Origin of the sequence: Collinsella sp. CLA-ER-H10, from assembly GCF_040092475.1 — a bacterium.
Classification (GTDB): Bacteria; Actinomycetota; Coriobacteriia; order Coriobacteriales; family Coriobacteriaceae; genus Collinsella.
This window is the reverse complement of sequence record NZ_JBBNLM010000004.1, coordinates 57,672-115,342: the sequence shown is the minus strand read 5'-3', so window position 1 is coordinate 115,342 and position 57,671 is coordinate 57,672. Positions and strand designations below refer to the sequence as shown.

Here is a 57,671-nt window from a genome sequence, read left to right as displayed (position 1 = left end):
CGTCGTTTCGGCGATCGAGGGACTCCTCGCGCTGCATCACACGGTTCTCGAGCGTACGAATCTCGCTCTTACGCTGCTTGTCCTCGGCCTCGGCGGCCTGCTTGTTCTTGATGATCTCCTCTTTAGCCTCGAGCAGAGCCTCTTTTTTGAGGGTCTCGGCCTGACGCTTAGCATCACCGATCAGGGACTCAGCCTGCGCGTGTGCCGACTGAATCTTTTCGTCGGCCTCGTGAAGACTACCCTGCTTGGCGGTGCGCATGTAGGCAATGGCGGCGATGGCACCCAAAACGATACCAACGAGCGCTGCGATGATAGGCATGCTCACTCCTTTTTATGGATTCGTTACACAACAAAGCGAACCGTCCTTACGAACGGCTCGCGACATTTGAGTAATATGGGCGCAGCTTATGCGGGTCGGATACAGATAAACATATAAACAAACTCATCACAGATGAGCACATATCACAAAGCAAATGACAGTGTTTATCGTACGTTGAACCACAACAACTGTCAAATAAATGGCCCCGGCACGGCGGCTAAAACGCGGTGAACGGCAGGGCCACAAAGCGCATACGCCTAAACCGCACATTTCTCGCGTTCGGCATCGAGACGTGCCTTAACGGCATCGGCGGCGATGTGATACGAGAAGCCCTTGCCCATCAAAAACCGAACCAGTTTTTCGAATCCGCGCGTCTCTGGAACACGCCGCTTGGCGAGCAGGGCTGACGCACGCGCCAAATCGTCTTCGACGGCAAAATAATCCTCGGGATAACCGGGAATGTCATCGAGCACGACATGACGGCGCTTGAGCTCGGTCTCGATTTTGCGCTGTCCCCAACCGCGCCGCTTGCGCTCCTCGATAAAGTACGAGCAAAAGCGGTTCTCGTCTAAAAAGTGATACTCTGTGGCGCGCTCGACGGCGAAATCGATCGCGGGCTGGTGAAAGCCGTAGCGAGCCAGCTTGTCACGGACCTCACCCGTCGCATGGTCGCGGCGCGATAGCATCTCGGTCACCATGGTAAGTGCACATTTACCCTCGATGAGCTGCACCGCCTCACGAAAGTTGTCCCAATCACAGGGAAGATCGGGGCGGTTTTTGACATACAGCCGCGCGACCCGCACGGGAATCCAAATGGACCGCTCAAAACCGCCCTCAAGCTCACAATCGATATGTGCGCAAGGCTTTTTGGACGCATACCCGCTCGAGAACGAGGAAGCCGCCTTCTTATCGGGAAAGAAGGCCGTGGCCTCGGTCACCGTATACGACATGAGCGTAACCGCTACTCGTCGTCATCATCGAGCATGGCGGAACCATCGATGGCGTAAAGCTCGTCAAACTCCTCAGGCGCAGGCTGATCGGTCAGCTCGACCTCGGACGGAGCATCGTCATCAAACTCAAGTCCGCAGGCAAGGCGGACCTTATGCTCAATCTCGTCGGCGCAATCGGGGTGCTCGCGCAGGAACGTCTTGGCGGCCTCGCGACCGTTGCCGAGCTTGTCCTCACCATAGGCAAACCAGGACCCCATCTTTTTGCAGATACCGCACTCGACGGCCATATCCAGAATCGAGCCCTCTTTGGAGATGCCGGTGCCGTACATGATGTCAAACTCAGCCGAGCGGAACGGAGCGGCCACCTTGTTCTTAACGACCTTGGCACGCACGCGATTGCCGATAACCTCGTCCTTGAGCTTGATGGTATCGATTTTGCGAATATCGATTCGCACGGAAGAGAAGAACTTGAGCGCACGGCCGCCCGTGGTGGTCTCGGGGTTACCGAACATGACGCCGATCTTCTCGCGCAGCTGGTTAATGAAGATGCAGGTCGTGTTGGACTTGGAAAGCGAGCCGGCAAGCTTGCGGAGTGCCTGGCTCATCAAGCGAGCCTGCAGACCCACCGTCGTGTCACCGATCTCGCCCTCGATCTCGGCACGCGGAGTCAAGGCGGCAACAGAGTCGACGACGATGGCGTCGATGGCACCGGAGCGCACAAGCATATCGACGATCTCGAGCGCCTGCTCGCCCGTATCGGGCTGGGAAATCAAGACCTCATCGATATCGACGCCGATTCGCGCGGCATAGGTGGGATCAAGCGCGTGCTCGGCATCGATAAATGCCACAACGCCGCCCATGGCCTGCGCCTCAGCAAGGATCTCGAGCGAAAGCGTTGTCTTACCGGAGGACTCGGGGCCATAAATCTCGACGATACGGCCGCGCGGAACGCCGCCGATACCCAAGGCGGCATCGAGCGCCAGAGAGCCCGTCGGAATAGCCTCGACCTCGAGCTCCGGACCGCCGTCGCCATACCTCATAATAGAGCCCTGGCCGAACTTCTTCTCGATCTCGGCCTTGGTGGTGGCGATCATCTCGTCGCGCTCTTTACCCGTCGTACGTGCATGAACGGTACGTACGGGACCTGAATTCTTGGCCATGAATAGCCCTCCTCTTAACAACCTGAAACGATAATAAACGAACGGCTGTTCGTGGTCAACCGTTCAGATTCATCATATGCACCCGACCATTCCAAAACCCGACCAAACGCCAACCAATCACCGACCAAACACTTGACCACGCCAACCACAAATAGAGGTGCTCAAATAAATTTAGGCCTTATACCAGCGCAAACATCAATACCGTCAAAGGTCCCTATCTCCACAATTAAGGGGCCCTAAGGCCCCTTAAACCACGTCTATTCCATAGAATTGAGCACGCGGACAATGCGCTCCAAGGCCTCCGCGACCGCATGGGCACGAACGCACGACCGATCGCCCTCGTAATGACAGCGCGCAGACTCGACAACCGGCGCTCCCCCATCGGCCGCGCGATACGCCCAGCCAATATAGAACGTACCGGCGGGGTCTTGCTCGGTGCCGCCACCGGGCCCAGCATAGCCCGTTGCGCTTACGGCTATATCGCTCTGATAAAGGTCCAGCGAGCCCGCGGCCATCTCACGCGCCGTCTGGTGCGACACGGCGCTAAACCGATCGAGCGTTTCCTGCTCGACGCCAAGCACGCGATGTTTGATCTCATCGCAGTAGGTCACCGCACCGCCACGAAGCACCGCCGAGGCACCCGGGATATCGGCAATCGTCGAGGCGATCATGCCCGCCGTCAGCGACTCCGCCGTCGACACCGTCACACCGCGGGCACTCGCGTGCTCGACAATATCGCGCGCCAACTCCTCGTTGTTTGCGGCGATCTGCAAATAAGACTCCGTCATACCCACCAGGACCTAGACCGAAAAGACGATCTTACGGCAGTTCCAGAAGTACTGGGCACCCGAGACAATGGTCAAAATCACGGCGATGACGTACAGGAAGCGCGACACCGAATAGACACCGAGCAGCAGCGACACCGGCCCCAGCTGAAGACCGGCCATCGCAAAGACGCACAGATAGCCGCAGATAGAGACCATCGTGGTCGCCGTCTTATACTTGCCGAGTTTATCGGCGGCAACGACCACACCGGCAGCACTTGCGACCATACGAAGGGCGCTCACCAACAGCTCACGGAACAGGATAATGAACACGGACCACACGGTCACCGCGCCAAAATCCAGGAACAGCAGCAGGGCCGAAAACACCAGCAGCTTGTCGGCGATGGGGTCCAAGAACTTGCCGAAATCGGTGATCTCGTTGCGCGAGCGCGCCAGATAGCCGTCGACCTTATCGGTGCACGACAGGATCACATACAAAATGAAGGCAGCGGCGGCGAGCGGGCCGTCGAAGGTGCTCCAGTCCGTACCGGCAACGCCCGTGCGAGACAGGGCCGAGACGATCATGAACACCGGGATAAAGACGATGCGAACGCACGTCACGATGTTGGCGGGCGTCCAAACACTCGTCAGTTCCTTATTGCTCTCGTTTGCCACGACGCTCTCCTACTCCACAACATGACCGATAAGCTCATAGCAGAAGCTATCGGTAAACTCGACAGTCAGAATATCGCCCACGGACGCCTCGCTGGCGTCCAGATGCACCGCGCCATCGGAATCGGGCGCCTGGAACCAGGCGTGACCGATCAGCTCGGCGCCGTCCTCAGTCTCCTCGATGCCATCGACAATCACCTGGGCGCGCTCGCCCACATGGGCCGCCGTGGCGGCAAAACCGAGCGACTCAGCCAGATCCATGGCCTCCTGGGCGCGCTCGAGCTTGACCTCCTCATCGACCTGGCCCTCCATCTTGGCGGCCAGGCTGCCCTCCTCACGCGAGTAGGCAAAGACGCTCGTGTAGTCAAAGCCGACGGTGTCCATAAAGTCGATAAGGTCGCGGAACTCTTCGTCGGACTCGGTCGGGAAGCCGACCATGGCCGTGGAGCGAATCACAATGCCGGGGATGCGCTCGCGAAGGTCGCGGAACAGATCCTCGAGCTCCTGGCGCGAACCGGAGCGACGCATGGCCTTGAGGATGCGCGCGTCGCAGTGCTGCACGGGGATATCGATATAGGGAAGCACCTCGGGCGTATCGCGAATCGTCTCAATAAGCTCGTCGGTCATGCCCTCGGGCTGCAGATAGAGCACGCGGACCCAGACGTTGTGCGGGCGCACAGCCTCAGAGACGGCACGCAGCAGCTGCGCCAGATTGCGCGGCGAGCCCTCGGCGACGTCCTCGTCGGCAAAGTCGGTGCCCCAAATGCCCGTGTCCTGGCCGATCAGCACGATCTCGCGCACACCGCCGGCAACCAGGTCACGCACCTCGGAGATAATGCTCTCGGCATTGCGCGAATGATAGCGACCGCGAATATAGGGGATCATGCAGAAGCTGCAAAAACGATTGCAGCCATCGGAAATCTTGACGTAGGCAACGGCACCCTCGACGGTACGCTTGACCTGCGGGATATAGGCCGCGATCTCGCGCTCCACGCCCAGTACGCCATCGATGACAGAGACGATACCGTCTTCCTCATCGGCCTTCACAAAGGCCGCGACCTCGGGCAGCTCGTCAGGCAGGTCATCGCCATAGCGCGACGGCACGCAGCCGCACATGACGATGGGGCAAGAACGAACGCCGTCCTGAACCTCGTTAGCGAGCTCGAGCGTGGTCTCGATGCTCTCGGACGTCGCCGAGGCGAGAAACGAGCACGTGTTGACGATGGCGATATCGGCATCCTGCGGATCGAATGCCTCCTCGTAGCCCGCAGCGGTCAGCAGCGAACGCATGCGGTCGGTATCGACCTCGTTCTTGGCGCAGCCAAGCGTGATATAGAGTACAGAACCCAACGGAGTATCCATGTTGGAGAGCGGTCCTTTCGAGTAAATTAGCGATAGTTGGTAAACTGCAGCGACTGGCCGTAGTCCTGGTCGCGCAGGAACTGAATCACCGTCTGAAGCGCATCCTTAGAAGCCGAGGTAACGCGCAGCTTATCGGCCTCGATGGTCACCTTGACCTTGAGCTTTTGATCCTTGATGTCCTTATTGATCTTCTTGGCGGTCGCCTGGTCAATGCCCTCGACGATATGGCCGAGCACGCGCACGGTACCGCCCGAAGCCGCCTGCGGCGCGTCCCAAGAGACAGCCTTGAGGTCGATGCCGCGCTTGATGAGCTTAGAGCTCAACACGTCAATGATCTGCTTGGAGACAAAATCGGCCGGGGCATTGATCGTAAAGAGCTTGTCGCCCTTCGAAAGCTCGATGGTGGCGCCGGAGTCCTTGAGGTCATAGCGCTGAGAGATCTCGCGGGTGGTCTGTTGGAAGGCGTTATCGACCTCCTGCATATTGACCTCGGACACAACGTCGAAGCTGGAATCTTTAGCCATGGTTCTTCCTTTCGGTACGGGGAGCCTTAGTAGCTGTCGTACGAATAGTCGGTAGAATCGGTGGGCGTCTGACCGTCAGTTGCGGTATCGGCGCCATCCGCGGACTGGGCATCGGTGCGGTCGGTGGTATCGGTACCATCGGTGGTGTCGGTGCCATCAGAACTTTCACCATTCTCGGAATCAGTCGTCTCCTTCTTAGGAACGGTGATCGTCACACGAGCCACGCCCGAGGTCTTGGTATCGTAACGGACCTTTTCACCGTTCTTGGTAACGGTAACATCGGAAGGCTTGGACGTGGTGATCTCGATCGAGGACTCGGGCGTGTACTCCTGCTCAAAGGGGCCAGTCGCCTGAGCGCCATAGACCGACTTGCCGTCGACCTTGACCTCAATCCACGCGGTCTTTCCCTTGGCAACGGAAACTTTGACCTTCGTGACCTCGTTCTCTTCCTTCTTGGCCGTCGTCTTGGTAGCGTCCGAATCAGTCGACGCATCCGTCGCTTCATCGGTGTCTTCGTCCTCGTCGACCGTTTCGGACTTCTTAGAAGACTTCTTGGTCGTCGTCTTGGTAGCAGCGGGCGTCTCGGGCGTGGTCTCGGGCGTCGAAGATGCGCAGCCGCGCAGAAGCACCACGATGAGCACAATCAGCAGCAACACCACGGCACCGATGCCGGCGTAGACGATACGCGGATCGAGCCCGTTGTTTTGAGGAGTACGGGATCCGCCGCGTCCACGACCGGAACTGCTGCGGCCGCTTCCCTGAGGCATACGGCCGCGATTGCTATCGGAACGGCCGCGATAGCCGCCCTGGCCCTGAAGGCTGCGCTGACCCGAGCGGAGCGCAAGCTCACCGCGGCCTTGATAGCCACGCTGGCCCGAACGCGAAGCCGAAGAGCGCTGGCCATACGGCTGTGATTGAGAGCGAAGACGCGGCGTTACCTGCGTGGTATCGGCATCCGCATAGCCACCGCGAGAGCGTCCCGTAGAGGCACCACGGTAACCGCGATCGGAATAGCCGCCGTCGCCGTAGCCGGCACGAGGGTCACGCGCCACGCCGCGGGCAGCGGGAAGCGCACGGTCCTCAGGCATCGGCGTACTGCGGAACCGGTCACGCTGTGAGCGAATCTCCTCGCCCGAACCCGTCTCGGTAATATAACCGGCCTGCTGAGGACGCTGTCCATAGCGGGTCGAACGACCGCCCTGAACCATCAGGAAGCGCCCGTTATCGACCGAGGAGCGCGAATTGACGTAGCCAGCGGCGTCCTGAAAACGACCGCCCTGCTGAGACGTCTCGCGTTCGTATGCCATCAGGTCGTCAAAGTAGGCATTGACGACCTCGCGCGGATTGAGGCCCAAAAAGCGAGCATAGCTCGAAATCATGCCCTGCGCATAGCCGCGCGGCGGCATCGAAGCAAAGTTACCGGTCTCGAAAAACTCGATGATCTGCGGCCTGATTTTGATGGTGTTGGCGACCTGCTGAATGGAAAGGCCCATTCGGCGACGCTGCTCGAGCAGCATGTCACCAAAGCGTGCAGCCATCAGAATCCTCCAAACTCACGATCTTCACGTGCCATCTCGGCGTCGACAGACTCCAGCGCGGCAAGCCCCTCCTCGTCCAACAGGACCTCGCGCGGCTTGGAACCGTCGGGCGGGCCGACGACACCCTTTTCTTCCAGCATGTCCATAATACGCCCGGCGCGCGCATAGCCAACCTTAAGGCGGCGTTGCAGGCCAGATGTGGAGCCCAGCTGCGATTCCACCACAATATGGGCGGCTTCCCAAATGAGCGGATCATCGTCTTGCGGCTCGGCAACTCCGGTGCGGACAATGCCGCCACCCGCCATGGACATGGAAGCGGGCGCCACAGCCGACAGGATCTCCTCATGGTAGTCGGGCTCGCTTTGCGACTTGACGAACTCGACAATCTCGTTGATTTCATCGTCCGAGACAAAGCAGCCCTGAATACGACGAGGCTTGCCCCAGTCGACCTTGGAGAACAGCATGTCGCCCAAACCGGTGAGCTTTTCGGCACCCATCTGGTCGATGATGACGCGCGAGTCGATGCCCGTGGCGACGTTAAAGGCGATGCGGTTGGTGATGTTGGCCTTAATGAGGCCCGTCACCACGTTGGAGCTCGGGCGCTGCGTGGCCACGATAAGGTGGATACCGGCGGCACGGCCCAGCTGAGCAATACGCACGATCGAGGCCTCGACATCCTTACCGGCGACCATCATCAGGTCCGAGAGCTCGTCGATGATAATGACCAGATAGGGCATCTTTTGCGGCGGGTTATCGTAATGTTCAAACTCGCCGGCGGCCTGCTTTTCGTTATAGGTCGAAATCTTACGTACATTGAGACGCTCGAAGACCTTCAGGCGACGCTCCATCTCGGACACGGCCCATTGCAGAGCGCTCGCGGCCTGCTTGGGCTCGGTCACTACAGGCACGTAAAGATGCGGCAGACCGTTATAGCCCGCAAGCTCGACGCGCTTGGGGTCGACCATGATCAGGCGAACGTCCTCGGGAAGCGCGCGCATGAGCAGGGTCGTGATGATGGAGTTGATCATCACCGACTTACCAGAACCGGTCGTGCCGGCGATCAGCAGGTGGGGCATCTTGGCGAGGTCGGCGACGACCGGCGTACCCTCGGCATCGCGACCGATGGCCAGCTCGAGCGGACCGCCCTTCACATAGGGCAGCACGTCGCCCAGGTTGACGTTCTGGCGCTTGCGATTGGGGATCTCTATACCCACGAGCGACGTGCCGGGGATCGGGGCAAAGATACGAACCGACTGAGCTGCGAGCGAAAGCGCGATATCGTCCTCGAGGCTCGAAATCTTGCTCACGCGCTCGCCCTCGCCAGGTTGCAGCTTAAAGGTCGTCACCGTGGGGCCGGCGATCCAGCCGACCACGCGGGCGCTGCGGCCAAACTCAAGCAGGGTCGACTGCAGCGACTCGGCAGTTTGCTCCAGCTCCTTGTCCGAAGACGCAGCGGAAGCCGACTGCGGGTTGGCATGCAGAATCTCAAGTGGCGGAAGTTTGAGGCCGTCCTCTTCTTCGCCCTCGTTATCTGCGGCGCCGCCGTCCGTTCCCCCATCGCTGGCCGCAGCCGATTCGACAGCACTCAAGGCAGGCGCATCGGCAACCTTGGGATGCTTCAAGAAGTCGGGGATCTGAGGTGCTGCCGAGACAGGATTCACGGCAAACGGCGGCTCGGACTCGTCGATCTTATCGGGGTCGTCTTCCATCGAAAGCTGACCGGTTACCTGGTCGCGCTTTGCATGGCGACGCGGCAGCAAAGTTGTCTTTGCGGTCTCAATCGGAGCCTCGTCGTCCTCGTCATCACCCTCGGTGAGCTCAATCTCGCTCTCGGACCAAGACGGGTCGGGCTCACTCGTATTGAGTTTGGGCGCAGCCTTGCCCTTCTTGGCATGGCGGCGCGGCAACAGCGTTGTCTTGGCCCGCTCGGCCTCCACGGCCTCAGACACGTCGACAAACGGATCTTCGTCCACGTCCTCATCGTCCAGAATCGGATCGACTTCGCTACCCATAACCGTAGTCACGGCCGCATCGGGGCCCTTTTGACGAAGAATGCTCAGGTGCGGACGGGCAACGCCGGGCACCGACAGGGCTTCGTCGTCACCCCACGGGCTGGCGTTGACATCGGCACGGCGGCGCTCGGCAAAATCGGCCGCACGGTCGCGAGCAGAGCGCAAAACGCCGCCAACCGAAAAGCCGATGATGACCAAGCCCACGACGACAAAGCCCAACAGGACTACCATCGCGATAGGCTTACCCAGGGCATTCTGCAGCGCACTCGCAATAAACGCACCGATGTAGCCACCCGAGGCGGACAAATTTTGCGGCGTGAACATAAGGTCACAAGAGACACTCGTACCCGGCACCATCAGCGAAAGAATGGAGACGACGGCGATAAAGACCACGGCGCCGCCCGCAACAGAGCGTACGTTGAGCGGCGAGTCCTCGCCTAAAAAGAGCGTGGCGGCAAACAGCAAAATGACGATCGGCAGCACGTAGGCGCCCAGACCAAAGCCCAGGTGGTAGAAACCGGCAACCGCAGCCGTAACGGGTGCGGTCGCCGGCGAAATCACGGCAATGAAGGACGCAATCGCCAAAACGGCGATGACCACGCCGGCGATATCACGGTTGGCCGAGGGCTCAACCAAAGGCTCAAAATCGTCGAAGTCCGCCTCGTGGCCCTTATTGGCACGCAGATGGGAACCGGCACCCTTAGCAGATGCCGGTTGGTTATTGGCCTTATTGCTTTTGGCGTTTTGTGCAGATCCACGCGCCAAACTAAACCTCCATGACGACCGGGATGATCATCGGACGGGTGCGCGTACGGCTCCAGATAAAGTTAGAGAGCGAATCGCGCACGGCCTTACGAATAGCATCGGAACCGCTGCTCGTAAAGCTGAACTTGCCCTTCTCGATTGTCTTCATGATGGACGCGGAGGCATCCTCAGAGAACTGGTCGTCGATGGCAAACGAGACGCCGCGGCCCGAGAACTCGATGGCCTCGATCTTCTTGTGTTTAAGCGAGACGATGGCAACAGCGGTAACCATACCGTCATTGGCGAGCTTCTGACGATCGCGCAAGACGATGGGGTCGGTATCGCCGATACGAAGGCCGTCGACGTAGACGACGCCGGACTCGACGGGCGTACCGCGCTTGACGATACCGCCGCGCATCTCGAGCGTGTCGCCGTTATCGAGGATAAAGATATGATCGTCCTTGATGCCCATCTTGCGGGCAAGCTGGGCATGGGCGCGCAGATGCACGGCCTCACCGTGAACCGGCATAAAGTAAGTGGGCTTGGCCATGGCCATCAGGAGCTTGAGCTCCTCCTGGCTACCGTGGCCCGAGACGTGGACAAGAGCGCGGTTCTTATCCCACACGTCGCAGCCGAGCTTGGCCAGGCTGTTGACGACCTGCTGGACGGCTTTCTCGTTGCCGGGAACGGGAGTTGCCGAGAGGATGACGGTATCGCCCTCGTGGATAGAGAGCGTCTTGTGCTCGCCATTGGCCATGCGGGACAGGGCCGACAGCGGCTCGCCCTGCGAACCGGTGCACATGACGACGATCTTGTCGTCGGGCAGGTTATCGATATCGAAGGCATCGATGATATCGGCATCGTCGATGTTGAGGTAGCCCAGCTCGCGCGCGACGCGGGTGTTGGTGAGCATGGAACGACCGGTCACAACGACCTTACGGCCGCACTTGCGGGCGGCATCGCAGATCTGCTGCAAACGATGGATATGGCTCGAGAACGAAGCGACGAACACGCGACCCGGGGCGTTCTTGATGGCATGCAGCAGGTTGGGACCAACCTCGGCCTCGGACTTGGTAAAGCCGGGAACCGTGGCATTGGTGGAGTCGGACAGCAACAGGTCGATGCCCTGCTTGGCAAAGCGGCTGATAGCGGCATAGTCGGGCGTGACGCCGTCGATGGGCGTCTGGTCGAGCTTAAAGTCGCCGGTGTGCATAACGGTGCCCTGATTGGTGCGGATGAACACGCCCAGAGCGCCGGGGATGGAGTGCGTCATCGAGAAGAAGTCGAGCGAGATGCCGCCGAGGTTGACATGGCTGCCGCCCTTGACCTCGCGGAACTTGGGTGCGCGGATGCGGAACTCAGAAAGCTTACCCTCGATAAAGCCAAGCGTCAGCTTGCTCGAAAAGATGGGCACCTTGTTGTTGAGGTCCTGCAGCAGATACGGAAGCGAACCGGTGTGGTCCTCGTGGCCGTGGGTAACGACGATACCGCGGAGCTTTTCCTCGTTCTCCAAAACATAGGTGTAGTCGGGAAGCACCAGGTCGATACCGGGCTGGGAGTCATCCGGGAACATGAGGCCGGCGTCGACGAGCACCATGTCGTCGCCGCACTCGAAGACCGTCATGTTCTTGCCGATGCCGTCAAGGCCACCGAGCGGAATGATCTTCAAGGGAGATGATTTTTTAGCTGCCATAGGTTAGTGTGGTTTCCTTTCTTCGAAACGGGTCTGGAACAACCGGCGGGGCGCTTCTGGCAAACCGACCGCCGGGAACGTACAAACATGCATCATAGAGTCGACGCAGTAACCTCAGTATGATACCCATTTGCCCACCAACAGACCACCCATGCATCAAAGCCCCATCTGAACTGGTCCATCCCGCCGGTTTCCCGTGGGGCGGGCACTGATGAAGTTTCCTGCTCTACAGTCCTGCTCACGACGGAGGCCACATTAAGTGGCCTCCTGTTCGTGCGGAACTCGCGATAAACTTCATCAGTGCCCGCCCCACGGGAAACCTGCCAAATAGAGACAGGTTTATTTTGGTCGGTTTTATCTGGGAAGATGCTGCTGCGGCTATCTACAGATCTGTAATCTGACTACTGAATAGACTGTCTAACTAAATAGCGAGCGGCATTAACCAGCCCTTTTGCTTGCGCCCGGGAGGGACGCATATGAAGTTTATCGCGAGTTCCGCACGCAAAGGAAAGCACTTAATATGCTCTCCGTGCGAGCAGGACTGTAGAGCAGGAAACTTTACCTGCGGCCCCGCCGAGAATAGCAAAAGGGCGACCCCCTTAGGAGTCGCCCTTGTTGAGCTGCTTATGTACGGCTGTTACTCGGCGTCGTGGTGACGGCGAGGCTTGCGGCCTCCGTTGTCACCGGGACGGCGCGGACGGTCGCTGCGCTCGGAGCGCTCGCGACGCGGACGCTCACGGCGCTGGAAGTGCTCGCCGTCGCCCTCAGAAGCACCCTCGGCGCGAGCCGGGGCCTCGGGCTTATCCAGACGATCAAGCGAGATCTTGCCACGATCGTCGACCTCGATGACGACGACCTTGACCTCGTCGCCCACGTTGAGGACGTCCTCGACCTTCTCCACGCGGCCCTTGGCGACGCGAGAGATGTGCAGCAGGCCGTCCTTACCGGGCAGCAGGTTGACGAAGGCGCCGAAGGGCTGGATGGAGACCACGCGACCGGTGTACTCCTCGCCCGGCTCGGGAACCTTGATGATGAGCTTGATGCGCTCGACGGCCTGGTCCACGGACTCGCCGGTGCCGCCGACAAAGACGGTGCCGTCCTCCTGGATGTCGACCGAAGCGCCGGTCTCGTCCTGAATACCGCGGATGACCTTACCGCCGGAACCGATGACGTCGCGGATCTTGTCGGTCGGGACCTGGATGGAGACGATGCGCGGAGCGGTGCTGCGTGTGGTGTGGCGCGGCTCGGGGATCACATCGAGCATCTTCTGCAGGATGAAGGCGCGACCCTCCTTGGCCTGCTGCAGGGCGCGGGCCAGGATGTCGAAGGTGAGGCCGGTGGCCTTGTTGTCCATCTGCAGGGCGGTGATGCCCTCGGTGGTGCCGGTGACCTTAAAGTCCATGTCGCCCAGGAAGTCCTCGAGACCCTGGATGTCGGACAGGACCACGGTCTTACCCTCCTCCTGGATCAGGCCCATGGCGATACCGGAGACCGGGCGCTTAATGGGCACGCCGCCGTCCATAAGGGCGAGCGTGGAGCCGCAGGTCGAAGCCATCGAAGAGGAGCCGTTGGACTCCATGACCTCGGAGACGACGCGGATGGCGTAGGGGAACTCGTTCTCGTCGGGAAGCACCGGAAGCAGAGCGCGCTCTGCCAGATTGCCGTGACCGATCTCGCGACGCTTGGGGCTGCCCATGCGGCCTGTCTCGCCGGTGCAGAACGGCGGGAAGTTGTAGTGGTGCATGTAGCGCTTGCCCTCGGTGGGCTCGATGGTATCCAGACGCTGGCCCTCGTTGAGCATGCCGAGCGACAGGACGGAGAGCACCTGGGTCTGGCCGCGCTGGAACAGACCGGAGCCGTGAACGAGCGGCAGGTAGTTGTCCTTCACCATGATGGGACGGATCTCGTCGGCGGCACGGCCGTCGACGCGCTCGCCGGTCTCGACGACCATAGTACGCATGGCCTTCTTCTCGAGCTTCTTGAGCGCCACGGGGATCTCGCGCTCCCAAGCAGCCTGCTCCTCCTCGGTGAACTCGGCGCGGATGGACTCCTTCAGAGCCTCGACCTTGCCGATACGGGAGAGCTTGTCGGCGTCGCGCAAGGCGGCTGCCATCTCGTCGTAGTGGGCGAAGATGCGCTCCTGGACCTCCTCGACGGGCTGGTCGAGCGGGTACTCCTTCTTGACGATGGGGCCGTTGACCTGCTCCCACTCGGCGACGAACTCATCCTGAGCCTGGCAGAAGGCAGCAAGGGCCTCCTGGCCAAACTTCATGGCGGCGAGCATGTCGTCCTCAGAGATCTCCTCGGCGCCGGCCTCGACCATCGAGATGAAGTCGGCGGAGCCGCCCAGCTCCAAGTCCAGATCGGAGTTCTCGCGCTCCTCGTAGGTGGGGTTGACGATAAACTCGCCGGTCTCCACGTTACGGCCGATGCGCACGCAGGCAAGCGGGCCCTCGAAGGGCACGCCGCCGAGCGTCATGGCCAGGGAAGCACCCATGACGTTGATGACGTCAAAGGGGTTGACCTGGTCGGCGACAAGCGAGGTAGCGACGATGTGCACCTCGTTGCGGAAGCCGTCCGGGAAGCTCGGGCGAATCGGACGGTCGATCATGCGCGCGGTGAGCGTGGCCTTCTCGCTGGGACGGCCCTCACGCTTGAGGTAGCCACCCGGGATGCGGCCGGCAGCGTACATCTTCTCGTTGAAGTCGACGGTCAGCGGGAAGAAGTCATAGTTCTTGCGCTCCTTGGAGACGACCACGGTATCGAGCATCGTGGTGTCGCCCTGCTTGACCAGGCAGGCGCCGGTGGCCTGCTTGGCAAGCTCGCCCGACTCAAAGGTGTAGGTCTTGCCGTACAGCTCAAAGGTCTTGGATACGAGTGTCATTGTTCTCCTTTACCCCACAGGCCCCTTGCCTGCGGGCTTCTCATGTGACGCGGACCCCCTGCCCCCGCCACGCTTCAGAGCGTGATTGTTCGCGCCCTTACACAAAAAGAGCGCCCCGCTGCGCAGGACGCTCTTAGCATGTACAAATCCTACTGGATGTTGTCGCGGATGCCCAGAGCCTTGATGAGCTCACGGTACTCGACGATGTCGTTCTTCTTGATGTAGGAGAGAAGACGACGACGACGACCGACGAGCATGAGCAGACCACGACGGGTGTGGAAGTCCTTCTGATGGGACTTCATGTGCTCGGTCAGCTCCTTGATGCGCTCGGACAGGATGGCGACCTGAACCTTGGGGTTGCCGGTGTCGACCGGGGTGTTACCGAACTGGGCAGTCAGCTCCGCCTTGCGCTCTTTGGAAACAGTCATTGTTTCACCTTTCTTTTTGCGTCGCCATCGGGCGACTCGATTCGCCTCGGACTGGGAAGCCGCCGGTGGAGCGAGCAACCAAGGTCGAGGTACCAACAGGTCGGTATGTTACCACAAGCAGCCCGCGCCTGCGCATCATCACCGACCCAACATGAATTCCATCGCACGGAGGCGCTGATCGGTGTGCGTCGCAGCCCAAACATGCGAAAGCCCCAGCAAAAAGGCTGCGGTATGCGGGTCGATTCGCTCGGCCAAAAGCGCATCGAAGGTCATGGACATGAGGGCGCGCAGCCATGCGGCCTCACCGGTCGACACCAGTTCGGCACCTGGAACGCTCGACGCGCACGACCCGCACATGAGGCCGCCCGCCTGGGGCGAAAAATACGACAGCATGGGGTCTCCGCACAGCACGCAGGCCGAAAAATCGGGTCGATAGCCAACGTGCGACAGCAGCTTAAAGACATATGCCGCCACAAGTAGATCCATATGCGCCGTGTCGAGCCCGCTGCCCACCAGGGCAAGCGCTCGCTGCGTGATGGCAAAGGTAAACGGGTCCTCGGCGTCCTCGAACGAGCACACGCGCGCGACCTCGGCGATCGCGCTTGCGGCGCAGGTCGTCTCGTAATCGGGCGCAACGCCGAGCGGCGCCTCCATAAGCTCGGCCTGGGAAACCACGTCGAGTGACCGTCCATGTGCGAGCAGCATATCTACCGTACAGAACAGCTCGCAGCGCGCAGCCAGGCGTCCGCCGGGTTTGCGGGCGCCCTTTGCCACGGCACGAACCTGCCGCCCCCGCTCGTCAAGCATCGTCAAGATCAGGTCGGTCTCTTTGAGCTTAGTCTTATCGAGCACGAGCACTTTCGTGCGATATGTCCGGGAGCCTGCCATGCGCGCCGCGCGTCCTTAGTCCTCGGCGTTATAGCCAAAGCGGCGAATCTGGGCCTCGTCGTCACGCCAGCCGGCCTTGACCTTCACGTCCAACTCCAAAAAGACCTGCGTGCCAAAAATGCGCTCAAGATCGCGACGGGCGTCGATACCGATATGCTTGATCATCTCGCCGCCCTTGCCGATGATGATGCCCTTTTGGCCCTCGCGCTCGACGTAAATGGTGGCGTGCACGCGCAGCACCTTCTTGGTCTGCTCGAGCGCATCGCAGATCACGCCAACGGAGTGCGGGATCTCATCACGGGTGCGGCGCAAGACCTTCTCGCGCACAAACTCGGCAACGAGCGTCTCATCGGAAGCGTCGGTACCCATGTCCTCGGGGAACCAACGCGGACCCTCGGGCAAAAAGTGCGCAACGGTCTCGATAAAGGCATCGACGTTGAAGTTCTTAACCGACGACGTCACAATCTCGTCGTCATATTCCATAAGCTCGTGGGCAGCCTTAAGCTGCTCCATGACCTGCGCGGGGTCGGCCTCATCGGCCTTGGTGAGCACCAGGACCTTCTTAGAACGGGCGCTCTTGACGCGCTCGGCAACCCAGGCGTCTCCCCTGCCGATCGGTTTGGTGGCATCAATCAAAAACGCGACGACATCGACATCGTTCAGCTCGAACAGCGCGCTCTTGTTGAGCTCGGACCCCAGGCCGTCCTTGGGCTTGTGAATACCCGGGGTATCGACAAAGACCAGCTGGTAGCCGGGACGGTTGACGACGGCGCGCATGCGGCGGCGGGTCGTCTGGGCCACAGGCGAGGTGATGGCGACCTTTTTGCCATAGCAGGCGTTGAGCAGCGTGGACTTGCCGGCGTTGGGGCGGCCGACCAGGGCCACGAAGCCGCTGCGGAAACCGGGCTCAACGTCTCCAAAGCCCGCGAGGCTGTCGTCCTCGTCGCACAGGGCGTCGAGCTCCTCGTCGCTCATGCCCTCAAACGGGTCGAACTCCTCGATCTCCTCGTATGCCTCGGCCGCTTCGGCATCCACCGCATCCAGGGACTCGTCATCCAGAGTTTCATCGATAGGCTGCATATTGTCGGACATGGAAATCCCTTTCTAAATAAAGTCGAGCGCGTGGGCAAATACCAGCAATCCCACAATCGCGGCGGTGATGGAAAGCACGTATACGGAGGCGGCGGCGATATCCTTCGCACGCTTTGCCAGCGGATGAAGTTCCTGGGTCGCCAGGTCGACGATCGCCTCCATAGCGGTATTGCACAGCTCGCCGTGAATCACCAAGCCACAGCAGATGATAACTGTGGCCCACTCGGCAATGTCGAGGCCGACAATGCAGCCGGCAACGACGGTGCAAACGCCCGCCGCGAGCATAACCTTAATGTTGCGCTCGGTCTTGACGGCGGTGACGAAGCCCTCCATGGCGTAGGAGAACGACTTTAAGAAGGACGGATGGTCCTTGTTCGATCCGGGAATCATAGACGGCTCCTAGTCGTGGGCGTGGTTGGTGATGGGGCCGACGTGGACCAGCTTGGGGTCCTCGCCGCGCTCGAGCGCCAGATCGCGCAGGATGACGTCCTCACGGGCCTCCATGACCTCGGCCTCGTCGTCCTCAATATGGTCATATCCCAGCAGGTGCAGCATGCCATGCACGAGCATCAGGCGGCACTCGTCGGCAGGGCTATTGCCAAAGCCGGGGGCCTGACGGGCAATGACCTGCGGGGCCAGGATGATATCGCCGAGCTCGAGCGTCTTGTCTGCGGGAATATCCTCATCAAAGGCCGAGTCGCATTCAAACGAGAGGACATCGGTGGTACGGTCGATACCGCGCCACTCGTGGTTGAGCTCGTGCATCTCGTCCTCGTCGACATACGAAAGGGAAATCTCAACTTCACGCTCAACGCCCTCGGCGGTAAGCACGACCTCGCAGATGTGCTCTACCTCCTGCGCGTCGAGCAGCGTATCGAGCTCGGCATCGTTGCTGATCAATACACTCAACGGGACTCCTTTCGATCGTGCACGCGCTTCTCGCGTACATCATCATAAGCATCGTATGCCTCAACGATACGCCCCACCAAGGCATGGCGCACCACGTCGGCACGCTCGAGGTGAGAAAATGCGACATCGTCGACACGGCCTAAAATCCGCTCAACGTCGGCAAGACCGCCGCGACGACCCACCAGGTCGCGCTGACTCAGGTCGCCGGTAATCACAAACTTGGAGTTAAAACCCAGGCGCGTCAGGAACATCTTCATCTGCTCGGGCGTGGTATTTTGCGCCTCGTCGAGCACCACGAAGGCATCGCTCAGCGTGCGGCCGCGCATGTAGGCAAGCGGGGCGATCTCGATCACGCCACGCTCCATAAGCTCATCGGTGCGCTCGCGATCCATCATGTCAAAAAGGGCGTCGTAGAGCGGACGCATGTAAGGATCGATCTTTTCCTCGAGGGTACCGGGCAAAAAGCCCAGGTTCTCCCCCGCCTCGACAACCGGACGCGTCAAGATCAGACGGCCCACCTCGTGACGCTTGAGCGCGGCAACGGCGAGCGCCATGGCCAGATAGGTCTTACCGGTACCGGCAGGACCCAGGCCAAACGTGATGGTATGCGAGCGGATGGCATCCACATAGCGCTTTTGACCGAGCGTCTTGGGGCGAATGACACGGCCGCGATACGAAAGCAGCACATCATCGCGAAGCGATGTAGCCTCGTGCTCACCGTCGCGCAATACGGCCAGGCAGCGAGAGACATCGTCGGCAGAAAGCGTGCGCCCGGAAGCAGCCTCACGAAAGGCATGTTCGAAAAAACGCGCGACCAGTTCGACCTCGTCCGGGTCACCGCTCACGGCGATGCTGTCGCCACGGGCGACCACGTGGGCGCGAACTGAGCTCTCCAGCGCACGAAGGACGCCGTCGCCGGCACCCAAAACGCGCGAGGGGTCAATACCCTCGGGAACGGTAAGTCTAATCTTCGAGGCTTCCATGAACCTCCCTGCGTGCATGGACCAAGCCGGAATCATCGACTCCGATGATAGCAACATCGAGCAGGCACGGGGCTGTAAGTCCACAGGTATCGTCAAGACGGGCATGATGGAACGAGCCGAGCGTCAGGTTGTCACCATACTCGAGCACGGCACGCTCGACCGTGCCCACGCGACGACGAGCGTCGGCAATAGCGAGCTCCTGTGCGGCGGCCCGCATACGGCGGCTGCGCTCGGCCATAACCTCGGGTGGCACCTGGTCGGGCATGTCGGCAGCAAGGGTACCGGGACGCTTGCTGTAGCGGAACACGTGCATACGCGAGAAACCCACACGGCGGCACAGCGCCAGCGACTCCTCGAACTCCTCGTCCGTCTCACCAGGAAAACCGACGATGACATCGCACGAAAGGGACGCCTGGGGCAAGTTGGCGCGAATCATACGCACCGTGTCCTCAAAGGCCTCGGCGCTATAGGGACGGCCCATGCGATGCAGGGTCGCCGTGCAGCCGGACTGCACGGGCAGGTGCAAAAACGGGGCGATACGCTGCGGGTAGCGCGCCATAACCTTAAGCAGGCGCTCGGAGATATCCATGGGCTCGACCGAGGAAATGCGCACATGCGGAATAGACGTGCGCTCCATGATGGCCTCGAGCAGCTCATCGATTTCGACGTGCTCGTCGGTCGCGCTCTTGCCATCGTAGGCACCCAGGTTCACACCGGTCAGCACCACCTCGGGCACGCCGGCCTCCTGGGCCTCGCGAACTTGCTCGAGCACGGACTCGACGGGCACGGAGCGCTCGGGGCCGCGCGCCTTCCACACAATGCAATAGGTGCAGCGATGGTTGCAGCCATCCTGAATCTTCACGCCCAGGCGAGAGCGACCGAGCGCATCGACCACCTCGCCATCGCTGCAGGCGGGAACGCTATCGGACTCAACACCCAGCACCTCGCAAACACGTTCGGCGACATCTATCTTGGACGGCTCGGCAATCACGCGATCCGAAAGCTCCGACAGCTCCTCGGGATGCAAATTGACCACGCATCCGGTCACGACCACATAGGGCTCGTTTGGATGGGCCAGCGCATGACGGACGGCCTTACGGGTCTTAGCCTCGGCCTCGCCCGTAACGGCACAAGTGTTAATGACGATCAGATCGGCATCCTGGGGCTCCACAATAGCAAAGCCCAAGCGCATAAGATCGGCAGTGATACGGTCAGACTCAACCCGGTTGACACGGCAGCCGAGGTTGACGACGGAAATATGGGGTGCGAGCACGCGGGCTCCTTAATCGAGGATATCGTCGAGGGCACTCTTGATACGGTCGGTCACCGACTTCTTACCAGAAGCGACGTCATCGCCCATCTCATCGGCAAAAGCACGGAGCAGCTCGCGCTGCTTATTGGAAAGATTGGTGGGAACGACCACGCGCAGTTGCACGATCAGGCGGCCACGCGAACCGCCACCGCCAATGCGCGGCATGCCGTAATTATTGACGCTCACGGTGTCGCCGTACTGGGCGCCGGCGGGAACCGTCACCTTAACGACCTCGTCGGGCATAATGCCCTCGACCTCAATCTCGCAGCCGAGCGCAGCCTGCGCAATCGAGATATCGCTCACCAGGTACAGGTCATCACCGTTGCGCTTAAAGCGCTCATGGTCGGCGACGCGCACGTTGACAATCAGGTCGCCCGAAGGCTCGCCGCGAAGGCCGGCCTCGCCAAAGCCGCTCACACGAAGCTGGCGACCGGTCGAAACGCCGGCGGGAATATCGATGTCGATCTTTTCGTGCGAAGGCGTGCGGCCTTGACCGTCGCAGGTCTCGCAGGGATGATCGATAACCGTGCCCTCGCCATGGCAGTCGGGGCAAGGCGAGGAAGACTGAACCTGGCCCAAAAACGATCGCTGAACCGTCGTGACGTAGCCCGTACCGTGGCAGCGGCCGCACTGCTTTTCCTGTGCGCCCTCTGCCCTACCGGTGCCATTGCAGTCCTCGCAAGGAGCAAGGCGGTCATAGCTGATTGTCTTTTTGCAGCCGAGCGCCGCCTCCTCGAGCGTCACCGAAAGCGAGATGGCCATATCACGTCCGCGACGACGCTCACGACGGCTGCGGGCGCCACCGCCGGCACCGCCGCCAAAGAACGACGAGAACAAGTCGTCCATGCCCATGCCACCAAAGATATCGTTGATATCGACGTAGCCGGAGCCACCGGGGCCGTCGGCAGTGCCGTAACGGTCGTAGTTAGCACGCTTCTGCTCATCGGAAAGAACGGAATATGCCTCGTTGAGCTCTTTGAACTTAGCCTCGGCCTCGGGGTCGTCCGAAACGTCCGGGTGTACGGTACGGGCCTTCTTTAGAAACGCGCGCTTAATCGTCCGCGCGTCGGCATCCTTGTCGACGCCAAGCACCTCGTAGTAATCCCTATTTTCCGACACGACCGAATCCTTCCGACTTTCATTATTGTCACAGTGCGTCCTATACCCAAGCTGGGCCGGCCGCAAACAGAGGGTTTGATGTTATTGCATTGCGTAGGGCGAAAGCATGGCACGTTGCGAGCAGCTCGCAAACCAAACCGACACGAGCGCAAACATAAATCCGTTGGCAAAACCGTTGGCAAACTGCATCGCGCCGCGCTTCCACCACAGCAGGCTGCGGTGCAGCACGCCGTCCGAGAGCACCATGAACAGGCCCATGGCAAACGGAATAAAGCACATCACGGCAAAGGCCGAGAACACGCCCGAGATGGCCGATAGCACCAAAAACGGCGCCACGATGCCCATCAGGTAAAAACCGGTACGGGCCTTGCCTTCCAGGCGCTCGGCCTCAACATGGGCCCGACCGACCAGATCACCGCCAGAGGCGCCGTTGGTGCCGGCGTGACCCATGCCGCCAATACGGACCTCGTCGCCATCGTGCGTGCCGGCGGGAAACTCAATCGTCTGCTCGGAGGTCACACGGGTTCGCCCGCTGCCGCCGCAATCGGGACAGGGGTCGGCGACGACCTTACCGGAGCCACCGCACTCAGGGCAGACAGACTGGAACGTGCCGGCACCAAACAGAAAGGACAGGTCGACATCGATGTGGCCGCGACCGCCGCAGCTCGGACAGGTATGTGCATGCTCGGACGAAACAGAGCCCGAACCGCCGCAGTGACCACAGGTATCGAAGCGCGTATAGCGGACGGTCTTGCGGGCACCGCCCTTGGCCTCCTTGGCGTCGAGCTTAATATCGACGACGACGTTGGCGCCGTTCTCGGGATTATAGGCAGCCTGCCCGCGACGCGGCTGACCCCAGGCGCCACCAAAGGGAAAGCCGCCCTCAAAGGGATTGCCGTAGCCCGCGCTGCCGGCGTAACCGCCGCCATAGGGCGAAGCCGTGGGAGCGCCGGCAAAGGGATTGCCCGAGCGCATGGCGTCGTAGCGCGCACGCTTCTGCTCGTCCGAAAGCACAGCATAGGCCTCGGAAACCTCTTTGAACTTTTCCTCGGCATCCGGTTCTTTGTTGACGTCCGGATGGAGCTTGCGGGCCTTTTGCTGGAAGGCTTTCTGTATATCACGCGAGGTGGCGTCCTTGGAGACACCCAAAATCTCGTAGTAATCTTTTTCGTTCATCGTCGCCATGCGCGGCAACCTCCTGCTCACAGCAGCGTATATATTGCGGTAATTCTACCCGAGCGGCCTAGGCTAGACCCCAAAACAGCTCGAACAGCACATTTCCATCGAGCCAGCCCAAGTGAGTGGGCGCTAAACGAGCACGGACGCGACCTGCGATAACGTCTTTCGAGGTGACGCGCCCCGCATGTCCTTCAATATGATCGGGCACCCAGGTGGCAAGGCCCAACTCGACCGCACGGTCGCAGGCCGCCGCCAACTCATCTGCAGCGATCACGCTTGCCGAGCGAACCAACAGATCGGGCCCAATGCCACGCGTCATGCGACAGGCAAGCATCAAATCCTCGGCCGCCGCCTCGCGCTGCGACAGATACTCGGCATCAAACGTCGTCGCGGCATCGTCGCGTTGCACCAAGCGCACGCGATACGCATCGCCGCGAGCAAGCACGTCGGGAAACAGCCCGGCCAAGCGATCGAAATCCTCGGCGTCGAGCATACCGGCGGCAGAGCGGCCCAAACCCAGATAGCCCTGTCCGGTCCAATAGGCAATGTTGTGGGCGCACTCATGGCCGTCGAGCGCGTAGCTTGCCACCTCATACGGGTGATAGCCGGCCGCACTCAGGCGCTCACGCGCCGCATCCATGCATGCAGCCTGAAAATCCTCGTCGGGCTCGAGCGACTCGTCGCGACACGCCATGCGATAGAGCGGCGTGCCCTCCTCGAGCGTGAGCGGGTACACCGACACATGATGCGGCGCCGCCGCCAACACGCCATCGAGTGTGCGCTGCCAGCTTAGGTCGGTCTGCCCGGGAAGGCCGCACATCAGGTCGCACGACACGACAAGCCCAGCGTCCTTGACCGTCGTGATGGCAGCGAGCGCCCGATCGGCATCGTGAATGCGGCCGATGGCGGTAAGTTCGGCGTTATCGAGCGTTTGCACGCCCAGAGAGACGCGCGTGACACCCACCCCGGCAAGCGCAGTGGCAAGCTCTGCGGTCAGCGATTCGGGATTGGCCTCGCAGGTAAACTCAACAGGCTTGCACCACGCAGAGATACGCCGGGCAAATTCTACCAAACGCTCCCCCGCCAGCGACGGCGTGCCGCCGCCAACATAGACGGTGCGGATCTGTGCAAACGCGCCTGCGTCGCCAAAAGCATCGAGGCGCGCATACAACTGCTCAAAATAGGTATCGAGCGCAACGCTCATGTTGCACGGAGCAAAACTGCGTGAGTCAAAGTCACAGTACCGGCATTTTTGGGCGCAAAACGGCACATGCACGTACAGCGCGGTAACGGCCACCGTTAGGCCTCCAACGGATGAGCGGGCACCGACTCGCCGGCGGCAAGTGCGGCCTCACAGGCCACCACATCGTGCTCGATATCATCGACCAGTGCCATGAACTCCTCGTATGTGGAGCAACGCACCACCTGAGCGCGCCAGGCGGCAGCATGGGGCATGCCCTTTAGATACCAGCTTGCGTACGTGCGGGCACGCGACATGAGCGGCAACAGCTCGTGCGTGAGCGTCAGGTGCTCGCGCAGGGCATCCAGGCGCTCAACCGAGGAGCGAGAAGGAACCGGCGTGCCATCGAGTGCAAGGGCTCGGGCATCGCCGAACACCCATGGATTGCCGTAGATGCCGCGCGCGATAAACACCGCGCTGGCACCCGAGCTTTGCAGATGCTCAGCAGCGTCCTCTGCCGAGAACACATCGCCCGAACCGATAACGGGAATCTCGACGGCGTCGGCCACCTCATCGACGACCGACCAATCGGCCTGGCCCGTATAGAGCTGCGTGGCGCAGCGACCATGTACCGCCACCGCGGCGGCCCCTGCTCCCTCAAGCATCTGGGCAAACGTCGCGGCGTTGCGGTCTTCGGCGTAAAAGCCCTTACGGATTTTTACGGTCACGGGCACATGCGCCGCGCCCACCGCCGCCTCGACGATCTGCTCGGCCAGATCGGGAGTGCGCATAAGCGCCGAGCCCTCGCCCTTGGTGACGACCTTGCGAGCCGGGCAGGCCATGTTGATATCGATCAGCGACAGGCGATCGCCCACACGCTCCTCGACGGCAGCAACAGCGCTCGCAAACTGATCGGGCTTGGAGCCAAAGAGCTGCACGCAGATCTGCTGCTCCTCATCGGCCGGCAGTACCAGGCGCCACGTCTTATTGCTGGCATAGGCAAGGCCCGCCACGCTCACCATCTCGCTATAGGCAAGATGGGCACCGCGACGGCGGCACATGATGCGATAGGCGGGATCGGTCACGCCCGCCATGGGAGCCATAAGGAACGGCTGCTCGGCATAGGCGCCAAGCAACCGCTTGCTGTATTCAGAAAGTGCCATGGACCTACTCGTCCACCTTGAGAATCGCCATAAAGGCCTCCTGCGGAACCTCGACCGAGCCGATGGCCTTCATGCGCTTTTTGCCCTCTTTCTGCTTCTCGAGCAGCTTGCGCTTTCGCGAGATATCGCCGCCATAACACTTGGCCAGCACGTCCTTGCGGCGCGCTTTGACGGTAGAGCGGGCAATGATCTTGTTGCCGATGGCGCCCTGGATAGGCACCTCGAACAGCTGGCGCGGAATGATTTCCTTGAGCTTGTCGCACAGACCGCGGGCCAGGCCATAAGCCTTATCCTTGTGCACGATAAACGACAGCGCGTCCACCTCGTCGCCCGAAAGCAGGATGTCGAGCTTGACGAGCTCGGAGGGGCGATATTCGTTGAACTCGTAGTCGAGCGAGGCGTAACCCTTGGTGCGGCTCTTGAGCTGGTCAAAAAAGTCCAGAATGAGCTCGGCAAGCGGCATGTCGAAACGCATCTCGACCGATTTGCTCGTGAGATGGATCATGTCGGTTGTAATGCCGCGATGCTCGATAGCGAGCTGCATGACGGCACCCGTATACTCGGGCGGACAGATAATCTTGGCCTTGAGGTAGGGCTCCTCGATGCGCTCGATGCGCGTAGCCTCGGGCAGATCCTGCGGGCTGCGAACATCAATCATCTCGCCGTCGGTCTTGTAGACGTGATAGTCCACCGAAGGGCTCGTGGCAATCAGGTCCAGGTTGAACTCGCGCTCCAGGCGCTCCTTGACGACCTCCATATGCAGCAGGCCCAAGAAGCCAACGCGGAAACCAAAGCCGAGCGCCACCGAAGTCTCGGGCTCCCACACCAACGACGGGTCGTTGACATGCAGCTTATCGAGCGCGTCACGCAGGTTCTCGTAGTCCTTGTTATCGATCGGGAACAGGCCCGTATAGACCATGGGCTTAGCCTCGCGGTAACCGGGAAGCGGCTCGGGGCAGGGGTTCGACGCCCAGGTAAGGGTGTCGCCCACGCGAACGGCCTCGGGGTCCTTCAGGCCCGTGACCACGTATCCGACCTCGCCGACCGTCAGCGCGTCGACCGGCGTCTCGGCGGGACGCTTGACGCCCACGCCATCGACCAAAAAGTCGCCCTTTGCCTGCATCATGCGCAAGGTATCGCCCTTTTTGATGGAGCCGTCAAAGATGCGCACCGTGGCGACGACGCCACGATACTCGTCGAAGTATGAATCCAGAATGAGTGCCTTGAGCGGCGCATTCGCATCGCCCTTGGGCGGAGAAATCAGAAAGACAATGGACTCCAGCAGATCGTGGATGCCCTCGCCGGTCTTGCCCGAGACACACACGGCATCATCGGCAGGGATCGCCAGGTCATCCTCGATCTCGGTCTTGACCTCGTCGGGGTGTGCCGACGGCAGGTCGATCTTGTTGATAGCGGGCACGATATCCAAGTTGGCGTTCATGGCGAGCGTCGCGTTGGAGACGGTCTGCGCCTCGACGCCCTGCGTGGCGTCGACGACAAGCACCGCACCCTCGCAGGCGGCAAGCGAACGCGAGACCTCGTAGGTAAAGTCCACGTGGCCCGGCGTATCGATCAGGTTGAACTGATACGTCTCACCATCGTCGGCGTCATAGGACACGCGAACGGCATTGGACTTGATCGTGATGCCGCGCTCGCGCTCGATATCCATGGTGTCGAGCAGCTGCGACTCCATATCGCGCTCGTCGACGGTATGGGTGAGCTCGAGGATGCGGTCACTGATCGTGGACTTGCCATGGTCGATGTGCGCAACGATCGAGAAGTTGCGGATGTGGGAAATGTCAATTGAAGTATTCATGCGGACTATCTTACCCGAGCGATACAAAAAATGGAGCCTGTTCCATAAAACAGGCTCCATTTATGCGCGTAATCTGTGTGGTGTGAAATTTACAACTTAGGCGTTGATGCTGTTCACGAGCTTGGCAAGACCGGACTTGCGGTTGGAAGCCTGGTTCTTGTGGATAACATGCTTGGCGGCAGCCATGTCGAGACGCTTGGTGACGGTCTTGAGGGCAGCCTGGGCCTTCTCGGCGTCGCCCTCGGCGACGGCGGACTGGACGTGCTTGGTCAGCGTCTTGAGCTCGGACTTGACAGCCTTGTTACGCATGCGAGCTGCCTCATTGGTGCGGATACGCTTCTTCTGAGACTTGATGTTTGCCACTTCTGGAGTTCCTTTCGAGTTCCTTGCAAAAAATGTATGACACCTCTGAGACACGGTGAGGTCATGCAAGCGCCTACTATAGCACGCTCCCCCTCAAAGGGATAGAACGAATTTGTCAAATAGGCAGGTATCATCACGATTTTCTCAAGATGTTCGTAATCCAGAGCAAAAGCGCGGTCTGAGAATCGGCCGAACCCTTCAGTGCGAGCTCCACATCGACCGCGCCCTCGAGCGCGGCAACGAGCTCTGCCATCGAAAAGCGACGTGCCCAGGTCAGGTGATTCTTGACCTGCCAGGACTGGAGCTTAAGTGTTGCAGCCAGCTCACGACCCTGTCCGCGCGCATCGAGCGCCTTGGCAACGATAAGCTCGCGGATGCGGCCGCACAGCAATGTGTAAGTCCACACGTAGCTCTTGGCGGGCAGTAGATTGAAGAGCTCGAGCGAGCGTCGCATGTCACGGGCCGAGACCGCATTGAGAAAGTCCCAGGGTTGAACCTCGGCCGTACGTACAATCCAGCGCTCAACGTCGACAAGCTCAATCTGGGGCACCTCGACCATCTGGGCAAGCTTAGCCAAGTCGTTATCGAGCATGCGAGTGTTTTCACCCGAACGCGAGACGAGTTCCTCGGCGGCCGCCGTCGTGATCGACTTGCCGTGCTGCGTCGCCATCTGCTGCACGCGGCGCGGTAGCTCCCAGCGCTTGGTGCCGGAGCAATCGATCACAGCCTTCTTGTCGATCTTGGCGATCGCCTTATACAGGCGCGTGTTCTTGGCAAGCGAGTCGGCGATGATGAGGCAGACCGTTGTGGGACTGGGACTCGCCAGATACTCGACGAGCGGCTCCGAGACCGACTTGGCGAGCTTTGAGCAGCCATCAAGGATTACCAGGCGAAACTCACTGCCCATGGGAAAGGTGTTGAGCGATCCGATAATCGACTCGATATCGGGGTCTTTGGTCATATCGCGCTCGTCGAGGTTGAACTCGACCATGCCCGACTTTTCCAGACGCGCTTTCATACGCGAGACGGCGTGATCGCGCTTGACTCCGTCGGTACCGACGATCAGATATGCCGGCAGCAGACCGGTTTCGGACATTGCGCTCCCCTCCCGCAGGCCTTCGTATTCGCTCCGTGCCATTCTAGCCCAGGGGCCCACCACACGCCAACGACGTCGTCACGGTCGCTGGCATCGCATCGCAAAGCCATTCGCAGCCGGCGTGACGGTAATGTCGCCGTGTTCGATAGTGCACGCGAACACGCCGCCCGCTTCCTTAACGGCATCGATGCAGGCATCGGACGGATGGCCGTATCGATTCCCTTCGCCCGCACTCGCGAGGGAAAGCTCGGGCTTCAGGACGTCCAGCAACTCATCATCGACTGAAACCTTAGAGCCGTGATGCCCAAGTTTAAGTACGTCGATATCCCCCACCTCCTGCACGAATTCCCGTTCTTGGTCGATCTCGGCATCACCGGTGAGGAGCATACGCAGGCCCTTGCCTTCCTGAACATATGAGAGCAGCAGGACAAGCGAGTCCTCATTTCCCTCGCCATCCACGGACTCGAATGGCCACATCACGCGGGCGCAAAATGAGCCGATATCGACCGTATCCCCACGGCGCACCTGCCGATACTCCACGCCAGGTCGGTTCAATACCTCGGCAGGAGCATCCTCCAGCGCATCCGCCGCCACGGCAATCGTACCGACCGAAAACTGTTCGAGCACGGCAGGCAGACCACCCCAGTGATCCTCATCCCAATGCGTCACAAAGACGGCATCGATATGGTGCACGTTATTGCGAACCAACGCCGCCACCACGCGCTCGTCGAGCCCGCAGTCGACGAGCGCCACTGCGCCGCCCTGGCGAATAATAATCGCATCGGCCTGGCCCACATCGAGCACCGTCACCGAAGGCGGAGCGAATCGATCCCAGTAGACGTACGGAATCGCAGCCAAGAGCACCAGGCATGCAAGCCCCACCGCCATAGGACGTGCACGGGGACGCGGCCACCAGACAAGCAGAACCGCCAGCAAACACGGCACTAGGTAAATCCACATGCTATCGGGCGGCACGCTCACGGATGCACCCGGCACGGCGGCAAACAGCTGCTCAAAGAACAGCGCGCAACGGGCGGCAATCATGGGCACAACGAGCGCCCAAGTCCGCAACGGCGCCAGGAGCGAAAAGGGAACCAGCACGATCGACACGGCGAGCAGTGCGCTCACCACCGGACCGAGGACCGCATTTGCGAGCGGAGCAATGAGCGAGAACGTACCGAAGGCAGGAATGGTAATGGGAAGTGTCGCCAGTTGCGAGCACAGCGTGACGGAAAGCATGCTGGCAACGCCCGACGGAACACTCAGCTCACCCAAAGCGTAGGTCGCATAGGGGCAAAAGCACAGAATGGCTAAGACGCTGGCACATGAAAGCTGAAAGCCCATCTCGAACAGAACCGTCGGCCGCAGCAACACAAAGATGGACATGGTAACGAAGAGTGCCGATGCGCCGTGCCGGCGCCGCCCCGCGCCGTTTACGACAAGCGTCGCGAACACCATGCAGCACGCGCGCACGGCCGAGGGAGACGCGCCCGTAAAGGCAGCGTAGCCCACAAGCGTTATCGCCAGTATCGCCCGCTGAAGACCACGTGAGCACCGAGTCTTTTGCAATAAACCCTCGATTACAAACCCCACGATAGCCAAATGGCTGCCCGAGACGGCGATAAGATGCGCCGTTCCCGTCACCGAAAACCAGTCGCCCGCCGGCTGGGCGCGCAGCTCGGCCGAACGACCGCAGACGACACCGGCTATGAGTGCACGCGCCGGGTCGGTCGCAGGCGCGATGGACGCAAGCAGCCCATTTCGCAGCCGAAGCAGCGGCCCCGGAGAGTCTTCATCGACCGACAAAATCCGAACGACTTTAACCTTGCGCACCTCGCCTCGGAGCACGCGCGATCGTCCATACGCATCGTTCTCAAAACGTGAAACGCGACCGATAACACGCACGTGCGCCCCGACCTTGAGCTCGAGGTCGCACGATAGGCGAACCATTGCCAAGTTCTTACCGTCCGTGCGTGCCTCGCAGGTATAGGAATACACGTCGTCGTTTATGGATGGGTCACCCTGCACGACAAACTCAAGGCTGCTTGCCGCTCGACCGTCGAGCGCCTTCGAGGCGCTTAGCACGCCCACAGCCCACCACGCCGAGACGACCGCTCCCGCCACGAGACCGACGGACGCGGCATACAGCCACCGCTTCCAAGGGGCAAGCCGCGCACAAGATTGAGCCAGCACAACGAATACCGCCGCCGTAACGGGAATGGCCCATAGCGGCCCGACCGCCGAAGCCTGCTCCCACAGCAGCGCATCGGCGGCCACGTTGAGCACCAAGGCGCAGCTCATGCACATGCCGGCACACAGGGCCATCGTCCACGGCATCAGAGGCCGCGGAGGCATCACATGCTCGCGCTCGGTCGCACTCATACGCAGATGGAATCTTTGATTTTGGCAAGCTTCTTCTCGCCGATTCCCGACACACGCATCAGATCGTCAACCGAGGCAAAACCACCGTTCTTTGTCCGCTCATCGATAATCGACTGGGCCATGGAGGGACCGATGCCCGAGAGCGTCTGCAGCTCTGCCGCGCTTGCCGTATTGATATTTACTAGGCCTGTTACGCCACTCACGCCCGATGATGCGGAAGCCCCACCATCAACACCAGCTTCCGCAATGGACGCCTGCTGCTCCCCTACCGTTGGAACGTGAATCTTCTGTCCATCGACGACCTTAGATGCCCGATTGAGCCCCGTAACGTCTGCCTCGGGCGCCAGCCCGCCGGCGGCATCAATCGCCTGAGCCACCCGCGCGCCGTCCTTGAGACGATATACACCGGGCGACACAACGGCGCCATCAACATCGACATAAACCTCTGCCGCGGCAGACGCCTTAGGCGAAGAGCCTTCGGATGTCTTTCCGCTCGAGGCATCGCCGGATCCCGGCTCCACTAACGAACCCGAACCATCAGTGTGCTCAAACGACACACTGCCGGCACCGCCGCCAAGGTTCGCCATCGCCAGTCCACTCGCCATCGCAATGACGACCAGTATCGCCATCACCACTGCCTTATGACCGAGCAGCTTGTCCGCCAAGCGGTCCATCCGTTTGACCCGTTCGTGTTGTTCGCGCTGCGCCATAGCAAAACCTCCCAACAACATCGTGTCAGGAAAAGAGTCCTGCAACAGCCATTCTCCAAAACCGGTTTTCGCGGTCAAACCAAAAGCCGACCAAAACCTTGCGAAATACTGTCCATTTATTCAGGCACACGTCAGCAAATGAACACTTAGCCGCAAAATGCCCAGATAGCAAAAGACCGACGATGCAGACGCATCGTCGGTCTATGCACAAAATTACTCGTGATCTTGGTAAATCTCACGCGGAGCAAGCTCCGAATGTTTGCGTTTTAAGGTCTTAGGGGCCTTATACGTGTTGCTCTCGAAGTCGATGTACTCGGTCTGCTTGAGCAGGCGCTCGATCATCTCCTCGTGATCGAACAACTCCCAGGCCTCATGCACGGCATCGAGTTTAGCGTGCGTCTCGGGACGGCGCGGCATAAACAGCGTGCAGCAGTCGGGAGCGGCCTCAGTCGAGATATCGAACGTACCGATCTCCTCGGCGCGCGCGATGATCTCCTGCTTGTCCGAACCGATGAGAGGACGGAACACGGGGATCTTCACGGCCTCGTTGACAGCCATGATGTTCTCAAGCGTTTGGGAGGCAACCTGCCCAAGCGATTCGCCCGTAACGATGGCCTTAGCGCCCTCGATATGCGCGATGCGCTCGGCAACCGAATACATAATGCGGCGATACATGATCACGCGAAGGTTACTGGGACAGGTGACCGAAATCTCACGCTGGCAGTCGCCAAACGGCACCACGTACAGGCGGCCGATCTGGACACCCGGCTCAAGCGCACGGATGATATCCTGCACCAAATACTCGCTCGTATCGGGCGTCTGCGGACGACCGGAGAAATGTACCGGCACGCACACCGCGCCGCGACGCGCGAGCATCCAGGTCGCCACCGGAGAATCGATACCTGACGACAGCAGCGTCACGACCTTGCCGGCAGAACCCACCGGCAGACCGCCCACGCCGCGCTCGGAGCGCGCGTACACATAAACGCTACCCTGGACCACCAGTACGTGCACCATCGCATCGGGGTCGTGCATTTGAACCTTTTTATCGGGGAAGGCCTCACACAACACCTCGCCCACCTGACGATTGATGTCAATCGAGGTGAGCTCATAGTCGGTATTGGAGCGCTTAGCGTGCACCTTAAACGAATCGAAGGAACCAAACTCGCGCAGCGCCTTGACGGCGGCGGCGCAGTACTCCTGCGGGTCGCGGTTAGTGTGATACGCCAAAGACACACGAGCAACGCCGGGAACGGTGCGAATAACACGCGCCGCATCATCGGCCTGATGCTCGTTAAAGGTCACGAGGATATAACCGGAAATTCGAGACACGGCGTTCACGGAAAAGGCGGCCAAAGCCGCCTTAATGTTATCCATGAGGATATGCTCAAAATGTGCGCGGTTCTTGCCCTTCAGTCCAACCTCGTGATAGTGGACCAGGCAGACGCGAGCCGCCATTTAGGCTTCAGCAACCTTGTGGCCGAGCGCCTTCTCGTAACGGGCCTCGTCGTAAGAGATGTCGCCGTCGACAATCTCGTCCATAGCCATCGAGATGGTATCGGCACCGGAAAGCCCGATGGTGATGTCATCGACATCCTGGACGGCAAGCACGCGGTTGTGCTGGCCACGCAGCATGCTATTGATGTCGCAGGCGCGCTTGGAGGCAAGCGAAGCGAGCAGGAAGCGGTTGTGATCGGTCTTCTCCAGAAGATCGTCAATGCAAGGCTTTACAACGGACACGGACCTCAGATCCTTTCATGCATATCGAGAACGCGAACGAGCTCATCGGTCGCGCGGTCGAGATCGTCATTAACCACGACGTCGTCGTAGCGGTCGGCAAGGGCAAGCTCATCGGCGGCGTTTGCCATACGCAGCTCAATCGTCTCGGGCGTCTCGGTACCGCGACCGACTAGACGCTCGCGGAGCACCTCAAGCGAAGGCGGCTTGATAAAGATCAGCACGGCCTCGGGGAAACGCTCCTTCACCTGCAGGGCGCCCTGGACATCGATCTCCAAAATCAGAGACGAACCAGAGGCGAGCTTGGACTGGACCTCGCTCACCAACGTGCCGTAGCAGTTACCGTGGACCTCGGCCCACTCAACAAACTCACCGTTTGCCACGCGGCGGTCGAACTCCTCGCGCGTCAGAAAAAAGTAGTTGACGCCGTCGACCTCACCTTTGCGTGGTGCTCGCGTGGTAGCCGAAACCGTCAGGCCCAGGTTCGAGCGGCGCTCGCGCACACGAGTGACGAGCGTACCCTTGCCTGCGCCTGACGGTCCAGAAATCACAAAGAGCTTGGAATCCTGAGCGCTCACTTATTTGGTCAGCTGCTCGAGGAGCTGCTCGCGCTGACGGACGCCGAGGCCCTGGACGCGACGGGTAGCGGAGATACCGAGCTCCTCCATGATCTTGGCGGCCTTGGCCTTGCCATAACCAGGAAGAGACTCGATGAGGGTGGAAACCTTCATGCGGGAAGCGATGGGGTCATCGGAGTTGAGCACGGACTCGAGGGACTTCTCGCCCTTCTTGATCTGCTCGCGAAGCTCAGCGCGGGCGTGACGTGCGGCAGCAGCCTTCTCAAGAGCCTGCTTGCGCTGCTCATCGGTAAGCTGAGGGAGTGCCATTCGTACCTCCAAGTAGTTGGGTTATATCTGATTCAATAATTGGCATTTTAGCACGTAGAACGTACAAAATGCCCAATCGCGGCTCCATAGGTTAGACGATACCCGCAAAAAGTGCAATATACTGCGCCCAAAGTTAAGCCCCTGACCTGCGATTCCACACAAAGGATGGGAAAGTTTACGCAGGCACAGGGGCTATTTTGTGCTAATGAGACCCAAAAGTGGTGACTTAGGGGAATCTTTTACGCGACGTTTTCGACCAGCTCGGCGACGATGGCGTCAAAGGCGGCAACCGGATCGTCGGCGCCGGTGATGGGACGGCCCACCACAATATGACTTGCGCCGCGCTCGATAGCCTGGGAAGGCGTCGCCACGCGGGACTGGTCACCAAGGGCGGCACCCACCGGACGCACGCCCGGAGTCACGATCAGGGCATCAGAACCCAGCAGCTCACGCATGTCGTGAGCCTCCATCGGCGAGCACACGATGCCATCGATGCCGTTGGCCTGAGCGAGCTTTGCCAGGCGGGCGGCCTCCTCGGACACGGGCGACTCGACGCCGATCTCGCTCAAGGCATCCTGATTCATGCTCGTGAGAACGGTGATGGCGACGAGCTTGGCGCGGTCCTCGCGCGCCTCCTCGGCACCCTCGCGGCAGGCAGCGAGCATGGCGCCCGAACCCAAGCCGTGAACCGAGAGCAGGTCGGCACCAGCAAGCGAGGCCGAACGGGCGGCGCCGCGAACCTGATGCGGAATATCATGGAACTTAAGGTCGAGGAAAACCTTAAAGCCCAAATCCTTGAACGTCTTGACGATCTCAGGACCCTCGGCGTAATAGAGCGTCATGCCAACCTTGAGCCAGGCGGCATGGCCCGAAAGCTCGTGGGCAAGCTCGAGCGCACGCTCACGGTCGCAGTCGAGAGCGACGATAACACGGTCGCGGGCATCGGTCTCTAGCATTCGAACGCACCTACCAGTTCGTTGATGTCCTTCACGCCCTGAGACTCGGCCCAGGCCTCGAGCTCGTGCGCGATCTTGAGCGAAGCGCACGGATCGACGAAGTTGGCCATGCCGACCGACACGCAGGTGGCGCCGGCCAGAATAAACTCGGCCGCATCCTCGCCCGTCATGACGCCGCCGACACCGTTGATGGGGATATCGACGGCCTGGGCAACCTCCCAGACCATGCGCACGGCGATGTGGTGGCACAGCGGGCCCGAAAGGCCGCCCTTGGGCTTGGCCACGCGGGACTTGCGGGTATGGACGTCGATGGCCATGCCCTGGATGGAGTTGATGACCGAAAGGCCGTCGGCACCGGCAGCCTCGAGGGCCTTGGCAATCTCGGCAACGTTAACCGGAGCCATCTTTACGAACAGCGGCTTATCGGTCACCTTGCGGCAGGCAGCCATAACGGAAGAGGCGCCCTCGGGCGTGGAGCCCATGGCGGCACCGCCGGCGGCGATATTAGGGCAGCTCACGTTGATCTCGTAGCCGGCAGCCCAGGGGCACAGTTCGACATACATCTCGAGTGCGCGGACAAACTCGTCAACGGAGTGGCCGGCAACCTGACAGATGACCTGGCAGCCGTCCTTGGAGAGCTGCTCGAGCCACGGACCGGACTCGCGGGCAAAGGCGGCCACGCCGGGGTTCTGAAGGCCCACGGAGTTGATCATACCGCCGGGAATCTCGGCCATGCGGGGCGCGGGGTTGCCGGGCCAGGGCTCGGCAGCGCAACCCTTGGTGGTGATGGCGCCCAGCTGGGAAACATCAAAGAAGTTCTGGAACTGCCAACCGTAGCCAAAGGTACCGGCTGCGGTGTTGATGGGGTTCTGCATCTTGACGCCGCCGAAATCGACGGCCATGTTCACGGTACCCACTAGAAGACCACCACCTTGGAAGCATCGAACACGGGGCCGCACATGCAAGCACCCTTCATACCGTCGACCGTTTCGACATTGCAGGTGTTGCAGGCGCCAAAGCCACAGCTCATCATGCGCTCAAGCGACACCTCGCAGTACGCACCGGCCTCGGCAGCGGCAGCGGCGACTTTCTTCATCATGACAGCGGGGCCGCAGCTGGCCACATAGTCGTAGCCGCCCTCGCCGAGCAGCTCGGCTGCCGGGTCGGTGCAAAAACCGTGCGTGCCCAGCGTGCCATCGTCGGTGCACACGTTAACCGTGGCGCCCAACGCACGGAACTCATCGACACCCACGGCCTTGGAAGCGGTGCCAAAGCCCAGGCAAACGTCGACATCCACGCCCTGCTCGACAAGAATGCCGGCGAGGCACAGCACGGGCGGAACACCGATGCCGCCCGCCACGAGCAGCGCCTTCCTGGTGCCCTCGGGAACAAGCCAGCCGCGGCCGCCAGGGCCCAACAGGTTGGACTTGGAGCCAGGGCCCATCTGGGACAAACGACGGGTATCGTCGCCCACGACGGCGTACCACAGCTCGACGGTGCCGGCCTCGGCGTCGGCGCGGTAGTAGCTCAGGGGCACGCGAAGCAGCGAGGACGCATCGCCGGGTACGGCGATGTTCACAAACTGACCGGGCTTGAGCGCACTTGCAAGCTTGGGGGCCGAGATGACGAGCGAGAAGATGCCGTCGGCAATCTCCCGGTTCGAGACGACCTCGAAGTCGTGCATGCGTGCAGTGGAAGGTGTGGGCATAGACGCTCCAATCCCCCATGCGGTTGCATGGTCCAAACGAATAGAAAGCGCGGCACCGCAAGGGCACCGCGCATAAAAGCGATAAGGCTATGCTAGCAGATGCAGCCGTCGGCAAGCGTCTGCTTACCGCCGACAAACACATCGGTGGCACGACCGGTAAGCGTGCGGCCGGCAAAACCGGAGTTCTCGGCGCGTGACTCGTAACCGTCCTCGCCAACCGTCCAGGTTGCGGAGGGGTCGAACACGGTCAGGTCGGCAACGGAGCCCGCCTTGACCTGAACCTGGTCGAGGCCCAGAATCTCACGCGGCTTGATGGCCATGAGCTCGACCATGCGAGCCATGCTCATCTTGCCCGTGTTGACCAGCTCGGTGAGCACGAGCGACAGCGAGGTCTCGAGACCGATCATGCCAAAGGGCGCAAGCTCGAACTCGCGGGCCTTCTCCCACGGGGTGTGGGGAGCGTGATCGGTGACGATAACGTCGACGGTACCGTCGATGACACCCTGACGGATGGCCTCGGCGTCCTCGTCGGTGCGCAGCGGCGGATTGACCTTGAGCGAGGTGTTGTAGGTCTCGTCCAGGTCGTTCTCGGTCAGGAACATGTGGTGCGGGGTAGCCTCGCAGGTCACCTGGACACCGGCGGCCTTACCGGCACGCACGAGCTCCAGGCCGTGAGCGGTGGAGATGTGCTGGATGTGCAGCTTGGCACCGGTCAGCTTGGCGATCTCGATGTCGCGGGCGATCTGAAGCTCCTCGCCGGCAGCCGGCCAACCCTCGAGGGCCAGACGAGTCGAGACCTTGCCCTCGTTGATCTGACCGTGGCCGACCAGATCCTCGTCCTGGCAGTGGCTCATAAAGACCTTGCCGAACATCTTGCCGTAGTCCATGCAGCGACGGAGCATGCCCGCGCCCTGCACGCCGCGACCGTCGTCGGTGAAGGCGACGGCGCCGTGGGCGACCATATCGCCCATCTCGGACATGGCCTCGCCCTTAAGACCGCGGGTCATGGCGCCCGACGGATAGACGCGGCAGTGGCCGACCTCGGCAGCGCGGGCCTTGACGAACTCCACGACAGTGCCGTTATCGGTGACGGGATCGGTGTTGGGCATGGCGCACACGCCGGTGAAGCCGCCCTTGGCAGCAGCACGGGTGCCACTCTCGATATCCTCTTTGACCTCGTAGCCGGGCTCGCGCAGGTGCACGTGCATATCCACCAGGCCGGGGACGAGATACTTGCCGGAAAGGTCGCGGACCTCGGCTCCCTCGGCGGCGAGGTTCTCGCCGACCTCGGCGATCTTGTCGCCGTCAATCAGGACGTCGACGACACCGTCAAGCTCGACGGACGGATCGACGACGTGGGCGTTCTTAAGAAGCAAGGCCATTATCGGCACCTCCAAGCAGCAGATACAGGATAGCCATACGCACGCAGATGCCGGCGTAGACCTGCTCCAGGATGACGGAGCGTTGCGGGTGGTCGGCCATATAGGAGTCGAACTCGACGCCGCGGTTGATGGGGCCCGGGTGGCAGATGATCGCATCGGGCTTCATGAGCTTCTCGCGATCCTTGGTCAGACCGAAGAGCTTGTGGTACTCACGAATCGTGGGGAACGGTGCGCCCTCGAGGCGCTCCTGCTGCACGCGCAGCATATAGACGACGTCCAGCTCGGGCAGGACGGAATCGAGGTCGCTCGTCACGTGGTCGCAGCCCAGGACCTCGGGCGCCGGCGGCAGTAGCGTGCCGGGGGCGACGGCGTAGGTCTCGCAGCCCATGATCTTAAGGGCGGGGATCAGCGAGCCGCACACGCGGGAGTGCGCGATATCGCCGACGACGGCGACCTTCAGACCGTGGAAGTCACCCTTGTGCTCCCAGATGGTATACAGGTCCAGCAGGGCCTGCGTGGGGTGGTTGTGCTTGCCGTCGCCGGCGCAGATAACGCTCGCGGGCGAGTTCTGCGTGACGATGTAGGGCGCGCCGGCGTGCTTGTCGCGCACGACGATGCAGTCGATCTTGTAGGCGTTGAGGGTCTCGACGGTGTCGACAAGGCTCTCGCCCTTGACCGTGGAGGTCGAGGAGCCGCCAAAGTTGAGGCTGTCGGCCGAAAGACGCTTCTCGGCGAGCTCGAAGGAGCTGCGGGTGCGCGTCGAGGGCTCGTTGAACATGTTGACGATGGTCTTGCCCTTGAGCGTGGGGACCTTCTTAATCGCACGCTCGTTGACCTCGGAGAACGCCTTGGCGGTCTCGAGGATGAGCTTAATGTCCTCTTCGGAGTACTCGGTAATGTCGATCAGGTGCTTATGGTTGAACGCCACGGTACTACTCACCTCCCAGCGGCGCAGAACCCACGTGGGAGCCCGGCGCGACGTCGTTGATCTCGACAGCGGTACGGCCGTCGACTTCCTTCATATATAGGTGCACGTTCTCCTCGTGCGACGAGGGAACGTTCTTGCCGACAAAGTCCGGCGAGATGGGGAGCTCGCGGTGACCGCGGTCAACGAGAACTGCCAACTCAATGCGGCTCGGACGGCCCAGATCCATGACGGCGTCCAGAGCGGCGCGAATGGTACGGCCCGTGTACAGGATGTCATCCACCAGCACGACGCGCTTGCCGTCGACGCTGAAGGGAATGTTGGTAGCGTGGATCGCGGGAGCGAAATTGGTCGCATAGTCATCGCGATAGAAGCTGATGTCCAGGCTGCCAAGCGGAACGTCGACACCCTCGATCTCCTTGATCGCCTCGGCGAGCTTCTTTGCCAGAAGGTCGCCGCGCGTGACGATGCCGACCAGAGCGAGGTCTTCACAGCCCTCGTTGCGCTCGAGGATCTCGTGCGCGATGCGGGTCATCGCTCGGTTGACGGCGGTCTCGTCCATGATGACCGCCTTGGGGGAAGTCGTGCCCATCGATCTCCTTCCTCACATGTCTTGACTGTTGACACAGTCAAAAAAATAGATGCCCGACCGCTCAAAGCGGACCAGACACCCACAAGGAAGGGCTGCTCTATGGCAGCTATGTAATTCCATGTGGGTATCTCGTACCCCTTTAATGGTCAAGGGATAGTGTAGCCAACCTCGAGCTTAATTGCGAGCATAAATACGGAGCAATCCGTAAACGGAGCCCAACGCTCAATAAACCTATATATATTTGTGGGACGAGCTTGAAAACCTTGTTGCGAGCTGGCATAATCCCCTCTGCTGCACGCAAATCGGATCTACGTCCAGGGCCGTGGCGTGGGCACTATCGCCAAAAGAGAAATATCTCTGTGTAGATTACGCACAGGGAGCTGCTTCTGTGCTATAGTTCAGGCTTGTTTGTTAACGCGACATGTTCGTTTGTCGCCCAAGGAGGGTCAGTTATGTCCAAAGTTTGCGAAGTTTGCGGTAAGCACCCCGTTGCCGGTCGCTCCATCAGCCACTCTCACCGCGTCACCAACCGTAAGTTCCGCCCCAACATCCAGCGCGTTTACGTCGTCGTCGACGGTCACCGTCGCAAGATGAACGTTTGCTCCACCTGCCTCAAGTCCGGCAAGGTTGCGCGCTCCTAAATAAGGTCTTACCAACAAGTACCTCGGACTCTCCGGGTCAAAGACCTCGCGTTCACATAGAACTTACCAAAGGCGCCCTCCCCTACGGAGGGCGCCTTTTTGGTTTATTGACTACCAACTGATCGTAAGACGACAACTACTAACATATGAATATGCAAAAGTCGTTCTCGATAACCCGACGCCTTTAAGCCAAAAACCCTCTGGAACCAAATGCTGGCCAATACGGCTTCAGGGCACCTACAAGGCGCAAAGCATCCGATCTTTCCTACGCTAAGTAGCATAATTTAGTTGAAACGGTTCATTTGATTGAAGCGTTTTACTATGCCTTTTACGGGAATCTGACCGTTTACCGAATTATTTCTTGCTATCATGCAAGGCGTAGGGTAAATCTCCGATCGCAAGGAGACACAAATGGTGAAAAAGTCACCGGAAAACACTACTCCCGCCATCGTGGACAACGTGGAGGCGCTTGAGGCCAAACTCAAATCTATGCGTGAGGCCCAGGCTAAATTCGCTGAGTACACTCAGGAGCAGGTAGACAAGATCTTCTACGAGGCTGCTATGGCCGCCAACAAGGCTCGTATTCCTTTGGCCAAGCTCGCCATCGAGGAGACAGGCCGTGGCGTTCTCGAGGACAAGGTCATCAAGAACCACTACGCCGCTGAGTACATCTACAACGCTTACAAGAACACCAAGACCTGCGGTGTCATCGAGCGCGACGACGCTTACGGCATCACCAAGGTCGCCGAGCCGATCGGTATCGTTGGCGCTGTCATCCCGACCACCAACCCGACCTCCACGGCCATCTTCAAGACGCTCATCTGCCTGAAGACCCGTAACGCCATCATCATCTCCCCGCACCCGGCAGCCGCCAAGTGCACCATCGCCGCCGCCAAGCTCGTTCTCGACGCAGCTGTCAAGGCCGGTGCTCCTGAGGGCATCATCGGCTGGGTCGACAAGCCGTCCATCGAGCTGACCAACATGGTCATGCGCGACGTCGACATCATTCTCGCAACCGGTGGCCCGGGCATGGTCAAGGCTGCTTACTCCTCCGGTAAGCCCGCACTCGGCGTCGGCGCCGGCAACACCCCGGTCATCATCGACGATACCGCGGACATCAAGCTCGCCGTCAACTCCATCATCCACTCCAAGACGTTCGACAACGGCATGATCTGCGCTTCCGAGCAGTCCGTCACCGTCCTCGACTCCATCTACAAGGATGTCAAGGCTGAGTTCCAGCGTCGCGGCTGCTACTTCGTCAAGCAGGGTGCCGAGATGGACGCCCTGCGTGCCGCCATGTTCAAGAACGGCGCACTCGATCACCGCATCCCCGGCATGGCTGCCGCCAAGATCGCCGAGCTCGCCGGCATCGAGGTTCCCGCCAAGACCAAGATCCTGATCGCCGAGGTCACCTCCACCGATCCCGAGAAGGAAGAGTTCTCCCACGAGAAGCTCTCGCCGGTCCTCGCTATGTATCACGCCAAGGACTTCCAGGAGGCCGTTGACAAGGCAGAGCACCTCGTCCTCGCAGGTGGCCCGGGCCACACCGCCTCTCTCTACGTGCACCCGGCACAGAGCGAGAAGATCGCTAAGTTCCAGCACGTCATGAAGGCCTGCCGCATCGTCATCAACACCCCGTCCTCGCACGGCGGCATCGGTGACCTCTACAACTTCGGCATGAAGCCGTCTCTAACCCTGGGCTGCGGCTCCTGGGGTGGCAACTCCGTCTCCGAGAACGTTGGGGTGAAGCACTTGATCAACGTCAAGACCGTGGCAGAGCGCCGCGAGAACATGCTGTGGTTCCGCGCACCCGAGAAGGTCTACTTCAAGAAGGGCTGCACGCCCGTCGCACTCGACGAGCTCGGCACCGTAATGGGCAAGAAGCGCGCCTTCATCGTTACCGACCAGTTCCTCTTCAAGAATGGCAACACGCGTGCCATCGAGGCCAAGCTCGATGAGATGGGCATCGCTCACGACTGCTTCTACGACGTTGAGCCCGATCCCTCCCTGCAGTGCGCACGTCGCGGCGCCAAGCAGATGACGCTCTTCGAGCCGGATGTCATCATCGCCGTCGGCGGCGGTTCCGCAATGGACGCCGGCAAGATCATGTGGATGATGTACGAGCACCCCGAGGCGAACTTCGAGGACATGGCCATGGACTTCATGGACATCCGCAAGCGTATCTTCACCTTCCCCGAGATGGGCAAGAAGGCTTACTTCGTCGCCGTCCCGACCTCTTCGGGCACTGGCTCCGAGTGCACGCCGTTCGCCATCATCACCGACAAGGAGACCGGCATCAAGTGGCCGCTCGCCGACTACGCGCTGCTCCCCAACATGGCTATCGTCGACGCCGACAACTGCATGACCGCCCCGAAGGGCCTCACCGCAGCTTCCGGTATTGACGTCATGACCCACGCCATCGAGTCCTACGTCTCCATCATGGCTTCCGATTACACCAAGGGCCTCTCCGAGCGCGCCGCAAAGCTCGTCTTCGAGAACCTCCCGAGCTCCTTCACCAACGGTGCCAAGGATCCGCACGCTCGCGAGGAGATGCACAACGCATCCTGCATGGCCGGTATGGCATTCGGTAACGCCTTCCTGGGCCTCAACCACTCCATGGCCCACAAGCTCGGCGCTTTCCACCATCTGCCCCACGGCCTCGCAAACGCCGTCATCCTGACCCGCGTCATGCGTTACAACGCCGCCGAGGCTCCTGTCAAGATGGGAACCTTCTCTCAGTATCCTTACCCCAACGCGCTGCACAACTACGCCGAGATGGCTCGTTACTGCGGCATCGACGGCAAGGACGACCGTGAGGTCTTCGAGAACTTCATCACCAAGCTCACCGAGCTCTGCGACTTCATCGGTGTCAAGCACACCATCGCTGAGTACGGCGTTGACGAGAAGTACTTCCTCGACACCCTCGACGAGATGACCGAGCAGGCATTCAACGACCAGTGCACCGGCGCTAACCCGCGCTACCCGCTCATGAGCGAGATCAAGGAGCTCTACCTGGACGCCTACTACGGCCGAGAGCCTCAGGATTACGCCGTCTGCTAGTTCTAGCACGGTTTTTAACGGCGGGGGTGCACGGGTGTTTCACACACCCCCGCCGTCGCTTCTATCGCATCGTTGAAAGGATGCAACCATGCTGCTACCCGATTCCAAGACCGAGCTCGTCCGCCGTGGCAACAAGGTCGTTTACGACCTGGGCGACAAGATCGTCAAGGTCTTTAACGAGACCAAGCCCGTCTCCGACGTGTTCAACGAGGCTTTGAATCTTGCCCGCATCAATGAGTGCGGCATCCGCAGCCCCAAGGCTCTCGAGGTTTCCCAGCTCGAGAACGCCAACGGCTGGGCGCTCGTGACCGAGAAGGTTCCGGGCACTACCCTTGCCGAGAAGATGACTGCCGAGCCCCAGCGCTTCGGTGAGTACCTCGAGATGTTCGTCGACCTCCAGATCGAGATCCACGGCTACACCTCCCCGCTGCTCAACCGTCAGCGCGACAAGTTCGCCCGCATGATCGACAGCCTTGATCAGCTCAATGCCACCACGCGCTACAACCTTCAGGAGCGTCTGGACGGTATGACCAAGGAGTTCAAGGTTTGCCACGGCGACTTCAACCCCTCCAACGTCATCGTCGGCGACGACGGTCAGCTGTACGTCTGCGACTGGGCACACGCCACCCAGGGCTCCCCTGCTGCCGACGTTGCCACCACCTACCTGCTCTTTGCCCTCAACAGCAAGGATCAGGCCGAGGCCTACCTGGAGCTCTACTGCGACCGCGCCGACATGCCCATGCAGGTCGTGCGTCAGTGGACGAGCATCGTTGCCGCTTCCGAGCTCGCTCGTAAGCGCAACGTGAACGATGAGTTCCTTAAGAACTGGATCGACGTCGTCGATTATCAGTAATATCTGAGCGATTCATTTCGCATCGGAGGCACAAAGGAAAACCCCGCAGCTCGCATGGGCTGTGGGGTTTTTCCTTTTAGCGATTGAGCGCGCCGACAAGATAAAAGGACGGCCCCGCATCTCCCCTATCTGGAGAAATGCGGGGCCGTCCCGTATATCGAACTACAAGCGAAATCGCCGATTAACGGCGGGCAGCCTTCACAAGCTCGGCGACCTTGGCGACGACCTCGTCGATCGCCACGTCCTCGCGCTCGCCCGTGGCACGGTCCTTGAGCTCAACGGTGCCGTTCTTAAGGCCACGCTTGCCGAGCACCACCTGATACGGGAAGCCCATAAGGTCATTGTCGGCAAACTTAAAGCCGGGACGCTCATCGCGATCGTCGACGACAACCTCGATACCCTCGGCGCACAGGCCATCAACGATCTGTTCGCAAACGGTAGCGCACTCCTCCTTCTTGGGGTCGAGCGGAATCACCGCAACCTCGTACGGGGCAACGGAGACCGGCCAGACGATGCCATGCTCGTCGTTGTGCTGCTCCACGACGGCAGCGAGCGAGCGAGACACGCCCACGCCGTAGCAACCCATGATAAGCGGCTTCTCCTTGCCGTCCTCGTCCATAAAGGTAGCACCCATGGCCTCGGAGTACTTGGTGCCCAGCTGGAAGACCTGGGAAACCTCGATGCCGCGAGCAGCAGAGAGCGGCTTGCCGCAGTGCGGGCAGGGATCGCCTGCGACGACGGTGACCAGATCGGCCCACTCGTCGACGGTAAAGTCGCGCTCGGGGCAGGCACCGGTAAAGTGATAATCGACCTCGTTGGCACCGCAGGCCCACTGCTTGGACTCGCGCAGGCTCTCATCGCACACCAGACGAATGCCATCGGGCAGGTTAACCGGTCCGATAAAGCCCTTGTGCAGACCGTTCGCCTGAAGCTCCTCGTCGGTCATCATGCGATAGCCCTTGCCAAAGACGTGCTCGGCCTTGCAATCGTTGAGCTCGTGATCGCCCGGAACAATGGCCACGACCGGCTTGCCCTCGGCGTCGATGAGTGCCAGCGACTTGCGCGTGCCGTTCTCGGGGAACCCAAAGAACTTAGCAACAGCCTCAATGGTGCCCATGCCCGGAGTCTCAACCTTGGTGAGCGTACCGTCACCAGGACCCTCGGTCACGACGACCTTGGTGCTTGCAGCCTCGTCATCGGCAGCGAAGCCGCAATCGTCGCAGTAGACGAGCGAAGCCTCGCCGGCGTCAGCCAAAGCCATGTACTCGACGGAGGTATCGCCACCGATCTCGCCAGAATCGGCGACGACGGGCAGAGCCTTGATGTAGCAGCGCTCGCAGATGTTGGCGTAGGCCTGCTTCATCTTGTCGTACTCCTCCTGCAGACTCTCCTGCGTGGCAGAGAAGCTGTAGGCGTCCTTCATGATGAACTCACGGCCGCGCATCAGGCCAAAGCGGGGACGGAACTCATCACGGAACTTGTCCTGAATGTGGTACAGGTTGACGGGCAGCTGCTTATAGGAGCGCAGCTCGTTGCGCACCAGGGCCGTGACGGTCTCCTCGTGCGTGGGGCCCAGCACAAACTCGCGACCATGACGGTCGTCAAAGCGCACGAGCTCCTTGCCATAGGCATCGATGCGGCCGGACTCACGCCACAGCTCGGCATCGACCATAATGGGCATCATGAGCTCCTGGGCGCCGGCGGCGTCCATCTCGTCGCGCACGATGTTCTCGATCTTACGAATCGAGCGCCAAGCGAGCGGCAGATAGGAATACAGACCGGCGGCCTCCTTGCGGATCATACCGGCACGAAGCAGCAGACGATGGCTTGCAAGCTCGGCGTCGGCCGGATCCTCTTTGAGCGTCGGCGCATAGAGCTTAGACATATACATTGCTCGGGTCATTTATTTCTCCTCAATAAGCTTGTCGACCTCGGCCATAAGCGCGTCGACAATTTGGTCCTCAGCTACTTTACCAATGATCTGGCCATGCGAAAAGAGCAGAGCCTGACCACGTCCGCAAGCAACGCCCAGGTCGGCATCAGAAGCCTCACCGGGGCCATTAACGGCACACCCCATGACGGCAATCGAAAGCGGCGCGGCATAGTTCTTAAGCCGCTCGGTTACTTCCTCGGCGATTGCAATCAGGTTAACCTGGCAGCGGGCGCACGTGGGGCACGAGACAATCTCGGGTCCACGGCGACGCAGGCCCAGAGACTGCAAAATGCCCCAGGCGACCGGCGGCTCCTCGACCGGATCGGCCGTGAGCGAGACGCGCATGGTGTCACCGATACCCTCAGACAGCAGGATACCAAGGCCCACCGAGCTCTTGATGGTGCCCTGCAGCTTGGTACCTGCCTCGGTTACGCCCAGGTGAAGCGGAACGTGGGGAATCTCACGCGACAGGGCTCGATAGGTATCGAGCGTCGTTTGCACGCTGTGGGCCTTGGCTGAAAGCACAATGTTCGTAAAGCCGCGGTCTTCAAAATGCTTGACGAAACGCTCGCTCGACATCACGAGCTTTTCGGGCTGCGTGAGGTCTTCGCGCTCGGCGATATCCTGCTCAAGCGAACCGGCATTGACGCCGATACGAATTGCGCAGCCCGCGGCACCCGCAGCATCGATCACCGCGTCAACCTTGGCCCAATCGCCGATATTGCCGGGGTTGATGCGCAGCTTGGCAGCACCGGCCTCGACGGCACCAATGGCGAGCTTATGGTTAAAGTGGATGTCGGCGACAATCGGCACCGGAGACTCGGCACAGATGGTGCGGAAACCCTCAAGCGCGGCCTCGGTGGGCACGCTCACGCGCACGATATCGCAGCCAGCCTGCGCCAACGCGCGCACTTGCGCAAGCGTTGCCTGGGCATCAGCGGTATCGGTGCAGGTCATGGATTGGACCACCACCGGCGCGCCGCCACCGATCTGCACGCCGCCCACATGCACGGGGCGCGTCAGCTCGCGAGGCAAAGGATGGGATAAAGACAATCCAAACACTCCCCTACAAAATAAATCGAAGGACGTCGGAACGAAGCATATAGACAAACAACAGCGCAAAGAGCGCGATGCCCACATAGCTCACAATCGTCTGGACCTTGAGCGGAAGCTCGCGGCCCGCAATCTTTTGAATGATCTCGATGACCAGCTTGCCGCCATCGAGCGGTGGGATGGGCAGCAGGTTCATAAAGCCAAGCGAGAACGAAATGAGGGCGGCAAACGAGAGGAACGTGGCAGGACCGGCAGCAGCAGCCTGTGAGGACATAACGCTAATACCCACGATCGAAGAGGACTGGTCGAGAATCTCCATCGTGTGCTGCGGCTGGAGCAGGCGCATCACGCCCTCCGCTGTCTGCACGACATAGGAGAACGACAGGCGAGCCGACGTGATGGGGTCCAAACGGACCACCTGCGTAGAGGCGTACACACCTAGGCGCTCGTCCTCTTTGAGTGCAACCGTGGTCGAATGCTGCTTGCCATCACGCTCGTACTCGATGGCGATATCGTCCTTACCGGCAGCCTTGCCGATGGCGTCGTAAACGTCTATCCAGGTAGAGCACGATACTCCGTCGACCGAAAGGATCGCGTCACCGCCCTCGATTCCCGCCGCGGCGGCAATCGAGCCTTCGTCAACCTGACCGATCACATTGGTATCCAACGGCACCGCGACACCTGCGATGGAATAGATGCTCATAAGGAGCAAAAAGCCCGTCAGGATATTGACGACAATGCCCGCGAGCAACATAAAGGCTCGCTTGAGAAAGCCTTGGCCCAAATAGGTGTGCGAGCGCTCGCGTGCGAGGAATTCAGCCTCGCCGCACGGCAGTTCCCATACATCGCCCTCGGCAGTCGCATGCTCTCGATCGAACTTGCGACCGTCAAAGGTGGTATATCCTGCAGCATCGCGCGGCAGCGTCTGGTACTTGGTGGGGTAATAACTCGGCGAGGGTTTCTCCCCCTCCTCGTACCAGGGAGCGATGGAACCCCACCCCAGCAGCAAGGCACAGGCCTCGAGTACGTCCTCCTCGGGCAGTTCGAGCTCGGCGGCAAGGTCGGCCACGGTCACGCGACCGTGACGATAGATTGCCGCAAGCACGCAATCGGCACACGAGACGTCCGTGGGATCCATGCCGCAGATGGCAGCATAGCCGCCCAGCAGCAGCGGCGTCACGCCAAACTTGGTTCCGATGCGACGCGACGTGTGATGGATGTCAAAACGGCACGGCAGGCCCAAATAGAACTCGGTCACACGGACGCCGCAGGCACGCGCCGCCAAAAAGTGGCCGCCCTCGTGCAAAAACACGAGGACGGAAAGCATCAGAAGGCCCCAAAAGACCGATGAGAGAACGCTCAGAACAGTATCCATAAATCGAAAAAGAAATCCTTATGGTTAGGAATGGGTTGCGGCGAGCACCAGAGCGGCCTTTTCGCGCGCCCAGGCATCGATGTCGCGAAGCTGCTCAAACGAGGTAACCGCCTGTGTGTCATGCGCATCCATGCAGGATTCCACAACGCGGTCGATATCGGTAAAGCTACAGCCGTCGTGTAAGAACGCATCGACAGCGACCTCGTTGGCCGCATTAAGCACGCACGGCATGGTGCCGCCCGTCTTGCCGGCACGCTCGGCCAGCGCCAGGCAGCGGAAGGTATTCATGTCGGCAGCATCAAACGTGAGCTGCCCCAGCTCGCGGAAATCGATACGAGGCGCCGGGGTATCCCAACGCTCGGGATACGAGAACGCGAACTGGATGGGAATACGCATGTCGGAAGCACCGAGATGCGCCATCACGGAGCCGTCGGCAAACTCGACCATAGAGTGAATCTTGGACTGACGCTGCACGACCACGTTAATGAAATCGAGGTCGCAGTTAAACAGATGCATGGCCTCAATGCGCTCCAGGCCCTTATTCATGAGGGTGGCGGAGTCGATGGTGATCTTAGCACCCATGGCCCACGTGGGATGTGCGAGGGCATCGGCACGCGTCACGCGATCTAGCTCGTCGCGCGTGCGGCCAAAGAACGGACCGCCCGAGCAGGTGAGCCAAATACAATGAGCCTCGCGCGGGCTCTCCCCCAGATAGCACTGGTAGATGGCGGAGTGCTCAGAGTCGACTGGAATAAGCTGGCCCGGTTGCGCCAACGGCATAAGCAAGTCGCCACCGACGACGAGGGACTCCTTGTTGGCAAGGGCAAGACGCTTATTCGAGGTCAAGGCCGCATGGCTCGCCTCGAGACCGGCGGCACCCACAATAGCGACGAGCACGCAGTCGACATCGTCGCGACGCGCGAGCTCGCAAACCGCCTGCGCGCCAACGCCGAGCTTCGTTCCCTCGGGCAACTCCTGCAGCACGGCGTCATCGCCATGAGCGACATCGGCCACGGCAACCGCCGGAACCGAGAACTCGCGGGCAGCGGCAACGAGCTCGGAGGTACTGGAGTTAACGGATAGCGCCGTCACCTGCAGGCGATCGGCATGCTGACGGCACACATCGAGCGCCTGAGTGCCGATAGAGCCCGTACAGCCCAGGATGGCAACACGGAGACGTCCATCGGAGCCATACGTCGTCTGGAATGACATTACAGCACGCCTCCGATCATCAGCATCAGCTGCGCTGTGATGCAGCCGAAGATAAGCGAATCGCTACGATCGAGCATGCCGCCGTGGCCCGGGATAAGGTTACCGGAATCCTTAACGCCCACACCGCGCTTGATGCGAGACTCGATAAGGTCGCCGATAACGCCCAAAATGGACACGACCACGCCGCACAGCAGCGCATAGGGCAGGCTGAGCTTGTAGAAATGCGTCGCCCACAGGATGAGCCAAATCAAAACCGAGCCCAGGATGCCGCCGACAAACCCCTCCCAGCTCTTTTTGGGAGAAATCTTGGGAACCATCTTGTGTTTACCGATACGGCTGCCCACGATGTAGGCAAACGAATCGGAGACCCAAAGGGACGCACAAACGCCCACCGAAAGCAGGGCGCCGGCAAAACCGGGCACGGCATCGCGCAGCAGCACGATAGCCGACAGCATAAAGCCAGTGTAGATGGGACCCATGAGCGTCACGGCCACATCAGAGATGCGGGTACGCGGTGACCAGACATACCAAATGCCCACAGCGAGCATCAGGGCAAAAAGCAGGGCATTCAGCAACATTGAATCGCCCAACGCCGACAGCGGAAAGAGTACGGCGGCAGCGATACCCATGCGCTCGTTAGCCATCTTGCCATCGAGCCTCGTCATACGGAAAAACTCATAGCAGCACAGACCGCTCATGACAGAAACAAAGATGGCCGTGGGCACAATACCCAAAACCAAGCACAGGATAAAGACAACGGCGTAGACGATACCGGCAGCGGCACGGGTAATAAAGCCCGCCAGCCACGAACCGGTGCCGCTCTTCGCTGCAGGCGCTCCCGCAGTGGCAGCTTTGCGCGCAGGCGTCTTGGGAGCAGATGCCTTGGGACGATCAGACACGATTAAGCCTCCTCGGTCTTGCTCAGTCCACCAAACCTACGGTCACGGCCCTGATAGGCCAAAATGGCGTCGACAAGGCCCCAACGATCAAAGTCGGGCCAATAGGTATCGGTGACGTAGAACTCTGAATAAGCCACCTGCCACAGCAGGTAGTTCGAAAGGCGAAGCTCACCAGAGGTGCGAATCACAAGCTCAGGATCGGGTAGGCCGGCGGTATAGAGGTGGGAAGCCACCATGTCGTCATCAATTGCGCCAGGATCGATCTTACCGGCGGCAGCGTCGAGTGCGATCTGACGGACAGCGCGGGTAATCTCGGCACGCGCGCCGTAGTTGACGGCAAGCGCCAGCGTCATGCCGGTGTGATTGGCGCACTCGGCAAGACCGCGTTCAAAAACGTCGCGGGTCTTCTTGGGCAGCGCGGAAATGTCACCCAAAAAGATAACGCGCACGTTTTCGCGCTTCAGAAGCGGCAGCTCGTCGATAAACGTCTTGGCAAACAGGTGCATCAAGACGTTGACCTCATGCTGCGGGCGGTTCCAGTTTTCGGTAGAAAACGCATAGGCCGAAAGCACGTCGACGCCCAGACGCACGCAGGCGGTAATAATCTCGCGAAGGGAGACGATACCCGCCTTGTGGCCCTCGGTGCGTGCAAGACCGCGCGATGTGGCCCAACGACCGTTGCCGTCCATGATGCACGAGATATGGTGCGGAATGTTATTGAGGTCAAGGTCGGAAAAACCGACGCCCGCGGGGGCGTCGGCAAAGTACTCGACCAGTTTATGCTCGTCGTATTGCACCTTAGATCTCCATGACCTCGGCTTCTTTTTCCTTCAGAAGCTCCTCGACCTTGGCGACATACTCATCGGTGTGCTTCTGGACCTTGGCCTGCTCGCGACGGACATCGTCCTCGGTGAGCTCCTCATCGCGCTCGAGCTTGTTGTTGAAGTCGCGACGGATGTTACGGATAGACACCTTGGCCTGCTCGGCGTACTCGCGGCACTCCTTGACGAGCTCGCGACGACGCTCCTCGGTGGGAGCCGGGAACGGCAGACGAACGACGGTGCCATCGGAGTTGGGGGTAATGCCCAGATCGGAAGCGCCGATGGCCTTGACGATAGCATTGATGAGCGCCTTGTCCCACGGCTCGATGAGCAGCATGTGGGCCTCGGGGGTCTTGACGGCGGCAACCTGCGTGACCGGCGTGGGAACACCGTAATAATCGACGGTGATGTCGGACAGAATGTTGGCATTGGCGCGGCCGGTACGGACCTTGGAGAAGTTATGCTTGAGGGACTCGAGCGACTTGTCCATATGGGCGGTGATGTTCTCTGCCATGCTTAATCCTCCTGATAGACGAGCGTGCCGACGGGCTCACCCGAAAGCGCGCGCTTGACGGTGTCCTCGCCATCGATGTTGAGGACCAAAATCGGCATACGGTTATCCTGGCACAGTGCCGTAGCCGTGGAATCCATAACCTGCAGACCGCGGACGAGAACCTCGTGATAGGTGATCTTGTCAAAGCGGACGGCGTCGGCACACTTGACGGGGTCCTTGTCATAGATGCCGTCGACCTTGGTGGCTTTAATCAGAATCTCGGCGCCGATCTCGCACGCACGAAGAGCCGCGGCGGTGTCGGTCGTAAAGTACGGATTGCCCGAACCGGCGGCAAAGATAACGACGTTGCCCTTGGAAAGGTGGTTGATGGCGCGACGGCGAATATAGGGCTCGCAGATCTCGTTCATCTGGATAGCGCTCATCACGCGGCAGGGAACATCGTTGTGCTCGAAGGCATCCTGCAGGGCGAGCGCGTTCATAACGGTCGCGAGCATGCCCATATAATCGGCCTGAGCACGCTCCATGCCACCGGCAGCGCCTGCCATGCCGCGGAAAATATTGCCGCCGCCGACAACGACGCCGACCTCATGGCCAACGGCGAGCAGCTCCTTGACCTGCTTGGCAAGATGGTCGGTAACCTTGGGGTCGATGCCATATTGGCCGTCGCCCATCAGTGCTTCGCCGGAAAGCTTAAGAAGCACGCGTTTATATCGGATGTCGGACAAAGCGATCCTCCTTTAATTAGACTCTCAATATGATATCAAAGGCTCTGATAAGAGCCATGAAAAAGCAGGCTGTGAGTAAAACCCACAGCCTGCTCATTACCAGCTACAAGAGCTTATTTACTCGCCACGGACCAGACGGTCAAAGGCAACGACGGTAATGGTGTCGCCGAGCTCCTTGGAGACCTGCTCAGCGTACTTCTTGATGGTGAGGGAGCTGTCCTTGATGAACTCCTGCTCGGTGAGCACGGACTGCTTGTAGAACTTCTCCAGACGGCCGACAGCCATCTTCTCCTGGATAGCCTCGGGCTTACCGGACTCGGCAGCCTGAGCCATGTAGATCTGCTTCTCGTGCTCGACGGTCTCGGCCGGAACCTGATCGCGGGTAGCGCAGATCGGGGCGACGGCGGCAACCTGAAGGGCAACGTCGTGAGCGAAGGTCATGAAGGATTCAGCCTGAGCGGTCTCAGCCTTCTCGAAGGCGAACTCGACGAGGACGCCGATCTTACCACCCATGTGGATGTAAGAAGCGAGCGCTCCGTTCTCAGCCTTGCGGGCAGCGAAGCGGGAGATCTTCATGTTCTCGCCCATGATGTGAATCATCTCGGTGAGCTCGGAGGAAACGGTCTCCTCGCCCATCGGCTTCTCGAGCAGAGCGTCGACGTCAGCAGGCTCGGTGGTAGCGACAACCTCAGCGACCTTGGAAGCAAAGCCGGTGAACTTGGCGTTAGAGCCAACGAAGTCGGTCTCGCAGGAGAGCTCGAGCAGAGCGCCGGTCTTGCCATCCTCGGAGACGAACGCGGCGACAGCGCCCTCGTTGGTCTCACGGCCAGCCTTCTTGGCAGCCTTGGCAAGGCCGTTCTTACGCAGAACGTCGACAGCGGCGTCCATGTCGCCGTCAGCCTCGACGAGAGCCTTCTTGCACTCCATCATCGGGGAGTCGGTCATCTCGCGGAGCTGCTTGACCATAGCGGCGGTAATCTGGGCCATTGTGGTTCCTTTCAAAGAGATGAAAAAGAATTAACTAAGACTGATTTACTCGGCCTTGGGCTCAGCGGCCATCTCGGCCTCGGAGACCTGCTCCTTGCCGGAGCCAGCGAGGCAGGCGTCAGCCATGAGCTCGCACATAAGGGTGACAGCGGAGATAGCGTCATCGTTGCAGGGGATGCCGTACTCGACCTCGTCGGGATCGGAGTTGGTGTCGATCAGAGCGACGACGGGGATGTTCAGGCGCTGAGCCTCCTTGATGGCGTTCTCCTCGCGCTTGGTGTCGATGACGAAGAGAGCCTGGGGCAGACCCTTCATGTCGCGGGCGCCGCCGAGGTTGGTCTGGAGCTTGGTGAGCTCCTTGCCGAGCACAGCCTGCTCCTTCTTGGGCAGAACAGCCATGCGGCCGTCCTCGACCATGGCCTCGAGCTCCTCCATGCGGTTGATGCGGGAGCGGATGGTGACGAAGTTGGTCAGCATACCGCCGAGCCAACGCTGGTTGATGTAAGGCATGTTGGCGCGCTCAGCAGCGTTCTTGACGGCCTCCTGAGCCTGCTTCTTGGTGCCGACGAACAGCACGTTGCCACCCTTGGCGACGTTCTTGACGAAGGTGTAGGCCTGGTCGGCGTCGAGGATGGTCTGCTTGAGGTCGAGGATGTAGATGCCGTTGCGCTCACCGAAGATGAACGGCTTCATCTTGGGGTTCCAGCGACGGGTCTGGTGACCGAAGTGGCAGCCGGCCTCGAGCAGGGTGCGGATATTAATCTTGGTAGCCATGTTAAACCTCCTGTGGTTTGCCTCCGCGCGGGGTCATCCTCCAAAACCAACCCGGACATGTGCTACCAAAGCCCGGGCACCACGGTATGAAGTAGCCGCGCGTGCGTGATAAAAACATGTTGCCGTGAAGCAACCCGATGAATGATAGCAGGAATGCTTCCTCCTGCCAACCCGCAATCAAAACCACACACCTGAGTGCGGCGCGGGACGTCCCAGCCACTATTCGCCGCGGGGATGGGCTTGAGCCACAGCCCGCTTAAGCCGATCGGGTGTGAGATGCGTGTAGATCTGCGTCGTGGACAGGCTCGCATGACCCAGCAGCTCTTGAACCGAGCGCAGGTCCGCACCGCCCTCGAGCAAGTCGGTCGCAAAGGTATGGCGCATCGCATGCGGGGCGATGTCGGCCGGAATGCCGGCGAGCGTCGCCAGCGTATGGAACCGCCGCCGGAGCATGGCGGCGCTCATGCGGTTGCCGCGCGCCGATACAAGCAGCGGATGCGGCCCGGTAGCGAGGTCACGGCGCTTTGCCTGAGCGAGCAACTCCGGCCTCCCCTCCTCAATATAGAGACGCGTCACTTCGAGCGCACGACGATACAGAGGGACGATACGTTCCTTGCCCCCCTTGCCCCACAGGCGCAGCGTGCATTCGGACCAAGCGATGGACTCCACATTGAGTGCTGCGAGCTCAGAGATACGAGCACCCGAGGCATAGAGCAGCTCGAGCATCGCCGCATCGCGCAGTCCCGCGGGCGTCGAGGTATCAGGCGTCTTGAGCAGCGCCTCGACCTGCTGGGTCGTAAGGACGCCCGGCAGGTCGCGCGGCAGCTTGGGCGATGCGATCGCCGAGACCGCATCACCCTCGATAATCCCCTCGGCAGTCATCCACCGATAGAGCGAGCGAATGGCAGACAGATGCGCCGCAAGCGTTCGGGGAGCCACCTGTTCACGCGAAAGCTCGGCAAGATAGCGACGAATGGTGCGCACGTCGGCAGCGAAAGCATCGATATCCTCGCGCTCGCACCAGGAAGCAAAGCGCTCCAGCCTCGAGCCATAGGCCGTCACCGTGTTGGGAGAAAGTCCCTCGACACGTGCGATATAGGCGATAAACGAGTCGACGGCATCGTACAGGTCAAAGGCTATGACCGGTCGCCTCCAAACAGATCGGGGCGAGTGGCCAGATAGGCATCAAGGGCCTCAAGCGCACGGTCCGCATAGGCCTGGTAGCGGTCGCGCTTGCTGCGACGCTTACCGTCCTCGAGCGGCGGCACCAGGCCAAAGTTGACATGCATGGGCTGGTAGCCCACGGTGGCAGGATCGGTCGCATAGCCCACGAGCGCGCCCAGGGCGCCCACGCGGGGCAACTCGACGGAATCGGCGCCGATAGCCTCTGCATAGGTGTTGAGCGCCGCGAGCAGACCGGTCGCCACGGCTTCCATGTACCCCTCGGTGCCGGTGATCTGACCGGCCAGGCGCACGCCGGTACCGGGCACGGCAAAGGTGCCATCGAGCACGTGCGGGGCGTCGACAAAGGTATTGCGGTGCATGACACCGTAGCGGAAGAACTCAGCGTTCTCCAGGCCCGGCACCATATGGAAGACGCGCTTCTGCTCGCCAAAGGTCAGGTTGGTCTGGAAGCCCACCAGGTTATAGGCGGTCTTCTCCTTGTTCTCGGCACGCAGCTGAATCGCCGCCCAAGGGCGACGTCCGGTACGCGGGTCGGTGAGGCCGACGGGCTTCATGGCGCCAAAGCGAATGGCGTCCTTGCCGGTGCGCGCAACCTCCTCGGCAGGCTGGCAGGCCTGGAACAGATCGCCGCCCTCAAAGTCCTTGAGCACCACGCGGTCGGCCGTGGTGAGCGCCTCGATAAAGGCCTCGTACTCCTCCTTGTTGAGCGGAGCGTTGAGATAGTCGCCGCTCCCCTGCTCCTCGTAGCGCGACTGCGAAAACAGCACGTCCATATCGAGCGTGGAGGCATCGACGATCGGCGCCGCGGCATCGAAGAACGCAAGGGCGTCGCCACCGACGAGCTTCATGACCTCTTCGCTCAGCGCCGGTGAACACAGCGGGCCCGCGGCAATGACCACGTGGCCCTCGGGGATCTGGGTGACCTCGCCGTGAACGACCTCGATATTGGGGCGGGCGGCAACCTCAGCCTCGACGAGCTCGGAGAATGTAACACGGTCGACCGCCAGGGCGCCACCAGCGGGAACAGCAGCGCGATGGGCGCAGTCGAGCAGGACTGAACCCATGCGCTCAAGCTCGGCCTTCAGCAAACCAGCCGCGGAATCCGGACGGGTCGACTTAAACGAATTGGAGCAGACGAGCTCTGCCAGGTGATCGGTATGGTGAGCCGGGGAGCTCACCTGGGGGCGCATCTCGCACAGCTTTACGGCAAACCCGCGGTCTGCCAGCTGGATCGCGCATTCCGAACCCGCCAGACCGCCACCGATAACCGTCACCTGATCGAACTGCATCTGCAAACACCTTTCTAATTGACACGTTTTCCATTGTGACCGAAGGGCGTCTGGGCGTGAAGGGCAAACTTGGAGGGCGCATACCTTCCATCCATCATGCGCTCGATAAGGCCCTCGAGTTCAAGCGAACCCAAGAGTTTGAGTACGCCGACAGCATCGAGTGAGACGAGCGCCGCGATGTCGTCGACCTTGAGCGGAGAGGCGATGAGCGCATGCATCACGGTCTGCTGTGTTGGATTCAGGTCGGCAATGCCGGGAGCATCGGGGCGCGAGTAGCGCAGGGTGCCGTATATGCGAGAGATAGCCATCTCGATGGACTCCTCGTCGACAATGCAGCAGGCACCGTTCGCAATGAGGTAATTCGTGCCACGCGACTCGGGCGATAGGATCGACCCCGGCACGGCAAGAAGTTCGCGCCCCAAATCCATAGTAGCCTCGGCTGTAGAAAACGTCCCGGAAGGCATACCCGCCTCGGATACAAAGAGGGCTTGCGACAGGGCCGCGATCACGCGATTGCGACGCGGAAAGGCAAACTTGCGCGGACCCATGCCCCACGGAGAGATCGACACGACCGCGCCGCCCGTATCGAGCGTGCGCGTAATAAGCCCCGCGCTCGAACGCGGGTAGACCACGTCGGCGCCCGTCCCCAGCACCACGACGTGTTTGCCGCCGGCGTTGACCGCAGCCCAACCCGAGGCCTGGTCACAACCGACCGCACCGCCCGAAACTACCGTCACTCCCGCCTCAACCGCCACCTTCGCCGCAAGCTCTGCCACGGCAAGACCATACGGCGAGGCCTTTCGCGCACCGATGATGGAGAGCGCGGGCGTCGAAAGCACCTCGGGGTTGCCGCGCACATAGAGCGTCTGGGGTACATCAGATAGCTCCAAAACGCTCTCGGGATACAACGCATCACCTGGA

General features: G+C 60.6%; 53 protein-coding genes (2 of these 53 cut by a window edge). 3 read left to right on the top strand and 50 right to left on the bottom strand.

The window, feature by feature from the left end; translation table 11 throughout:
- From rny to pyrR, 37 genes are all read right to left on the bottom strand, one after another.
- Window positions 1–319 carry the beginning of a ribonuclease Y gene (gene rny / locus AAAX36_RS03450; RefSeq protein ID WP_117770339.1) on the bottom strand. 1,232 nt of this gene lie to the left of the window's left edge, so only the first 319 of its 1,551 coding nucleotides appear in the window; the start codon lies at window positions 317–319; its stop codon lies off the left edge, out of view.
- 257 nt (window positions 320–576) lie between these two features.
- Window positions 577–1,269 (bottom strand): regulatory protein RecX, encoded by a 693-nt coding sequence (locus tag AAAX36_RS03445; protein WP_138112634.1) that lies wholly within the window; start codon window positions 1,267–1,269, stop codon window positions 577–579.
- Between the two features lie 11 nt (window positions 1,270–1,280).
- Window positions 1,281–2,429, bottom strand: a complete 1,149-nt coding sequence (recA, locus tag AAAX36_RS03440; RefSeq protein ID WP_349073979.1) for a recombinase RecA — start codon at window positions 2,427–2,429, stop codon at window positions 1,281–1,283.
- Window positions 2,430–2,686: 257 nt separating this feature from the next.
- Window positions 2,687–3,202 carry a CinA family protein gene (locus tag AAAX36_RS03435; RefSeq protein ID WP_346970167.1) on the bottom strand — a complete coding sequence of 172 codons (516 nt, stop codon included), beginning with the start codon at window positions 3,200–3,202 and terminating at the stop codon, window positions 2,687–2,689.
- Window positions 3,203–3,229: 27 nt separating this feature from the next.
- Window positions 3,230–3,868 carry a CDP-diacylglycerol--glycerol-3-phosphate 3-phosphatidyltransferase gene (pgsA, locus tag AAAX36_RS03430; RefSeq protein ID WP_349073976.1) on the bottom strand — a complete coding sequence of 213 codons (639 nt, stop codon included), beginning with the start codon at window positions 3,866–3,868 and terminating at the stop codon, window positions 3,230–3,232.
- A gap of 9 nt (window positions 3,869–3,877) precedes the next feature.
- Window positions 3,878–5,227, bottom strand: a complete 1,350-nt coding sequence (gene rimO, locus AAAX36_RS03425) for a 30S ribosomal protein S12 methylthiotransferase RimO (RefSeq protein WP_349073973.1) — start codon at window positions 5,225–5,227, stop codon at window positions 3,878–3,880.
- A 26-nt stretch (window positions 5,228–5,253) separates the two neighbouring features.
- Window positions 5,254–5,751 (bottom strand): YajQ family cyclic di-GMP-binding protein, encoded by a 498-nt coding sequence (locus AAAX36_RS03420; protein WP_349073970.1) that lies wholly within the window; start codon window positions 5,749–5,751, stop codon window positions 5,254–5,256.
- Window positions 5,752–5,777: 26 nt separating this feature from the next.
- Window positions 5,778–7,289, bottom strand: coding sequence for a helix-turn-helix transcriptional regulator (locus tag AAAX36_RS03415; protein ID WP_349073967.1), 1,512 nt, complete (start codon window positions 7,287–7,289; stop codon window positions 5,778–5,780).
- Window positions 7,289–10,066 carry a DNA translocase FtsK gene (locus AAAX36_RS03410; RefSeq protein WP_229025870.1) on the bottom strand — a complete coding sequence of 926 codons (2,778 nt, stop codon included), beginning with the start codon at window positions 10,064–10,066 and terminating at the stop codon, window positions 7,289–7,291. The genes AAAX36_RS03415 and AAAX36_RS03410 overlap by 1 nt, the downstream gene beginning before the upstream one ends.
- A gap of 1 nt (window position 10,067) precedes the next feature.
- Complete coding sequence (locus tag AAAX36_RS03405) at window positions 10,068–11,738, bottom strand: ribonuclease J (protein WP_006235967.1); 1,671 nt, start codon at window positions 11,736–11,738, stop codon at window positions 10,068–10,070.
- A gap of 637 nt (window positions 11,739–12,375) precedes the next feature.
- Window positions 12,376–14,622, bottom strand: coding sequence for a polyribonucleotide nucleotidyltransferase (locus tag AAAX36_RS03400; protein ID WP_055309899.1), 2,247 nt, complete (start codon window positions 14,620–14,622; stop codon window positions 12,376–12,378).
- 149 nt (window positions 14,623–14,771) lie between these two features.
- Window positions 14,772–15,050, bottom strand: coding sequence for a 30S ribosomal protein S15 (gene rpsO / locus AAAX36_RS03395; protein WP_035138510.1), 279 nt, complete (start codon window positions 15,048–15,050; stop codon window positions 14,772–14,774).
- Between the two features lie 138 nt (window positions 15,051–15,188).
- Window positions 15,189–15,938: a DNA repair protein RecO gene (gene recO, locus AAAX36_RS03390; protein ID WP_117629181.1), complete on the bottom strand. Its 750-nt coding sequence runs from the start codon at window positions 15,936–15,938 to the stop codon at window positions 15,189–15,191.
- A gap of 15 nt (window positions 15,939–15,953) precedes the next feature.
- Entirely contained in the window at window positions 15,954–17,030 is a 1,077-nt protein-coding gene (gene era / locus AAAX36_RS03385) for a GTPase Era (RefSeq protein WP_171021458.1), read from the bottom strand.
- Window positions 17,031–17,042: 12 nt separating this feature from the next.
- Entirely contained in the window at window positions 17,043–17,420 is a 378-nt protein-coding gene (locus AAAX36_RS03380) for a diacylglycerol kinase family protein (protein WP_138374188.1), read from the bottom strand.
- Between the two features lie 9 nt (window positions 17,421–17,429).
- Window positions 17,430–17,939 carry an rRNA maturation RNase YbeY gene (gene ybeY / locus AAAX36_RS03375; RefSeq protein ID WP_138374187.1) on the bottom strand — a complete coding sequence of 170 codons (510 nt, stop codon included), beginning with the start codon at window positions 17,937–17,939 and terminating at the stop codon, window positions 17,430–17,432.
- The gene (locus AAAX36_RS03370; RefSeq protein ID WP_138374186.1) at window positions 17,936–18,922 is read right to left on the bottom strand and encodes a PhoH family protein; all 987 of its coding nucleotides are present in this window, start codon (window positions 18,920–18,922) and stop codon (window positions 17,936–17,938) included. The genes ybeY and AAAX36_RS03370 overlap by 4 nt, the downstream gene beginning before the upstream one ends.
- Window positions 18,903–20,195 carry a MiaB/RimO family radical SAM methylthiotransferase gene (locus tag AAAX36_RS03365; RefSeq protein ID WP_148346219.1) on the bottom strand — a complete coding sequence of 431 codons (1,293 nt, stop codon included), beginning with the start codon at window positions 20,193–20,195 and terminating at the stop codon, window positions 18,903–18,905. The genes AAAX36_RS03370 and AAAX36_RS03365 overlap by 20 nt, the downstream gene beginning before the upstream one ends.
- 9 nt (window positions 20,196–20,204) lie before the next feature.
- Entirely contained in the window at window positions 20,205–21,353 is a 1,149-nt protein-coding gene (dnaJ, locus tag AAAX36_RS03360; protein ID WP_138374184.1) for a molecular chaperone DnaJ, read from the bottom strand.
- A gap of 81 nt (window positions 21,354–21,434) precedes the next feature.
- Window positions 21,435–22,538, bottom strand: a complete 1,104-nt coding sequence (locus tag AAAX36_RS03355; protein ID WP_171021457.1) for a DnaJ domain-containing protein — start codon at window positions 22,536–22,538, stop codon at window positions 21,435–21,437.
- A 58-nt stretch (window positions 22,539–22,596) separates the two neighbouring features.
- Window positions 22,597–23,829, bottom strand: a complete 1,233-nt coding sequence (gene hemW, locus AAAX36_RS03350; protein WP_349073959.1) for a radical SAM family heme chaperone HemW — start codon at window positions 23,827–23,829, stop codon at window positions 22,597–22,599.
- A gap of 2 nt (window positions 23,830–23,831) precedes the next feature.
- Window positions 23,832–24,875, bottom strand: coding sequence for a tRNA dihydrouridine synthase DusB (gene dusB / locus AAAX36_RS03345; RefSeq protein WP_138374182.1), 1,044 nt, complete (start codon window positions 24,873–24,875; stop codon window positions 23,832–23,834).
- Window positions 24,876–24,879: 4 nt separating this feature from the next.
- Window positions 24,880–26,691, bottom strand: a complete 1,812-nt coding sequence (lepA, locus tag AAAX36_RS03340; protein ID WP_117770326.1) for a translation elongation factor 4 — start codon at window positions 26,689–26,691, stop codon at window positions 24,880–24,882.
- A gap of 96 nt (window positions 26,692–26,787) precedes the next feature.
- Window positions 26,788–27,054: a 30S ribosomal protein S20 gene (gene rpsT / locus AAAX36_RS03335; protein WP_022094714.1), complete on the bottom strand. Its 267-nt coding sequence runs from the start codon at window positions 27,052–27,054 to the stop codon at window positions 26,788–26,790.
- A 133-nt stretch (window positions 27,055–27,187) separates the two neighbouring features.
- Complete coding sequence (holA, locus tag AAAX36_RS03330) at window positions 27,188–28,150, bottom strand: DNA polymerase III subunit delta (RefSeq protein WP_161115781.1); 963 nt, start codon at window positions 28,148–28,150, stop codon at window positions 27,188–27,190.
- Window positions 28,151–28,228: 78 nt separating this feature from the next.
- Window positions 28,229–30,532 (bottom strand): DNA internalization-related competence protein ComEC/Rec2, encoded by a 2,304-nt coding sequence (locus tag AAAX36_RS03325; protein WP_349073954.1) that lies wholly within the window; start codon window positions 30,530–30,532, stop codon window positions 28,229–28,231.
- A complete protein-coding gene (locus AAAX36_RS03320) occupies window positions 30,529–31,242 on the bottom strand; it encodes a helix-hairpin-helix domain-containing protein (protein WP_138374179.1) in 714 nt (237 codons plus the stop codon). Before AAAX36_RS03320 ends, AAAX36_RS03325 begins: the two co-directional genes overlap by 4 nt.
- A gap of 213 nt (window positions 31,243–31,455) precedes the next feature.
- On the bottom strand, window positions 31,456–32,700 hold the full coding sequence (thiI, locus tag AAAX36_RS03315) for a tRNA uracil 4-sulfurtransferase ThiI (protein WP_118289040.1): 1,245 nt from the start codon (window positions 32,698–32,700) through the stop codon (window positions 31,456–31,458).
- Window positions 32,701–32,982 carry a DNA-directed RNA polymerase subunit omega gene (locus AAAX36_RS03310; protein WP_035138532.1) on the bottom strand — a complete coding sequence of 94 codons (282 nt, stop codon included), beginning with the start codon at window positions 32,980–32,982 and terminating at the stop codon, window positions 32,701–32,703.
- Window positions 32,983–32,987: 5 nt separating this feature from the next.
- Window positions 32,988–33,557, bottom strand: coding sequence for a guanylate kinase (gene gmk / locus AAAX36_RS03305; RefSeq protein WP_138374178.1), 570 nt, complete (start codon window positions 33,555–33,557; stop codon window positions 32,988–32,990).
- On the bottom strand, window positions 33,558–33,866 hold the full coding sequence (gene mihF / locus AAAX36_RS03300) for an integration host factor, actinobacterial type (protein WP_006236130.1): 309 nt from the start codon (window positions 33,864–33,866) through the stop codon (window positions 33,558–33,560).
- A gap of 239 nt (window positions 33,867–34,105) precedes the next feature.
- The gene (gene pyrF, locus AAAX36_RS03295) at window positions 34,106–34,822 is read right to left on the bottom strand and encodes an orotidine-5'-phosphate decarboxylase (RefSeq protein ID WP_138374177.1); all 717 of its coding nucleotides are present in this window, start codon (window positions 34,820–34,822) and stop codon (window positions 34,106–34,108) included.
- Complete coding sequence (locus AAAX36_RS03290) at window positions 34,816–35,739, bottom strand: dihydroorotate dehydrogenase (protein ID WP_022094721.1); 924 nt, start codon at window positions 35,737–35,739, stop codon at window positions 34,816–34,818. The genes pyrF and AAAX36_RS03290 overlap by 7 nt, the downstream gene beginning before the upstream one ends.
- Complete coding sequence (locus AAAX36_RS03285) at window positions 35,739–36,506, bottom strand: dihydroorotate dehydrogenase electron transfer subunit (RefSeq protein WP_138374260.1); 768 nt, start codon at window positions 36,504–36,506, stop codon at window positions 35,739–35,741. The genes AAAX36_RS03290 and AAAX36_RS03285 overlap by 1 nt, the downstream gene beginning before the upstream one ends.
- Before the next feature lie 116 nt (window positions 36,507–36,622).
- Window positions 36,623–37,912, bottom strand: a complete 1,290-nt coding sequence (locus tag AAAX36_RS03280; protein WP_138112661.1) for a dihydroorotase — start codon at window positions 37,910–37,912, stop codon at window positions 36,623–36,625.
- Complete coding sequence (locus AAAX36_RS03275; protein ID WP_035138537.1) at window positions 37,896–38,840, bottom strand: aspartate carbamoyltransferase catalytic subunit; 945 nt, start codon at window positions 38,838–38,840, stop codon at window positions 37,896–37,898. The genes AAAX36_RS03280 and AAAX36_RS03275 overlap by 17 nt, the downstream gene beginning before the upstream one ends.
- A 4-nt stretch (window positions 38,841–38,844) precedes the next feature.
- The gene (pyrR, locus tag AAAX36_RS03270) at window positions 38,845–39,429 is read right to left on the bottom strand and encodes a bifunctional pyr operon transcriptional regulator/uracil phosphoribosyltransferase PyrR (RefSeq protein WP_138374176.1); all 585 of its coding nucleotides are present in this window, start codon (window positions 39,427–39,429) and stop codon (window positions 38,845–38,847) included.
- Window positions 39,430–39,881: 452 nt separating this feature from the next.
- Between pyrR and rpmB the strand changes: the two genes are divergently transcribed.
- The 3 genes from rpmB to AAAX36_RS03255 all read left to right on the top strand — a co-directional run bounded on the left by rpmB (window position 39,882) and on the right by AAAX36_RS03255 (window position 43,983).
- Window positions 39,882–40,070, top strand: coding sequence for a 50S ribosomal protein L28 (gene rpmB / locus AAAX36_RS03265; protein ID WP_022094725.1), 189 nt, complete (start codon window positions 39,882–39,884; stop codon window positions 40,068–40,070).
- A gap of 411 nt (window positions 40,071–40,481) precedes the next feature.
- On the top strand, window positions 40,482–43,130 hold the full coding sequence (gene adhE / locus AAAX36_RS03260; RefSeq protein ID WP_138112664.1) for a bifunctional acetaldehyde-CoA/alcohol dehydrogenase: 2,649 nt from the start codon (window positions 40,482–40,484) through the stop codon (window positions 43,128–43,130).
- 88 nt (window positions 43,131–43,218) lie between these two features.
- Window positions 43,219–43,983 (top strand): aminoglycoside phosphotransferase family protein, encoded by a 765-nt coding sequence (locus AAAX36_RS03255; RefSeq protein WP_006236119.1) that lies wholly within the window; start codon window positions 43,219–43,221, stop codon window positions 43,981–43,983.
- A 181-nt stretch (window positions 43,984–44,164) separates the two neighbouring features.
- Here the strand turns inward: AAAX36_RS03255 and AAAX36_RS03250 are convergent, their stop codons facing one another.
- From AAAX36_RS03250 to AAAX36_RS03190, 13 genes are all read right to left on the bottom strand, one after another.
- Window positions 44,165–45,886, bottom strand: a complete 1,722-nt coding sequence (locus AAAX36_RS03250; protein ID WP_229025872.1) for a proline--tRNA ligase — start codon at window positions 45,884–45,886, stop codon at window positions 44,165–44,167.
- Window positions 45,887–46,969 (bottom strand): flavodoxin-dependent (E)-4-hydroxy-3-methylbut-2-enyl-diphosphate synthase, encoded by a 1,083-nt coding sequence (gene ispG, locus AAAX36_RS03245; RefSeq protein ID WP_349073949.1) that lies wholly within the window; start codon window positions 46,967–46,969, stop codon window positions 45,887–45,889.
- A gap of 13 nt (window positions 46,970–46,982) precedes the next feature.
- On the bottom strand, window positions 46,983–48,344 hold the full coding sequence (locus tag AAAX36_RS03240; protein ID WP_138374174.1) for a M50 family metallopeptidase: 1,362 nt from the start codon (window positions 48,342–48,344) through the stop codon (window positions 46,983–46,985).
- Between the two features lie 24 nt (window positions 48,345–48,368).
- The gene (dxr, locus tag AAAX36_RS03235) at window positions 48,369–49,556 is read right to left on the bottom strand and encodes a 1-deoxy-D-xylulose-5-phosphate reductoisomerase (protein WP_138374173.1); all 1,188 of its coding nucleotides are present in this window, start codon (window positions 49,554–49,556) and stop codon (window positions 48,369–48,371) included.
- On the bottom strand, window positions 49,556–50,455 hold the full coding sequence (locus tag AAAX36_RS03230; protein ID WP_233504739.1) for a phosphatidate cytidylyltransferase: 900 nt from the start codon (window positions 50,453–50,455) through the stop codon (window positions 49,556–49,558). The genes dxr and AAAX36_RS03230 overlap by 1 nt, the downstream gene beginning before the upstream one ends.
- A 2-nt stretch (window positions 50,456–50,457) precedes the next feature.
- On the bottom strand, window positions 50,458–51,252 hold the full coding sequence (locus tag AAAX36_RS03225; protein WP_138374172.1) for an isoprenyl transferase: 795 nt from the start codon (window positions 51,250–51,252) through the stop codon (window positions 50,458–50,460).
- Between the two features lies 1 nt (window position 51,253).
- Entirely contained in the window at window positions 51,254–51,790 is a 537-nt protein-coding gene (gene frr, locus AAAX36_RS03220) for a ribosome recycling factor (protein WP_006236112.1), read from the bottom strand.
- Between the two features lie 2 nt (window positions 51,791–51,792).
- Window positions 51,793–52,515 (bottom strand): UMP kinase, encoded by a 723-nt coding sequence (pyrH, locus tag AAAX36_RS03215; RefSeq protein ID WP_035138557.1) that lies wholly within the window; start codon window positions 52,513–52,515, stop codon window positions 51,793–51,795.
- A 117-nt stretch (window positions 52,516–52,632) separates the two neighbouring features.
- Complete coding sequence (gene tsf / locus AAAX36_RS03210; RefSeq protein WP_349073947.1) at window positions 52,633–53,502, bottom strand: translation elongation factor Ts; 870 nt, start codon at window positions 53,500–53,502, stop codon at window positions 52,633–52,635.
- Between the two features lie 45 nt (window positions 53,503–53,547).
- Window positions 53,548–54,276, bottom strand: a complete 729-nt coding sequence (gene rpsB / locus AAAX36_RS03205) for a 30S ribosomal protein S2 (RefSeq protein WP_006236109.1) — start codon at window positions 54,274–54,276, stop codon at window positions 53,548–53,550.
- 219 nt (window positions 54,277–54,495) lie between these two features.
- The gene (locus AAAX36_RS03200) at window positions 54,496–55,404 is read right to left on the bottom strand and encodes a tyrosine recombinase XerC (RefSeq protein ID WP_349073997.1); all 909 of its coding nucleotides are present in this window, start codon (window positions 55,402–55,404) and stop codon (window positions 54,496–54,498) included.
- Between the two features lie 8 nt (window positions 55,405–55,412).
- Window positions 55,413–56,750 carry a methylenetetrahydrofolate--tRNA-(uracil(54)-C(5))-methyltransferase (FADH(2)-oxidizing) TrmFO gene (trmFO, locus tag AAAX36_RS03195; protein WP_117745959.1) on the bottom strand — a complete coding sequence of 446 codons (1,338 nt, stop codon included), beginning with the start codon at window positions 56,748–56,750 and terminating at the stop codon, window positions 55,413–55,415.
- 14 nt (window positions 56,751–56,764) lie between these two features.
- Window positions 56,765–57,671, bottom strand: the 3' portion of a protein-coding gene (locus tag AAAX36_RS03190; protein WP_138374170.1) for a DNA-processing protein DprA. The gene runs 29 nt beyond the window's last position; 907 of the gene's 936 nt are visible here — the last part of the coding sequence; the start codon falls outside the window, past its right edge; the stop codon is at window positions 56,765–56,767.

Bases quoted from the DNA above. Each gene is read 5' to 3' on its own strand.
- rimO (WP_349073973.1), bottom strand. From the start codon at position 5,227: ATGGATACTCCGTTGGGTTCTGTACTCTATATCACGCTTGGCTGCGCC.
- AAAX36_RS03280 (WP_138112661.1), bottom strand. From the start codon at position 37,912: ATGGCCTTGCTTCTTAAGAACGCCCACGTCGTCGATCCGTCCGTCGAG.
- adhE (WP_138112664.1), top strand. From the start codon at position 40,482: ATGGTGAAAAAGTCACCGGAAAACACTACTCCCGCCATCGTGGACAAC.
- thiI (WP_118289040.1), bottom strand. From the start codon at position 32,700: ATGGCGGCTCGCGTCTGCCTGGTCCACTATCACGAGGTTGGACTGAAG.
- rpsB (WP_006236109.1), bottom strand. From the start codon at position 54,276: ATGGCTACCAAGATTAATATCCGCACCCTGCTCGAGGCCGGCTGCCAC.
- AAAX36_RS03380 (WP_138374188.1), bottom strand. From the start codon at position 17,420: ATGATTCCCGGATCGAACAAGGACCATCCGTCCTTCTTAAAGTCGTTC.
- AAAX36_RS03320 (WP_138374179.1), bottom strand. From the start codon at position 31,242: ATGGCGCAGCGCGAACAACACGAACGGGTCAAACGGATGGACCGCTTG.
- dxr (WP_138374173.1), bottom strand. From the start codon at position 49,556: ATGTCATTCCAGACGACGTATGGCTCCGATGGACGTCTCCGTGTTGCC.
- AAAX36_RS03250 (WP_229025872.1), bottom strand. From the start codon at position 45,886: ATGACCCGAGCAATGTATATGTCTAAGCTCTATGCGCCGACGCTCAAA.
- AAAX36_RS03240 (WP_138374174.1), bottom strand. From the start codon at position 48,344: ATGGATACTGTTCTGAGCGTTCTCTCATCGGTCTTTTGGGGCCTTCTG.
- rpmB (WP_022094725.1), top strand. From the start codon at position 39,882: ATGTCCAAAGTTTGCGAAGTTTGCGGTAAGCACCCCGTTGCCGGTCGC.
- AAAX36_RS03445 (WP_138112634.1), bottom strand. From the start codon at position 1,269: ATGTCGTATACGGTGACCGAGGCCACGGCCTTCTTTCCCGATAAGAAG.
- AAAX36_RS03285 (WP_138374260.1), bottom strand. From the start codon at position 36,506: ATGCACGACTTCGAGGTCGTCTCGAACCGGGAGATTGCCGACGGCATC.
- dusB (WP_138374182.1), bottom strand. From the start codon at position 24,875: ATGGCACTTTCTGAATACAGCAAGCGGTTGCTTGGCGCCTATGCCGAG.
- trmFO (WP_117745959.1), bottom strand. From the start codon at position 56,750: ATGCAGTTCGATCAGGTGACGGTTATCGGTGGCGGTCTGGCGGGTTCG.
- pyrR (WP_138374176.1), bottom strand. From the start codon at position 39,429: ATGGGCACGACTTCCCCCAAGGCGGTCATCATGGACGAGACCGCCGTC.
- era (WP_171021458.1), bottom strand. From the start codon at position 17,030: ATGTCCGACAATATGCAGCCTATCGATGAAACTCTGGATGACGAGTCC.
- AAAX36_RS03355 (WP_171021457.1), bottom strand. From the start codon at position 22,538: ATGGCGACGATGAACGAAAAAGATTACTACGAGATTTTGGGTGTCTCC.
- frr (WP_006236112.1), bottom strand. From the start codon at position 51,790: ATGGCAGAGAACATCACCGCCCATATGGACAAGTCGCTCGAGTCCCTC.
- AAAX36_RS03405 (WP_006235967.1), bottom strand. From the start codon at position 11,738: ATGGCAGCTAAAAAATCATCTCCCTTGAAGATCATTCCGCTCGGTGGC.
- AAAX36_RS03415 (WP_349073967.1), bottom strand. From the start codon at position 7,289: ATGGCTGCACGCTTTGGTGACATGCTGCTCGAGCAGCGTCGCCGAATG.
- AAAX36_RS03325 (WP_349073954.1), bottom strand. From the start codon at position 30,532: ATGAGTGCGACCGAGCGCGAGCATGTGATGCCTCCGCGGCCTCTGATG.
- AAAX36_RS03420 (WP_349073970.1), bottom strand. From the start codon at position 5,751: ATGGCTAAAGATTCCAGCTTCGACGTTGTGTCCGAGGTCAATATGCAG.
- holA (WP_161115781.1), bottom strand. From the start codon at position 28,150: ATGTCCGAAACCGGTCTGCTGCCGGCATATCTGATCGTCGGTACCGAC.
- recA (WP_349073979.1), bottom strand. From the start codon at position 2,429: ATGGCCAAGAATTCAGGTCCCGTACGTACCGTTCATGCACGTACGACG.
- rpsO (WP_035138510.1), bottom strand. From the start codon at position 15,050: ATGACTGTTTCCAAAGAGCGCAAGGCGGAGCTGACTGCCCAGTTCGGT.
- lepA (WP_117770326.1), bottom strand. From the start codon at position 26,691: ATGAATACTTCAATTGACATTTCCCACATCCGCAACTTCTCGATCGTT.
- pyrF (WP_138374177.1), bottom strand. From the start codon at position 34,822: ATGCTAGAGACCGATGCCCGCGACCGTGTTATCGTCGCTCTCGACTGC.
- tsf (WP_349073947.1), bottom strand. From the start codon at position 53,502: ATGGCCCAGATTACCGCCGCTATGGTCAAGCAGCTCCGCGAGATGACC.
- AAAX36_RS03400 (WP_055309899.1), bottom strand. From the start codon at position 14,622: ATGACACTCGTATCCAAGACCTTTGAGCTGTACGGCAAGACCTACACC.
- AAAX36_RS03370 (WP_138374186.1), bottom strand. From the start codon at position 18,922: ATGGAAGCCTCGAAGATTAGACTTACCGTTCCCGAGGGTATTGACCCC.
- recO (WP_117629181.1), bottom strand. From the start codon at position 15,938: ATGGCAGGCTCCCGGACATATCGCACGAAAGTGCTCGTGCTCGATAAG.
- AAAX36_RS03255 (WP_006236119.1), top strand. From the start codon at position 43,219: ATGCTGCTACCCGATTCCAAGACCGAGCTCGTCCGCCGTGGCAACAAG.
- mihF (WP_006236130.1), bottom strand. From the start codon at position 33,866: ATGGCACTCCCTCAGCTTACCGATGAGCAGCGCAAGCAGGCTCTTGAG.